The organism is Kribbella catacumbae DSM 19601, assembly GCF_000372465.1.
Classification (GTDB): Bacteria; Actinomycetota; Actinomycetes; order Propionibacteriales; family Kribbellaceae; genus Kribbella; species Kribbella catacumbae.
Genome location: NZ_AQUZ01000056.1, coordinates 1 through 55,086 on the forward strand (window position 1 = coordinate 1; position 55,086 = coordinate 55,086).

Consider the following 55,086-nt stretch of genomic DNA (forward strand, 5'->3'; position numbering starts at 1 on the left):
GGACAGATCGTGCAATGTCTGCAACACCAGCACCGACGCCGCGACCTCACCCGGCAGACTCGGCCGCCCGGTCGAGCTCGGGAACAGATCCTCGAACAACCCGGCCGGGAACACCTCACCACGATGCTCAGCCAAGAACCCGAACACGCTCCCGGCCGGCACCAGATGCCCGACCAACGCCCGAGCGTCCATCAACTCCTGATCAACCCCAGCTGAACCCTGCACCCCACAATCGTCCCAGCACGGTCACCACACGACCGGGCCAACACGCAGGTTATTCAGCAGGCTCCTAGTGCGCCGTGTCGGCGCACTAGCTTCTGACCCAGGGTGTCGACGATTGCCTTGCGTAGCTGGACGGGGCTCGGCACACCCTCGATGCGGGTGTCGCCGACCAGGATGGTCGGCACGGACTGAACCTGGTGGGCCTGTGCCTCTCGAAGAGCGTCCTGGTGCTTCGCACGGTAGGCGCGGTCGTCCAGGGCGGCGCGGAAGGCGGCGCCGTCCAGGCCGATCTCCTCGGCTAGGGCCTGCAGGATGTCGGGCTGTCCGAGGTCCTGGTTCTCCTGGAAGAAGGCGCGGAACATGCAGTGCGTGTACTCGGTGCCCAGGCCGCGCTCGGCGGCGAACTGGTAACCCTCGAAAGCGAGCTGCGTGTACGGCTGCGGGGAGACGGTCGGCAAGGTGATGTCGACCCCCAGGCGGCGGGCCATCGGGTAGACGGCCCGGGCCCAGATGGCGGGCAGGTACTCGTCCTCGGGGCGCAGTGTCGGGGCGGGAAAGGCCCGCAGCTCGAACGGCTTCCACTCGATCTCGACGTCCAGGTCCTTCGTCGCCTCCTCGATCGGGCCTTCGGCGAGCATGCAGAAGGGGCAGACGTAGTCCGTGAAGATCGTGATCTTCACCCTGCCGGTCATCGCTTTCCGCCTCTGAGGCCGGTCTTGAACTCCTCGAACGGCACTTCGTGTCCCTCGATCGGGGCGTGCGTCACCTTGATCGGCCAGGTGGTGGGATCGCTGGCGAAGATGGAGTACGAGCTGCTGTAGTCGAAGCCGTAGACGCCGGCGGTGGTGCGGTCGGCGGCGTACACGATGTGCTCGATGCTGAAGTAGAGCGCGGCCATGTAACACAGGGCGCAGGGCTCGCCGGAGGCGATCAGAGTCGCACCCGCGACGCTGAGCCGGCCGTACTTCTTCGCGGCGGCGCGCAGAGCGACGATTTCGGCGTGCGCTGTGGAGTCGTCGTCCTCGAGGACCCGGTTGAAACCTGTGCCCAGAACTTGGCCGTCGCGGACAACGAGCCCGGAGAAGGGGATACCGCCGTCGGCGACGTGGCTGCGGCTGATCCGGACGGCCTCCTCGAGATGAGGAGCCAGATGGTCGAGGAGGTCAGTTGGCATGAGTCCGTCCTTGAGGAGAGGGGAAGTTCTGCTGCGAAGCACACCCGGAGCGGCCCGCTTTGGAGTGGAGCGGAGCTGCCCCGGGTGCGGCACAAGGTCTTCAGACGCCGGCGCTCTCGGCTTCCTGCGGCTGCTCGACGGGTGTCTTGGGGCTGTCCAGCCGGTCGGCGAGCTTGAGCCAGATGACGCCGGCGATGATGAGGCAGAGCCACAAGGACTGGACGAGGGTGAGGCGCTCGTCGAAGAAGACGGGGCCGAGGACCGCAGCTCCGGCCGCCCCGATTCCTGCCCAGACCGCATAGCCGATGCTGACCTCGATGGTGCGCAGTGCGGCGCTCAGCGCCCACAGGGTCAGCAGGAAGAACACGACGGCGACCAGCGACCAGGTCAGGCGGGTGAAGCCATGGCTTCCGCCGACCGAGAGCGCGTAGCCGATTTCGAACCCGCCGGCCAGCAGGAGCATGAGCCAGGAGCGGGCCGCGGAGGGACTAATCGAGGACATCTGGGGATTCCTTTCGAGATGAACGGGGCGGTGGCGAGCGGGTTCTACGCAGCGCCGCTGAGCTGGAGGCCGACGACCCCGGCGATGATCGCCGCGATGCCGAGCCCCTTGCGCCAGCTGAGGCGCTGGCCGAACAGCCACGCGCCGAGCAGCGTGATGCCGACGCCGGAGACCGAGGTCCAGACGGCGTATCCGACGCCGACGTCGAAGGTCAGCAGAGCCCTGCTGAGGAAGTAGGTGCCGAAGGCGCCGCTGACCAGCGTCACGATCGTCCACTTGCGGTTGGTGAAGCCTTCGGCCTTGCCGGCTGCGATCGCGACGACGATCTCGAAGACGACGGCGACGCCGAGGTAGAGCCAGTGCATGCGGGTGTCCTTTCGTTGGGTGGCCGAGAAACCGCCGGAAGATTGCTTGTACATGCAAGCATTGCGGTTCACTGTACGTCAATGATGTGATCGAGGGGAACACCAGGACGTTGCATGAGCATGTAGTCTGATCAAGTATCAACCGAGGGAGGCCGACCCATGACAACTTCGCACCTTGCGCCCCCGCGCACCTCCGACCGCAGCGCGTGGGATCGCGTCCTGATGCTGCACGCGCGGGTGGAACGCGAGCTGTCCCTGGCCCTGCACGGCCGGCACGGCATCGGCCTGTCGGAGTACCGGTCGCTGGAGCATCTGGTCCATTCCGAGACCAGTGAGCTGCGGATGCAGGAGCTCGCCGACAAGGTGGGCCTGGGCCAATCGTCGATCACCCGGCTGGTGGCGCGGTTGGAGAAGGCCGGTTTCGCCTACAAGGACCTGTGCCCGTCGGACAAGCGCGGCGTCTATGCGGTGATCACGGACAAGGGGCGGGAGCGCTACCAGCTGGCCCGCGCGACCTATGCGGAAGTCCTCTCGTCCGCCCTGAACGTCTTCGCCGCCGACCCGGAACTGGGTCTCACGGTCCAGGCTCTGCGGACCCCTCAGAGCTGACTTCCGGCCGGCCTCGCCGGCCGCTCCGCACCCCCGCTGCGCCGATGGCGCTCGGGGGTCTTTTTTGTTTGCACGCTCAAATACCATGATCCTGCTCACAGCTACTTCGCCAAGTAGATGCTTGACCAAGCATGTACCTCGCGGGATACCTTCGGGACCGTCGCCACGGGATTCGAACAGTCGAACGAGTGGTGTGCGCGTCCAGAAACCGTCCCTACCGTGAGGAATCCGCCGTGCCATCGCCCCGCCTGGCCGAAGCCGTCGCCGTTCACGGCCACCTACGACCTCACGATCCCGCCCTGGTCTTCAACGACCGCACCATCACGTACGGCGAACTGAGCGACCTCACGCAGGCCTTTCGTCACAGCTTGCTCGAGTTGCGCCTGCCGCCCGGAAGCACGGTCTGCGTCCCGGCGTACAAGACGCCGGAGACGATCGCGCTGCTCCTCGCCGTGTTCCACGAGGGCCTCGTCGCACTGGCTCCCGCACCCGACCTGGGCGCAGCCGCATTGGCACGCCTGTCGCAGCAAGCGCGCGCCACTCATGTCCTCACCGGGTCTGCGATCGATGCCCTGACGGCGGACCCGGTACACACCGACGAGAAGGAGGCAGCGGGATTCGCGTCAGCGGATGCGGGAGGTTCGTGCCTTCTGCTCACCACCTCCGGCTCCACCGGCACCCCGAAGATCGTGCCCAGTGCGGCTGCCGGTTTCGAGGCTTTCGCTGCCTGGGCGACGCACGAGTTTGCCCTCACCTCCAGTGATGTCGCGCTCTCCTACGCCCCTCTCAACTTCGACCTCGCGCTCCTGGACATCTGGTCCTTCCTGCAGGTGGGGGCGCAGGTCGTCCTGGTGGATCAGGGCAGGGCCACGGACGGACCGTACGTCCAGGCGCTGGTCGCGAAGCACGACGTCACCTTCATCCAGGGCGTGCCGATGCTGTACCGCCTGCTGGTTGAAGACGGCTCACCCAACCCCGCTGTGCGTCAGGTGATCTTCACCGGGGACAGCGTGCCGGACTCGCTGCTGGCACCGGTGAGTGCGGCCTTCCCGCGGGCCCGGTTCCACAACGTGTTCGGCTGCACGGAGACCAACGACTCGTTCATCCACGAGGTCGACCCCGCTACACCGACTCCGAGGATGCCGATCGGCCGGCCGATCGCCGGCACCGACGCACTCATCCGCGACCCGGACGGCGCGATCGTGCGGTCCGCCGGGGCCGGAGAGCTCCTGGTGGCCACCCCGTTCCAGACCGATGGCTATCTCAACACCGCACTGAACGCCGAGACGTTCACGGTGATCGACGGCCGCACCTTCTACCGCACCGGCGACCTCGTCACCCGCGACGAGTCCGGCTTGTACAGCCTGCAGGGCCGCGCGGACTGGCAGGTGAAGGTCCGGGGCGTGCGCACCAATCTGCAGGAAGTGGAGCGGGTGATCGCCGCGCATCCGGACGTGGTCGAGGCGGTCGTCGTCCCGCTGCCCGACGAACAGGCCGGGGTCCGGTTGCACGCTCACGTCAGCCGGCGTCCCAGCAGCGCCTTGACCGGTCTGCGGCTGCGGACGCACGCCGGCAAGAACCTGCCGCGGCATGCCATTCCCACCTCCGTACACGTCACGGACACCCCGCTGCCCCGTACCTCCACGGGCAAGCCCGACCGAAACCTGATCAAGAGCAACCGCCTGAAGGAGATCCATCCGTGAACAGCAAAGACGTCGCCGGCGAGATCCGTGCCTATGTCGTGGCGCAGTTCCTGGCCGGCGAGGACAGCTCCGACCTGACCGGTGACTACAGCCTGATCGAGTCGGGCGTGATCGACAGCCTCGGGCTGATCCGGCTCATCTCGCACCTCACCGAGACCTACGAAGTCTCCTTCGACGACCTCGAGCTCGGCCCGGACAACTTCCGCAGCCTCGACGCGATCGTCGACCTGGTCACCACCCACTCCACCGCCAGCGCGGCCTGAGCACCTCCCAACCAGTAGCAAGGAGCAGGAAGACATGATCGTGCGCAGCATCGAGACCCTCGCCCCCGTCGAGTGGGGTAACGGCCTCAGCTACCGCGTTCTCACCCAGGCCGACGGCATGGGCTTTGCCGTCTGCGACACCCTCGTCCGGCGCGGCACGACGAGCGCCCTCCAGTACCGCGAACACCTCGAGGCCTGCTACTGCGTGGGCGGCTCGGGTGAGGTGGTGGAGAAGGACGGCACCCGCCACAAGATCGTGGAGGGCACCATCTACGCGCTCAACGAGCACGACCCGCACTACCTGGTCGCGTCCGATGACGAGGACCTGCACCTGATCTCCGTGTTCAACCCGCCGATCAACGGCGACGAGAAGCACACGCTGTCGGCGGACGGCTTCTCCCAGTACTGACGCAGTACTGATGCGGCACGGTGGGGCCGCCGCCCGCGGCTCCACCGGGTCCCAGCCCTCTGACACCCGACCCGACTGAGGACGCCTCTTGAACGACGACCTTTTCCACCTCGCCACCCCGTGGGCAGATCAGCTCAACGCAGACCTACAGGAGTCGGATGCGGCAGGTGCCTTCCCGCAGGACAAGTGGAAGGCCATTCAGGACTCCGGGATCCTGCGGACACCCTTCCACTCCGACCTCGGCGGCAGCGGCCGCAGCCTGACCGAGACCATGCGGGCGCTGGAAGGACTCGGGTACACGTCCCGTGACGCGGGCCTGTCCTTCTCCACGTCCACCCAGATCGTGTCCGTCGGCATCCCGCTGCAGCGGTTCGCGTCGCCGGAACTCAAGAACCGGCACCTGCCCGGCATCATGGCCGGCGACCTGATCACCGCGCACGCGATCACCGAGGAGTCCGGCGGGTCCGATGCGACGAACGTGTCCACCGTCGCCCGCCGCGACGGGGACCACTATGTTGTCAACGGCAACAAAATGTTCATCACCAACGCCCCGATCGCCGATCTGTTCCTGCTGTACGTCCGCACCGGCAAGCCGGGCCCGTTCGGCCTGACCACGTTGCTGGTCGAGGCCGGCACACCTGGCCTGGCTGTCGGGCCGACCATGGACAAGCTAGGGCTGCGCACCAGCCCGATCGGCACGCTCTCCTTCGAGGAGTTGCGGATTCCCGTCGCCAACCGCATCGGTGCCGAGGGAGCGGGGTTCCTCGTCCTGGACTACGTGATGAAGCGTGAGGTCCTGTTCGGCTTCTCCCTCACGCTCGGCGAGATGACCCGCCGGCTGGAGGAGACGGTCCAGTTCGCCAAGTCCCGCACGCAGTTCGGGCAGCCGATCGGCAAGTACCAGGCCGTCTCCCACAAGCTCGCCGACATGGCGATGCGGGTGGAGACCGCCCGCAAATGGCTGACCGACACGGGAGCCAAGGTCGAGGCCGGGCAGGACGCCGCCTTCGATCTCGCCGCCACCAAGACGATCGTCTCCGAGGCCAACGTGCAGACCGCGCTGGACGCCGTACAGATCCATGGTGGTCGCGGGGTGCTCACCGAGTTCGGGATGGAGCGCGAGCTGCGCAACTCCATCGCCGGGACGATCTACTCCGGCAGCTCAGAGATCCAGCGCAACCGCATCGCCACTCTCGTCGGCCTCTGATCAGGACAGGACTGCTATGACTGTTGACCTGAACGACCTGACCCGCCCCACCGAGTTCCTCGACTACGAGACCGACGAAGTCCAAGCCTTCATCGACCACGCCGTCAAGGATCGCTCGGCGGATCGGGCCACCACCGCGATCGAGCTGTACTACGCCGTCCGCGACGGCATCTTCTACGAGGTGTACGGCGCGGACCTGTCCGCCGACGGACTGAAGGCCTCGAGCACCGCGCGGGCCAAGTCCGGGTTCTGTCTGCACAAGTCCGCTCTCTATGCAGCGGTTGTCCGTGCTGTCGGCATCCCTTCCCGCCTGGTGTATGGCGATGTGCGCAACCACCTCGCTTCGCCGCGGCTCATCGAGCACATCGGCGGCGATGTGTTCTTCCACGGCCTCACCCAGGTGTATCTGAACGGTCAGTGGGTCAAGGCCACTCCGGTGTTCAACAAGATGCTCTGCAAGCTGTACGGCCTGCAGGCCCTCGAGTTCGACGGCACCGCCGACAGCCTCTACCACCCGCACAACGGCGGCGGATCGATGGAGTTCCTCGTCGACCATGGAGCCTTCGACGACGTCCCGTACGACTACGTCATCGCCACCATGCGGGCCAAGCACCCCAAGTTCCTCGACAACTCCGGCTCGGGGACCGTCGGCGGCGGCACCCTCGCGGGCGAATCCACCCTTGCCAAAGAGGAGGTATCTCGATGACCAGCACCCCCACTGACGGCTGGGACGCCGGCACCCGCCTCGGCGTCGTCGTACCGCATGCCGATGTCGGTCCGGAGGCCGAACTGCAAGCGATGGCCCCGGCGTCGGTGTCCATTCACGGCTCGCGGATCCACTTCGCCGCCATGCGTGCCGGCGGCGAAATGGACGAGAAGATCCCGCACGACCCGGTCAAGGCGTTCGTCGAGCCACCGTTCCTGGACCAGGCCGTGGAACTGGTGGCCGCGAGCCCGCTGCACGCTCTCGCCCTCGGCTTCACCTCTTCCAGTTATGTACTGAAGGCCAAGGGCGAAGCGGAGCTCTACGAACGACTGGCCCCCGTCACCCGCGGTCTGCCGATCACGGGAACGACCAAGGCGGCTCGCGCCGCATTCCACGCGCTGGGCGCCCACAAGATCGCCATCGTGAACCCGCCGTGGTTCGACGACCTCCTCTCGGGTCAGGGCGCGGACTACTTCGGCGAGTTCGGGTTCGACGTCGTCCACCACGGACCGTGCGGCCTGCCGTCGAACCAGAAGGCGATCACTCCCGGCAACCTGTCCGCCTGGATCCGCAGTACGGTCGCCGCCTACCAGCCCGACGCCGTCCTGGTGGCCGGCAACGGCATTCGTGCGGTGGGGACCATCAAGCCCCTCGAGGAGGAGCTGGGCTTCAACGTGGTCACCGCGAACCAAGTGATTCTGTGGCACGCCCTGCACCTCGGCGATGCCGCTCACGTTGCTGCCGGCATCACCGACTACGGGCAGCTTTTCGCTACCACTCCCAAGGACTGAAAGCAGCAGTCAGGCGGCGCGACGGTCCGGTTCCTGCAGTCGGTGCGTTGCCACCTGCTGATAGGCATAGGCCGCGGAGGTCAGCGTCATGTGGTGGTGCCAGCCCGGGTACGAGCGGCCCTCGAAGTCCCGCAGGCCGAACTCTCGTTCCATCCGTCCGATGGTGGCAGCCGTCGTCGCCATCCCGTCGACCAGTGCGAGGAGTTCGCCGAACGGCCGGTTCGTCATGTTCGTGAGCCACAGACCACCGGGCCGGCCCCGGCCGTCTTCGCGCCGGTCGAACAGACGGTAGGTGCGCTGGAGACCGGGCCTGGTCCGGGTGCGGGGCAGATAGGCGAGCCCGGTCGGGTGCGTGGTGTGGCCGGTGCGTTCGTCGATGAACTCTGCGGCCCGCACCGGAGCGCGTTCGGCACACTGCCGAGCCGCCAGATGGCTCCCGGGCTGTAGCAGCAGGTTGTCCGGTACGGCGATGACGAAGTCATGGCCCCGCTCGACGAGTCCGTGAATCAGCGCGCAGGTGTCCAGGTAGCCGACCAGGTCGGCCACCACCGGCATCGACACCGCTTCTGTGTTGAGCAGATCCAGTACACCCTCGGCCGGGGACGCTGCCGCCGCGGGGCCCGGAATGCGGGCGCGCCGGCGCCGCGCGGCATCGGACCATTCCTCGGGCAGCAGCATGGTCCAGGCCACCGGCAGAGCTCCGGTGTCCGATGACAGGAAGGCCCCGATCCCGATCTGGCAGTTGACGGTCCGTCCGGTCTGCCGAATGAAACGGCGGTGCACTCCACAGGACTGCCCGCCGCGCTTGGGGAGTACGACGGGGGCGATGGCCCAGGACCGGGGCCGGGTCTGTCGCTCGACCCAGCGCATGAGCTCGGTCTGGATGGGTTCCCATTTCCAGGGACTGGCATTGATGAACTGATGCAGGGCCTGGGCGGCGGTGCTGGAATCGGTAACCGCGGCGGCCATCCGCCGGACCGTCTTCTTGCCCGGGGTCGTGAGGAGTCCTTGCAGATAGACCTCGGCCCACCGTCGCTGATCGGCCCTGGGCAAGCGGCTGAACAACTCGCCGGTGAACCGGCTGAAGGATGTCGCAGTCATAGCTGGGTTCCCCTCCCCTGAGATCCACCGTCACTGGGTAGACCATCAGAGAATAAAGAACGATTGCCATGTATTTAACTGCTTTGGGTAAATGGGTAGTTACTTTCTGGATAATCAGGCAAACGTTTGCTGGAATACTGAACCAGAATTAAAGAGATTGCTTTAGCGTCCGAGGAACAGGCCGGCCGTCAGGCCGGCCGCGTAGACCAGCTCGGTGAGGCCGGTGCCCTTGAGGACAGGAATCAGTGCTGGGCCGACGGCGTCGCTGACGACCACCTTGACGGATTTGGCGGCCAGCGGCAGGGCGAGCAGCGCGAGGAGTGTCCAGGGGGTCGCCAGGGCTGACACGGCCGCCAGTATGAAGGCCAGCGCGACCAGCCCGGCGTACAGGCGGCGGGAGCGGGCAGCGCCCAGTACTACGGCCAGCGTGCGCTTGCCGGTCACCGAGTCGGTGGGGATGTCGCGGAGGTTGTTGGCGACCAGGAGCGCGCAGGCGATGCTGCCGATGGCGACAGCGCCGGCTACGGCTGTCCAGTGGAGCTTTTCGGCCTGGACGTACGTAGTACCGAGTACTGCGACCAAGCCGAAGAACAGGAAGACGCTGACTTCACCGAGTGCCCGGTAGCCGTAGGGCTTCTTGCCGCCCGTGTAGAACCACGCGCCGAGCAGCGAGGCGGCTCCTACGAGCAGTAGCCACCAGGAGGTGGTTGCACAAAGCACGATGCCCAGTACTGCGCCCACGCCGAAGCAGCTGAACGCCGCACCCTTCACCTGCAGCGGGCTGGCCACCTTGGAGCCCACCAAGCGCAGCGGGCCGACCCGGTTCTCGTCTGTACCGCGGATGCCGTCGCTGTAGTCATTGGCGTAGTTGACGCCGATCTGCAGCGCCAAGCCGACGCCCAGCGCGAGCAGCGCCTTCCACCAGACGAAGTGGTCGAGGTAGGCGGCGGCGCCGGTACCGACGAGCACAGGAGCGATCGCGGCGGGCAACGTCCGGGGGCGAGCGCCTTCGATCCACTGGGCAGGGGTGGCCATGGCAACCGATTCTGTCAGCCGACCGGCAAGGGCTTGCAGGCGGCACAGGCTGAAGACTCCGCACGCGCGCGCCGTACGCTCGGAGGGACATGTCTACCTTGCGCCTGGTCCCAGCGACCCCGGATGCCGTGCTGTCGGCATTGACCAGCTTGCTGGACGGCACCGGTACTGCGTTCGCTCCGGTGCCGGATGATCCCGCTGCGGCGGAGCGGGTGCGGCAGGCGGTCGTTCCGGGCGAGCCGCTCGAGTCGGACGACTGTGGGGTCGTGCTGGCCACCTCCGGCTCCTCTGGCGAGCCCAAGGGCGTCATGCTCTCCACGAATGCTCTGGTCGCCTCGGCTACAGCCACGCATGAGCGGTTGGGCGGGCCGGGCCAGTGGTTGCTGCCGATGCAGCCGTACTTCGTGGGTGGGCTGCAGGTGCTGACCCGCTCGGTTGTGGCCGGCTATGCGCCGGTGGTCGCCAGTGAGCACCCGAGCTTCTCGGTGGGGGCCAAGGCGATGACTGGGCCGCGGCGGTACACGGCGATGGTCCCGACGCAGTTGGCGCGCTACCTGGAGACGGAGCCGGACGCGTTGCGGAGTTTCGACGCGATTGTGCTCGGCGGGGCGGCGATGTCGGCCGAGTTGAAGGCGAAGGCGGCCGCGGCGGGGGTGACGGCGATTCCGTCGTATGGGATGACCGAGACCGGCAGTGGGTGTGTGTATGCGGGTGTGCCGTTGACGGGTACCTCGCTGCGGTTGGAGGACAACAGGATTTTGATCAAGGGACCCACATTGTTCTCCGGGTACCGGCTGCAGCCGGAGTTGACGGCAGAGGTGCTGCGGGACGGCTGGTTCCGGACGCAGGATCGTGGTCGGCTCGTGGACGGCCGGCTGCAGGTGGTCGGGCGGCTGGACGACGTGGTGATCTCCGGCGGCGTCAACGTCACCCTGACGGCGGTGCAGGCGCGGTTGCTCGAGCATCCCGCCGTGGCGGAGGCGGTGGTGCTGGGCGTGCCCGATGCGGAGTGGGGCGCGCGAGTGGTCGCCTTCATCGTCGGCGGCGCCGAGTCGCCCCGCGACGCCGGTGGGCCTGCGCTCGACGAGTTGCGCGACTTCGTCGGCGAAGTGTTGCCGCGGGCGTGGGCGCCGCGCGAGGTGGTACGGCTGGAGCGTTTGCCGATGCTTGCCTCTGGCAAGGTTGATCGGCAGCTGTTGCTGGATGGCGTGCGGTGATCACCTTTGCGATCGGCCTGAAGAACAGGTTCCGGGGGATCACGGTGCGCGAGGGGATGCTCTTCGAGGGCCCGGCGGGTTGGGCCGAGTGGAGCCCGTTCCTCGACTACGACGATGCCGCCAGCGTGTCTTGGCTTCGGGCGGCTCGTGAGGCTGCCTTCGACGGCTGGCCGGCGCCGGTGCGTTCCGTAGTACCGGTGAATTGCACTGTGCCGGCCATAGGCCCCGAGAAGGCGGCTGCGATCGTGCGGGCGTCCGGCTGCAGCACTGCGAAGGTGAAGGTGGCCGAGCCCGGGCAGACGCTCAAGGATGACTTGGAGCGACTAGAGGCCGTCCGGGACGCGATCGGCTCAGGGCAGGTGCGTATCGATGCCAACGGCGCCTGGTCGGTCGACGAAGCCCTGCAGGCGTTGAAGGAACTCGCACGCTTCGATCTGGAGTACGTCGAGCAGCCGTGTGCCTCAGTAGAGGACCTGGCCGCCGTACGGCGACGTACAGACGTGCTGGTCGCGGCAGACGAGTCCATCCGCCGGGCCGAGGATCCCTTGCTGGTAAAGAAGCTCGAGGCCGCCGACATCGCAGTACTGAAGGTGCAGCCGATCGGAGGCGTCCGGGCCTGCCTCGACATCGCCGAGCAGATCGGTCTGCCAGTGGTCGTCTCGTCAGCCCTGGAGACCTCCGTCGGCATCGCTGCTGGCGTTGCTCTGGCCGCAGCCCTGCCAGAGCTTCCCTACGCGTGCGGCCTGGCTACGGTCTCCATGTTCACCTCAGAGGTGGTCGCGGAGCCGCTGCTGCCCATAGACGGCTTCCTGCCCGTGAATCGCCTTGAACCAGATCCAGTCTTGCTAGCTGCAGCCACTGCCGACCAAGCGACCACAGCCAAGTGGGCCGCGCGGTTGGCCAGGGTCGAAGCATTGAAGGGGAGTACGGGATGAACCCGTCCACGGCATTCGCGACAGTGGTGGTCGACGAGCTGATCCGGTCCGGTGTCCGCGAGGCCGTACTGGCTCCCGGCTCGCGCAGCACCCCACTGGCGCTCGCCTTGGCTGCCGCAGACCGAGACGGCCGCCTGCGCCTTCACGTGCGGATCGACGAACGTACTGCGGGCTTCCTAGCTCTCGGTCTCATCCGCGGTACCGGCCTGCCAGTACCGGTGGTGACGACCTCCGGTACTGCGGTCGCCAACCTCTACCCGGCAGTCCTCGAGGCCTCGCACAGCGGCCTGCCGCTGATCGTGCTGAGTGCAGACCGCCCGCCGGAGCTCCGCGGCACCGGCGCCAACCAGACCACTGACCAGCTGAAGGTCTTCGGCGACGCCGTCCGCCTCTTCCACGAGCTCGGTACGCCGAGCAAGCAGGTGGGCCAGGTCGCCTACTGGCGTTCGCAAATCGCGCGTGCGGTGTCGACAGCCGTAGGAGCCCGCACGGCCGACCCGGGGCCAGTGCAGCTCAACTGCCCGCTGGTAGAGCCGCTGGTGCCGACTGAGGACGACGACTGGCCGGAGCCGCTCGACGGGCGCAGTACCGGGCCGTGGACGAGTGTGCACGCCACTGCGGCTCAACCCTCTGCCGTTGCAGCCGGACCGAAGACCGTGGTCGTTGCAGGTGACGGCGCATCGCAGGCCGCGCGGCTTGCTGCGGAGGCGGGCGGCTGGCCGTTGTTCGCCGAGCCGTCCAGCCGGGCGAGGACCGGGCCGGCGGTCATCTCGGCGTACAGGTTGTTGCTGGCAGCAACGACGATGGGTGACGAGATCGAGCGGGTGCTGGTGTTCGGGCACCCCACCTTGTCGCGGCCGATCTCCAAGCTGCTCGCACGCGAGGACGTCGAGGTGATCGTTGTCGCACCGACCGGTCTCTGGCCGGACTCGGGGCGCCGCGCCAGGTCGGTCGTCACAGGGCTCGAGGTGATCGGCACGGACAGCACGGACTGGCTGACCCGCTGGCAGGAGGCCGACCAGCTGGCTCGCCCGGCGATCGACAAGGTGCTCGCCGATGGGCTGTCCGGGCCTGCAGTGGCCGCAGTACTGGGTGAAGTCGTCGGTGCTGACGGCATGCTCGTCGTCGCCTCCTCCAACCCGGTGCGCGATCTCGACCTGGCTCCCGTCGTGCCGATTCGCACAGTGGCCAACCGTGGCCTGGCAGGGATCGACGGCACGCTCTCGACGGCAGTAGGCGCCGCCCTGGCCAACGCGGGTGCTACGTACGCGCTGGTGGGTGATCTGGCCTTCCTGCATGATGCCAACGGTCTGGTGATCGGCCCTGCCGAGCCGCGCCCGGACCTGCGCATCGTGGTGCTCAACGACAACGGCGGTGGCATCTTCGCCACCCTTGAACAGGGCAGCACCGACCACGCCGACTACTTCGAGCGCGTCTTCGGTACCCCGCACAACGTCGACCTCGCCGCACTCTGCGCAGCCACCGGTACGCCGTACCGGCTGGTCGACACGGCGGTTGAGCTGAGAGATGCGCTGGTCCGCACGGTGGAGGGCATTGACGTCGTGGAGGTCAGGGTCGACCGCTCGACCCACCGCGACCTGCAGGCCGAGCTACACACGGCAGTCAGCCAGTTGTAGCTGTTGTAGCCACAACAGCCGGCTGCAGAGTGCGGAGCCGCCCGAGCAGGCAGCCGGCCACCACGAGCACTAGTGAAGTGGTGACGAGGATGGGGATGACTGCGCCGCGCAGCGACGAGTTGAGCGGCGCGGCGATGGTCAGGATGATGCTGACGCCGATCAGGGCAGTGGTGAGCTTGCGACCCGGACGGGCGACGGCCAGGAACGGCAAGCACCAGACGAAGTACCAGTCATGAGCAGTGGGTCCTAGTAGAACCACTGCCAGCAAAGCGATCCCCACTGCCCGGGCTGCGTTGTGGATGGACGACCGCAGGCCCAGTACTGCGATCAACCCGACAGCACTGAGGATCCCCACCAGCCGCACGAGCTGCAGAGCCTGCTTGGCCGCACCGTCCTCACCCAGCCAAGCCAGTACGCCGGAAGCGCCCAGCCCGATGAGGTTGGCGATCGACAGTGGCGACCGCACGAGCCCTGGTACGTCGAGGGCACCCAGCCAGCCCGACCCCACCCCAGTCAGCTCGCCGATCGTCACCAGCGTCAGCACTGAGATAGCACCGGCGATCGCCAGACTCGCCAGCCGCAGACGCGCCCGCCCGGCCAGGGGACTCATCACTGCAGCAATGGCGACGACTACGAGTCCACCGGGCAACTTCACGGCTGCTGCAGTGCCGGCCAGCACAGCAGCCGTACCCCACTGACCGGTCAGAGCCAGAGCAAACGCAGAACAAGCGAGTCCCAGCATCAGTACGTCGTTGTGCGCCGCCCCGAGGCCGTGCGTGATCAGCACAGGGTTGGCGACGACCAGCCAGGTCGCGACCGTCGGGTCTACCCGGCAGGCGGTGGCGAGTCGCGGTATGGCCCAGGCGATCAAGACGAAGCCCAGTACTGCCAGCAGGCGATGCGCCAGCATGAGCACGTACGGGTCGAGGGTCAGCCGCGCTGCGAGGCCGCCGTACGCGAGTGGCAGTGGCCCGTACGGCGCTGGGGTCGACATCCACATCGGATCGACTGCCTCGATCACCTGGCCCGACAGGACGCCGGGGCCGACGCTGTAGGGGTCGTAGCCCTTGGCGACGAGTGCTCCCTGTGCGGCGTAGCTCCAGGCATCGCGGCTGAACAGTGGTGGGATCAGCAGCAGCGGTGCTGACCAGCACGCGACCAGTGGCGTCAACCGGTAGCGCACTCCGGCGAGGACTTGGCGACCGATCGAGAGCCAGGCCCACACCATTAGCCCGAGCCCGCCGACCATGAACGTCAACCCGGTCATCCGCCCCGGCAGCGTCGCCCGCAGGTCGCTGGCGATCGGCAGCGACGCCACCCAGGAGGACTCCGGCACTACCGACGTCACCAAAGACGCGGCGGCCACCACGCACGACCCCACCACCCCACGCACCAACGCTGACGGCACACGCATGCAATCGACGCTAAACAAGCTCGGCGACCGCCCGATGAACAACTGCTTGCGACTAGCGCGCTGTGCGGAGACGTGTTGCCAGGATGGCCAGGCCGAGGATTGCGGGGACCGCCACGGCGACCGGTAGCGCGCCGCCGGTGTCCAGAGTCTGCCTCGCGGTCACTGTCAGGAGGACGGGTGGGCTGACCACCAGCGAGCCGGTCTTGGGAACCAGTACGACGTACAGGGCGAAGTGGCCGCTGTTGACCGCCTGGACCTCCCAGCTGAGCTGGGAGTCGGTATCCGGGCCTACCGGCTGCGTGACGTCCATCGTCCAGTCCTCCAGGTCGACGTACACGCCGTCGAGACTGGTGACGTTGAGGTGCGCGACCCCGGACTGCACACCGTCGGGCCGCGTCAGCACCGACTCCAGCGAGAGAGTCTGGCCGGTTACAGCAGTCAGCTGGTCCGACGTCAGCGTGATGGCCGGCTCTGGGCTCGCAGCGGGCATTACGGCGACTACCGCCGCCGCCAGCAGGTTCAAGAGACTCATTCGGAACTCACTCCCGCGGTCAGCTTGACGATTCTCGGACTTGTCGCGATCAGGACGCCGCAGACGACAACGGCCAGCAGTGCCGGCGACAGCAGGTAGCTGAGGTCGTAGGTCCAGCTGCGCCGGTTGACCAGCACCTGTGAGACGTAGTGCAGCGACGAGCCGATCGGATTGACTCGGACGAGTGCTTCGCCGATACCGGTCTTCGGCAGTGCCGGTAGCTGAGTCGGTGCGAACAGGACGAGCAACAACAGCAGGCTGGACGCCAGGCTGGTCTTGTTGGAGCTGGTCAAGGCGCTGATCAGCAGACCGAGACCGCCGAGCCCCACTGCGACCAACGTGCCCACGATGAGGGTCAGGAGGGCTGCCTGGCCGGCTACGGCGACGCCCCGGCCGAGGACCCAGAGGTAGGGGACGGTGACGACCAGGCACGCGAGCCACAAAGTCAGCGCCGCGACCAGCTTCCCGCCGACGATGCCTCGCCGGGACACCGGCGTGAGCAGTAGTGCCTCCAGCGTGCCGCGTTCTCTCTCGCCGCTGATGGCGTCGGCGCTGACGAGCAAGGTCAGCAGTACGCCGACCGTCAACGACACCTGGACGGTCAGGTTGACCGCTTCGCGTTGCTCGAGGAAGTTCATCGCGCGGTTGGTCGCGGCCAGGTAGGTCATTGCGCTCAGCAGCACACTGAACGCGAACACCAGCAGTGGACCACGCCCGCCGACCCACAGATCCCTGCTCTCCTGCTCGGCGACGACGACCGCGCTCATGGTCGCTCCTCGTTGGTGAGGCTGAGGAAGGCATCGCTCAGCCTGGTGGAACCAATACGCCGGCCGGCGGTCGCGATGACGTCCTCGACCGTCCCGGCCGCGCGAACTCGTCCGTGGTGGAGGATCAGCAGGCTGTTGCAGAGCTGCTCGACCTCGGTCAGCGTGTGGGTGGACAGCACGACGGTCGCGCCGCGGTGCAAGGCGATCTGCCGGATGGTGGTGAGGACCTCGAGCTGGCCGGCCGGATCGAGACCCAGCGTCGGCTCGTCCAGGAAGACCACCGCCGGGTCGTTGACCAGCGCCCGGGCGATCCCGAGCCGTTGCCGCATGCCCCGGCTGTACGTCGAGATCCGCGAGCCGGCCCGGTCGCTCAAGCCGACGTCCGCGAGCAGGCGATCGGCGATCTGCGCCGCGCCCGCGCGATCGCGGCCGAACAACCTGGCTGAGTACCGCAGGTACTCAGCGCCGGTCTGCCGGTTCGGATAGCCGGAGCTCTCCGGCAGTACGCCGATCCGCCGCCGGATCCCGGCCGGGTCATCCCCATCCATCCCGGCGACTCTGAACGAGCCGCTGGTCGGCCGAAGGATCGTGGTCAGCAACCGGATCGTCGTCGTCTTGCCTGCGCCGTTGGGACCGAGCAGACCGAGGATGTCGCCCTGCTCGGCGACGAAGCTCAGGTCGTCGACGGCCACCCGGTCGCCGTACCGCTTGCTCAACCGCACTGCTTCGAGACTCGCCATGTCTCTGACGCTAGGACCGCATCGCTGAACGCTCGCTGAACGCCGGATTCAGCCGTTGTTCAGCCACAATGAGTCAGGATCGCCATGAAGGAGGTGCAGATGCGTGCGCTCGTGGTCGAAGACGAGCTACGGCTCGCCACCGGCCTGCGGAACGGACTGGAGGCCGAGGGCTTCGCCGTCGACGTCGCGCTGACGGGGACCGACGGGCTCTGGCTGGCGCGCGAGCACCCGTACGACGTCCTGGTCCTGGACTTGATGCTGCCCGGGGTCGACGGGTTCGAAATCTGCGCCACCCTGCGGACCGAGGGGGTCTGGACGCCGATCCTGATGCTGACCGCGCGGGACGCCGACAGCGACCAGGTCCGCGCGCTCGACACCGGCGCCGACGACTACCTGACCAAACCGTTCTCGTACGCCGTACTGGTCGCCCGCCTGCGCGCGTTGGTCCGGCGCGGAGCGGCCAAGCGGCCGGTCGTGGTGGCGGCCGGCGATCTCCGGCTCGATCCGGCCGCGCGGCAGGCCTGGCGTGGCGACGTGGAGCTCGAGCTGACGGCCCGGGAGCTTTCGTTGCTGGAGTTCCTGCTGCGCAGGCAGGGGACCGTGGTGTCGAAGCAGACCATCCTCGACCACGTCTGGGACTACGACTTCGAGGGTGATCCGAACATCGTCGAGGTCTATGTCCGGCGGCTGCGGAACAAGCTGGACCGGCCGTACGGGCGGTCGTCGATCGCGACCTTGCGCGGTTCGGGCTATCGGCTGGCGGCCGACGGTGGATAGCCGGCCGCTGCGATGACAGTGCGCGTGCGGGTGACGCTGGCCGCAGTACTGGTGGTCGGGCTGGCTCTGGTCGCCGGGGCTTTCGTGCTGGTGGCATTGCTCAGCTCGGCGCTGACCGACCAGGTCTGCGCCGATGCCCGGGAGCGAGCCGGGCAGCTGGCTTCGACTGTTGCTGGTTCGGATGCTCGCGTCTCGACGCCAGGTGAGCTGATCCAGTTCGTCGACTCAGCGGGCAAGGTGGTGGGCTCGGGGGAGGGACGGTTCGCCGATCCGGGAGCGCAGTGTGTGAAGGCCGAGCCGGCGGGATATCACGAGGACTTCGTCTTTGCCGCGGCTGCCGTCGAGCGGCCTTCCAGCGGTTGGCCGGTCCAGGTGATCGTCGGCCGGCCGTTGGTCGATGTACTGGACTCGACTCGCTTCGTCACCCGGGTACTGGTCGTCGGGCTGCCGTTGATGCTGCTGGTCGTCGGTGGCGTGGCCTGGGTGGTGACCGGCCGGACCCTCGCGCCGGTGACGGCGATCCGGCGGGAGGTCGACGAGATCTCCGCGGCCGAGCTGCACCGGCGAGTGCCGACCGTGCACCACCGCGACGAGATCGGCCGGCTGGCGGCGACGATGAACCGGATGCTCGACCGGCTCGAGCTGGCCCAAGACAGCCAGCGGCGCTTCGTCTCCGACGCCTCGCACGAGCTGCGCTCGCCGATCGCGTCGATCCGCCAGCACGTCGAAGTCGCCCTGGCGCATCCGGACCGGTCATCGCTGGAGGAACTGGCCGGCACCGTGCAGGCGGAGAACCTGCGGATCCAGCGCCTGGTCGACGACTTGCTGCTGCTCGCCCGCGCCGACGAACGCGACCTTCGGTTACCGAGGGTGCCGATAGACCTGGACGACCTCGTCTTCGCGGAGGCGAAACGATTGCGCATGGCAACAGAGTTCGAGATCGACACCGCGGCAGTGTCGGCCGGCCGAGTGCTCGGCGACGAGACGTCCCTGCAGCGGATGCTCCACAACCTGACCGAGAACGCCGCCCGCTACGCCTCCCGGCGGATCAGCCTGACGTTGCACGAGGTGAACGGCGAGGTGGTGCTGACCGTCTCCGACGACGGTCCGGGGATCCCCGTCGCCGACCGTGAGCGAGTCTTCGAACGCTTCGTCCGCCTTGCCACCGCCCGCGGTCGAGCGGACGGTGGCAGCGGCCTCGGGCTGGCGATCGTGGCCGAGATCGTCCAGGCCCACAACGGCCGGGTCGCAGTACTCGAAGGCAACGGCACGACCTTCGAAGTACGTCTGCCCGGCGACTAGGCCAGGGAGGCTAGGCCGACTCCTTCCGGAAGGTGCGGGCGCCTACGGCTAGACCTACCGCAGTGAGCAAGATGACCCAGAAGAGGCCCCACAGCGACGAACTGCTGGTGATGTCGCCGCGGAAGAGGGCACGGACGCCCGTCACCACGTGCTTCAGCGGGCTGATGTCGGACAGCCGCTGTAGCCAGGTCGGCCCGATCTGCATCGGGAGCAGGATTCCGGACAGCAGCAGGAGCGGCATCGCGATGCCGTTCAGCAGCGGTGCCAGAGCGTCCTCGCTCTTGGTGATGAGCGCGACGGAGTACGAGAGTGAGGCGAAGGTCGCGCCGAGCAGAGCGACGATCACCAGCGACAGCAGTACGCCGCCCCAGGGTGCGCGCAGGCCCAGCGGCAGAGCGGCGAGCAGCAACAGCACCGTCTGCGCGACGAGCACCACGACGTCCCGCAGTACGCGGCCGGCCATCAGCGCGATCCGCGAGGCGGGGGTGACCCGGTCGGCCTCGATCACGCCGGCCCGGTACTCCGCGATCAGGCCGAAGCCGACGAACATCGCACCGAACATGCCGAGCTGGACGATCAGGCCGGGGATGAACACCTGGTAGGCGTTCGTGGTCGCACCCTGGCTGATCTGGGCGGTGATCGGCTTCAGCAGCGGGCCGAACAGGAACAGGTACATCAGCGGCTGGCTGAGCATCAGGATGGACCACATCGGGTTGCGCAGCGACAGCCGCATCGAGCGGTTGAAGACGATCCAGGTCTCTTTGAACACCTTCATGCCACGGCCTCCTTCTCGTCCGTCGCGGGGACGTCCTCGTCGCGCAGCGAGCGCCCGGTCATGGTCAGGAAGACGTCGTCCAGCGTCGGTCGGTGCACCTCGACGCCGTTCAGCTCGATGCCCTGGGCATCGATCGAGCGGAGTAGCGACGGCAGCACCGAGCCGCCCTTGGGGATCCGGAAGGCGACCACGTCACCGTCGGTCTCGACGGCCACCGCGCCCGGCAGTTCCTGCACGATCTTGGTTACCGAAGGAGCCTGCGTCTCGTCGGCCAGGCTCAGCCGGACCGCGTCACCGGAGACCTGCTGCTTGAGCTCGTCCGGCTTGCCCGCGCCGACGATCTTGCCGTGGTCGATGACCAGGATCCGGTCGCAGAGCGCGTCCGCCTCGTCCAGGTAGTGGGTGGTGAGGAAGATCGTCGCGCCGCGCTCGCGCAGGCCGCGGATGTGCTCCCACAGGTTCGCCCGGGCCTGCGGGTCGAGGCCGGTGGTCGGCTCGTCCAGGAAGATCAGCTTGGGGTCGTGGATCAGCCCCATCACGATGTCGAGCCGGCGCCGCTGGCCGCCCGACAGAGTCTTGCACTGGCGCCGCCACAGGCCGGGCAGGTCCAGTTCCTCGAACAGCGCCTGGCCGTCCGCGATCGCCTTCTTCTTGTCCACGCCGTACAGCCGGGCGTGGTCGACGACCTCGTCGCCGGCGATCGCCTCGGGCAGCGTGGAACCGCTCTGCGGCACGTAGCCGATCCGCCGGCGGACGCCGACGGGGTCCTTCGCCAGGTCGCAGCCGGCGACGGTCGCGGTGCCGCTGGTCGGCTTGATCAGGGTTGCCAGCATCCGCATGGTGGTGGTCTTGCCGGCCCCGTTCGGGCCGAGGAAGCCGACGATCTCCCCGTCGGCGACATTCAGGTCTACCCCCTGCACGGCCTGTACCGGCCCGCGCTTGGTCTTGAAGGTGCGGACGAGTCCGCGAGCTTCGATCATCATGCCGACCAGTCTCGATCAATCAACCTTGAATAGTCAATGTTGACTAAATCCGGGAAATCCGGTCAGGGCCTCGGCGGCTCCGGGATGACGCCCCAGTGCGTCGCCGTCCCCGGTGGCGGCTGAAAGGTCGACGGCTCGCCCGCGAACGAGTAGTCCCCGTCGGCCACCCGCTGCCGGAACGCCTTGGTCCACTCCAGCTCGCCCCGGTCGCGCGCGCTGGAGATCCGGAGCATTTCCACCACGTGGTCCGGCGTCGCGGGGTCCTCCTGGATCTGACGTTCCTTGAACGGCTCGACCTTGGCGAACTGCTCCAGCTGGACGATCCGGGACTCCAGCGCGGCCAGTACTTCGTCGCGGCGCAGGGACCACATGAAGCTGAGCGCGGCCTGCATCAGCCCCGGCTGGAAGCCTTCGACACTCCACAGCGCGGACCGCAGCAGCGAGAAGTACTCCGCCTCGCCGTCGGCCGTCAGCTTGTACGACGTCCGGCCGGGCTTGTTGCCGGCGCCTTCCTCCAGCTCCATCAGGTAGCCGTGCTTGGCCAGTGTGCGCAGGCCCGTGTAGATCGAGCCGGGGTTGATGTTCGCCCACTCCTCCACCTTCCAGGTCATCAGCTCGCGCCGCAGCTGGTAGCCGTAGGCGGGCTGGAAGATCCGGACGACCCCGAGCAGGAGCAATCGCGTGGTGGACATGCCCGCAGTGTAAATTCACCGGCGTCGATCGGCGTGCTGCCCGTAGGCTGACTGGCCATGAACGTGCGGCTGACCAGTGATCCGGCGGAGTTCCAGGCGACCACCTTCCCGTTCCTGGAGGCGGACCCGGTCCTGCACACGCTGATCATGACCAATGTGGCCGACCGGGTCGCCGGTCGCTACCCGGCCGAGGCCGGGCCGGCGTACTTCGTCTCCGTGCACGACGACGCCGGTGAGGTGGTCGGCGCCGCGATGCGGACTCCGGGCCGGCCCGTCTATGTCGGTGCGCTCCGCGCGGACCTGGCGGCCGAGGTCGCCGAGGCGTACGCCGAAGTGCTGCCAGAGCTGAGCGGGGTCGCCGGTGACCGTGCCGCGGTCCGCGCGTTCGGGCAGCGCTGGACGGAGCTGCGCGGCCTTGCGGGGGCGGGTTCGACGGGGAGGGTGGCTGGGACGGAGTCCAGGGGGACCCGCCTGCACAGGCTGGACACGCTCACTCCACTCGTGGCAGCCGGCAACTGCCGGCCGATGCGGGCGGGCGACGTGCAGCTGGCCGCCGAGTGGATGTCCGACGGCTTCCCGGCGGAGGCCGCCTTCCTGGACGCGACCTGGGCAGAGCGTCAGCTGGCGCAGGGCACGATGTGGTTCTGGGAGGTCACCGGGGAACCGGTGAGCATGGCGTCCTTCCGGCTACCGCTCTTCGGGGTGAGCCGGGTCGGCCCGGTCTACACCCCGCCCGAACGCCGCCGGAACGGCTACGCAGGTGCGCTCACCGGAGAGATCTCCGCAAAGGTGCTTGCCCAGGGCAATCAGGCTTGCCTCTACACCGACCTGGCCAACCCGACCTCGAACAAGATCTACGCCCAGCTCGGCTACGTCCCGGTCGCCGACTTCATCGACCTGACCTTCACCGCATGAGAATCCACGCGACCAGCCCCCGGGCTTGCCATGGCCGTGCGGTGCGGAATTAGTTGCTGATGGCAACGATCGGATCTCCACGCATACCGAACTTAGGTAGGCAAGCGGTTACCTCGGCGTGTCGCGGTACTCCGCGGGGGTTCTGCGTGCGTGGCGGTCCGGGGCGCAGCTGTCACCAGTAATGGTGACAAATGTCAGTTGACCTCGACGGAGTCGCCGGGGGTGACGAGCACGAACGGCCGGTCGCCCTGGCCGTCGAGGAAGCGCTTCATCTGGCCCTGGCCGACCGCGCTCAGCGGCGCCTCGTGGATGCCGATGGTCTGCTCTGCTTGTACTGCGCGCGCGTACTCGACCGCCGGAGGCAAGGAGAACCACGGCCCGCCGATCGGCACCAGGTTGGTGTGCACCTTGCGGTCCGGCTGGGTGAACGAGTCACCCGGGTGGTAGACGGCGTCCTCGATCAGGTAGCCGACGTTCACGCACGGAACGCCCAGCTCCGGCAGGATGATCGCGTGATCCTTGCCATAGGCACGGACCGCGAAACCGGCCGCCTCGAAAGTGTCGCCCTCGGCCACCACGCTGACCCTCTCGCCCAGCTCGCCGAGCTGCGCGGCGGCACCGGCGTTCGTCCAGATCGGGGCGTCCAGGCGCTTGATCCGATCGACGTCGAGGTGGTCCGGGTGCTCGTGGGTGACCAGGATCGCGTCCACCCCGGCGAAGGCCTCGTCCTCGGCGAAGTTGCCCGGATCGACGAGCAGCACCTTGCCGTCCTTCTCCAGCCGGACACAGGCATGCGTGTACTTCGTGAGCTTCACGGTCAGTCTCCCAGTGCGTCGCGCATCGGAACCAGCTTGGCGTTCGTCTCGGCCAGTTCGGCCTCCGGGTCGGACCCGGCGACGATGCCGGCGCCGGCGAACAGGCGCATCCTGGTCGGGTCGTCGGGGTCGGCCTGGCCGCAGCGCAGTGCGATGCACCACTCGCCGTCGCCGGCCGCGTCCATCCAGCCGACGGGCCCGCTGAAGCGTCCGCGGGACATGCCCTCGATGTCGCCGATCACGTCCCGCGCGGTGTCGGTCGGCGTACCGCAGACTGCGGCGGACGGGTGCAGTGCGGCGGCGAGGCCGAGTGCGGAGGCGCCGTTGGCCGCGACACCGGCGACGTCGGAGGCGAGGTGCATCACGTTCGGCAGGTGCAGCACGAACGGGGTCTCGGGCACGTTCATCGACTTGCAGTGCGGCTTCAGGGCGTCGGCCACCGAGCGGACGGCGAACTCGTGTTCCTCGAGGTCCTTGCTCGATCGCGCCAGCGAGGCGGCCAGCGCCAGATCATGCGCGTCGTCGCCGGTACGCCGGATGGTGCCCGCCAGCACCCGCGAGGTGATCAGGCCCTTCTCGCGCCGGACCAGCAGCTCCGGGGTGGCGCCGATCAGGCCGTCGACCGAGAACGTCCAGCAGTTCGGGTACGCCTGCGCCAGCCGGCGCAGCGGCCAGCGCAAGTCGATCGGGTTGGGGGAGATCGCGACCAGGTCGCGCGCGAGCACCACCTTGTCCAGCTCGCCGCTGGTGATCCGCTTGACCGCGTCGGCGACGATGCCGGACCACTCGGTACCGGACCTGGCACCGTCGGCGAAGGCGACCGCACCGACCGGCTCCGGCTCGTACGTCGTCAGCTCCGGGGGAGCAGCCAGTGAGCTGGCGCCCGAGATCGTGGTCACCCACGTGATGCCGCCGCGACGCCCGACGATCACCTCGGGCACCACCAGCTCACTCGGGTCGGAGTCGGTGAAACCGAACGACCCGAAGCAGACCAGTCCCGATCCTGGTACGCCGACCTCGTCGCGCACGACGGCGCCGGCCGTGAGCTCTCTCCACCAGTTCTGGGCCTCGGCGAACCGGTTGCTACCGGCAACATCCAGCCGGGCGGCGACGCCCCAGCCGACGTGCCCGTCACCCCGGCGTACCCAGGCCAGTCCGCCGGTTTCCGGCAGGTGGTCCATCAGAGCGGCGGCGACGCCCTCGACCCGCTGGCTGCGAACCACCAGCTGCGGCGCCGGCAGTTGGCCGGGTCGGACCGGGTCAGACAAGCTCACGGCAACACTCCTCGCTCGCTTCCCGGCCCCGGGTCTCGATGGCCGGCCGGCTCATTGGAGATTCGCTCACGAGATGCAAGCGTAGGCCGCCCCGATGTCCAGCGAATTTCGGCGCCTGTCGCAGCCGTGATCAACTAGACAAGTGACCAGGGCCGATCTCACCAAACAGCCGGAAGCAGTCGCCGCCATGTTCGACAACGTGGCTGAGGGCTACGACCGGACCAACGCGGTCGCCACGATGGGGCTGGAGAAGGCCTACTGGCGGCCGCAGACGCTGGTGGAGATCGCGCCGCGGAAGGGGATGAAAATCCTCGATCTGGCGGCCGGGACCGGTGCGTCCAGCGTGAAGTTGCGCGAGGCCGGGGCCGAGGTGGTGTCCTGCGACTTCTCGGTCGGCATGCTCCGGGTCGGCAAGCGCCGGTACCCCGAGCTGGACCTGATCGCCGGTGACGCGCTGCGGCTGCCGTTCGCGGACGAGACCTTCGACGTGGTCACCATCTCGTGGGCGCTGCGGAACGTGAACGACGTCACGGTCGCGCTCGCCGAGATGCTCCGGGTGACGAAGCCGGGCGGCCGGCTGGTGGTGCTGGAGAACTCGCACCCGACCTGGAAGCCGTTCCGGGTCGCCTACCTGGAGTACATGATGCGCGCCGTCCCGGTAGTCGCGAAGGCCGTCTCGACCAACCCCGACGCCTACGTCTACCTGGCCGAATCGGTCCGGGCCTGGCCCGGCCAGGCCCCCCTCGCGGACACTATCGAGGCCTCCGGCTGGACCCGCGTCCAATGGCGCAACCTGACCGGCGGCCTGGTCGCGATCCACCGCGCCGTCAAGCCAACCACCTGAACCACCTGAACATTCGCCCCCTTTTCACCCTCCGTGCGGCATCTCGGGTCAGTGGGGGCCGGCGGAGAGGGTGAAAAGGGGGCGAATGATCAGGTGTGGGGTGGGGGTTGTATTTACGCAACGCGGGGTGTGCATAAATCGGTTGCGGGCAAGGGGTTCCGGGCCGGTTTCGTGTCCAAGTCAGGCAGTCCTAGACTGTCGGATGACCAGGCCTCGTGAATCCCTTCACGAGTGACGCAGCCAACTTCCAGGCCGGGATGAGATGAGCCAGAGCGAGCCGTTCAGGCAGCAGGCCGAGACCGCTGATGTGATCGTTGTCGGTGCCGGACCCGCAGGCTCGGCCGCGGCGTACCATCTGGCCAACGCCGGTCTCGACGTCCTGCTGCTGGAGAAGACCGCGTTCCCGCGCGAGAAGGTGTGTGGCGACGGCCTCACCCCGCGCGGTACCAAGCAGCTGATCAACATGGGCATCGACATCTCGCCCGAGGCCGGCTGGATCAAGAACTACGGCCTGCGGATCCAGGGCGCCGGGCACCAGTTGCAGCTCGACTGGCCGGACCTGGCCAGCCACCCGAACTACGGGCTGACCCGCAACCGGATGGACTTCGACGACATGCTGGCCCGCCAGGCCGTCAAGGCCGGCGCCCAGCTGCGCGAGCGGACCAACGTGACCGCGCCGATCCTGGACGACAAGGGCTTCATCGTCGGCGTCACCGCCAAGCCGGTCGACGACAACGGCCGGCGGTCCGGTGACGACCTCGAGTTCCGCGCGCCGCTGGTGATGGCCGCCGACGGCAACTCGTCGCGGCTGAGCGTCTCGATGGGCCTGCACAAGCGCGACGACCGCCCGATGGGCGTTGCCGTCCGCACCTACTTCACCAGCCCGCGCCACGACGACGACTACCTCGAGTCGTGGCTGGAGCTGTGGGCCGACGACCCGCAGACCCCGGGTCAGCGCAACCTGCTGCCGGGGTACGGCTGGATCTTCGGGATGGGCGACGGCACGGTCAACGTCGGCCTCGGCATCCTGAACACCTCCGACGCCTTCGGCAAGGTCGACTACGCCGACCTGCTCAAGCAGTGGCTGAAGCACACGCCGGAGGAGTGGCAGTTCCGCGACGAGTTCCAGACCATCCCGATCCGCGGCGCGGCGCTGCCGATGGGCTTCAACCGGCAGCCGCACTACACCCGCGGGCTGATGCTGCTGGGCGACGCGGGCGGGATGGTGAACCCGTTCAACGGCGAGGGCATCCCGTACGCGATGGAGTCCGGCGCGTTCGCCGCCGAGGTCGCCTCGCAGGCTCTGCGCCGGCAGCCGAACCAGCGCGAGCGGGCGCTGTCGGCGTACCCGAAGGCGCTGAAGCAGGAGTACGGCGGCTACTACACGCTCGGCCGGGTGTTCGTGAAGCTGATCGGAAACCCGGAGGTGATGCGGCTGTGCACGAAGTACGGTCTGCCGCGCACCACCTTGATGAAGTTCACCCTGAAACTGCTGGCCAACCTCACCGACCCGCGCGACGGCGACGTGATGGACAAGATCATCAACGGTCTCACCAAGGTCGCCCCGGCCGCCTGATCGGCGGGGGCGCGTGAGGTGAGACACAGCGGTACTGGTAACACAGTGCTGCACCGTAAGGCAGTACGAACACGACCGACCACCACGCAGTACGGACGCAAGTAAGGAGGGAGCAGCGCCAAGATGCACCCCTACGTACCGATCCTCATCCTCGGTGTGCTCGCGACGATCTTCGTGGCGGGCACCTTGGTGACCAGCGCAGTCGTCGGCCCCCGGCGCTACAACCGGGCCAAGCTCGACTCGTACGAGTGCGGCATCGAGCCGACGCCGCAGCCGGTCGGCGGCGGGCGTTTCCCGGTGAAGTACTACATCACCGCGATGCTCTTCATCGTGTTCGACATCGAGATCATCTTCCTCTACCCCTGGGCCGTCGCCTTCGACCAGATGGCGTTGTTCGGGCTGATCGAGATGGTCATCTTCATCGTTACCGTCTTCGTCGCGTACGCCTACGTGTGGCGCCGCGGCGGACTGGAATGGGACTGACCTATGGGTGTTGAGGAACAGCTGCCGGCCGGCGTCTTGCTGACGACCATCGAGGGCCTGTCCGGCTACATGCGCAAGGCCTCGTTGTGGCCGGCAACCTTCGGGCTGGCCTGCTGCGCGATCGAGATGATGACCACCGGCGCGCCGCGGTACGACGCGGCGCGGTTCGGCATGGAGGTCTTCCGGGCCTCGCCGCGACAGGCCGACCTGATGATCGTGGCCGGCCGGGTGAGCCAGAAGATGGCCCCGGTACTGCGCCAGATCTACGACCAGATGCCGAACCCGAAGTGGGTGCTGGCGATGGGTGTCTGCGCGTCGTCCGGCGGCATGTTCAACAACTACGCCATCGTGCAGGGCGTGGACCACGTCGTACCGGTCGACATGTACCTGCCCGGCTGCCCGCCGCGGCCGGAGATGCTGCTGGACGCGTTCCTGAAGCTGCACGAGGACATCCAGAGCGGCAAGCTCGGCGCGAACAAGAAGGCGTTGCAGGCCGAACAGGAAGCCGCCGCCCTGACCGCGTCCCCCACCCTTGAGCTGAAGGGCCTGCTTCGGTGAGTGACCACCAACCCGAAAATCTTCCGGCGACCACGCCCGGTGGTGACGCCCGGACGCCGGCCGCGGAGGTCGTCGACCAGCGCGAGGGCATGTTCGGCGTCCGCGGTACTGGTGACACCTCGGGCTTCGGCGGTCTGCGCCGCCAGGTCGCGCTGCCGGGCGGATCGGCCAAGCCGTACGGCGGCTGGTTCGACGGCGCCACCGAGAAGCTGGACAGCCTGGTCGGCGACGGCGCGATCGAGAAGGTCGTGGTCGCGCACGGCGAGCTGACCCTGCACGTCGCGCGCGAGCGGCTGGTCGAGGTCGCCCAGCACATCCGCGACGACGCGGACCTGCGGTTCGAGTTCTGCTCCGGGGTCTCGGGCGTGCACTACCCGAACGAGACCGGCCGCGAACTGCACGCCGTCTACCACCTGCTCTCGATCACCCACAACCGGCGGATCCGGCTGGAGGTGTCCTGCCCGGACACCGACCCGCACATCCCGTCGATCGTGTCGGTGTACCCGGCCAACGACTGGCACGAGCGCGAGACCTGGGACTTCTTCGGCATCGTCTTCGACGGTCACCCGGCGCTGACCCGGATCCAGATGCCCGACGACTGGCCGGGCCACCCGCAACGCAAGGACTACCCGCTCGGCGGCATCGACGTCGAGTACAAGGGCGCCGTCATCCCGCCGCCCGACACGCGGAGGTCTTACAACTGATGACTGAGACACAGGATCCGTACGCTGCGTTTGCTGATGCTCGCGACACCACCGAGGGCAAGGTCTTCACCGTCACCGGTCAGGACTGGGACTCGGTCGTGTCCGGCCTGGGTGACGAGCCCGAAGAGCGCATCGTCGTCAACATGGGCCCGCAGCACCCGTCTACCCACGGCGTGCTCCGGCTCATCCTCGAGATCGAGGGCGAGAACGTGACCGAGGCCCGCTGCGGCATCGGCTACCTGCACACCGGCATCGAGAAGAACATGGAGTTCCGCAACTGGACGCAGGGCGTCACGTTCTGCACCCGGATGGACTACCTGGCGCCGTTCTACAACGAGACGGCGTACTGCCTCGCGATCGAGCGGCTGCTCGGCATCGAGGACCAGATCCCGGAGAAGGCGAACGTGATGCGGGTGCTCCTGATGGAGCTGAACCGGATCAGCAGCCACCTGGTCTGCATCGCCACCGGCGGGATGGAGATCGGCGCGCTGACCGTGATGACGATCGGCTTCCGTGAGCGGGAGATGACGCTCGACCTGTTCGAGCTGATCACCGGCCTGCGGATGAACCACGCGTTCATCCGGCCGGGCGGCGTCGCCCAGGACCTGCCGGCCGGTGCGCTGGACAAGATCCGGGAGTACATCACCTGGATGAACAAGCACCTGCCCGAGTACGCCGAACTGTGCAACGCGAACCCGATCTTCAAGGCCCGGCTGCAGGACGTCGGCTACCTGGACCTGACCGGGTGCATGGCGCTGGGCATCTCCGGCCCGCCGCTGCGTGCGGCCGGCTACGGCCTGGACCTGCGCAAGAGCCAGCCGTACTGCGGTTACGAGACCTACGACTTCGACGTACCGACCTGGGACACCGCCGACTCGTACGGCCGGTTCCGGGTGCGGCTGCAGGAGATGTGGGAATCGCTGAAGATCGTCGAGCAGTGCGCCGACCGCCTGGCCAAGATGGAGGGCGAGCCGGTGATGGTGGCCGACAAGAAGATCGGCTGGCCGAGCCAGCTGGCCGTCGGCAACGACGGGATGGGCAACTCCCTCGACCACATCAAGCACATCATGGGCGAGTCGATGGAAGCACTGATCCATCACTTCAAGCTGGTTACCGAGGGCTTCCGGGTACCGGCCGGCCAGGCGTACGTGGCGATCGAGTCGCCGCGCGGCGAGCTGGGCGTCCACCTGGTCTCCGACGGCGGCACCAAGCCGTACCGGGCGCATTTCCGCGACCCGTCGTTCGCAAATCTGCAGGCGATGCCGATCCTGTGCGAGGGCTCACAGGTCGCCGACGTGATCGTCGCCGTCGCCAGCCTTGACCCGGTGATGGGTGGAGTGGACCGATAGATGGCTGACACAACCGTTCCCTACAGCACAGGCGACTCGAAGATCGGTGAGACGACGATCGGCGAGATGCGCGAGCTGGCTGCCCGGTATCCGGAAGGCCGGTCGGCCCTGCTGCCGATGCTGCACCTGGTGCAGTCGGTGGAGGGCCGGATCACTCCGGAGGGCATCGAGGCCTGCGCCGCGGTGCTCGGCCTGACCGGCGCCGAGGTGTCGGCGGTGGCGACCTTCTACACGATGTACAAGCGCCGCCCGGTCGGCGACTACCACGTCGGGGTCTGCACCAACACGCTCTGCGCGATCATGGGCGGTGACCTGATCTTCGAGCGGCTCAAGGAGCACCTCGACGTCGGCAACGACGAGACCACCGAGGACGGCAAGATCACCCTCGAGCACCTCGAGTGCAACGCCGCCTGCGACTACGCGCCGGTGATGATGGTGAACTGGGAGTTCTTCGACGACATGACGCCGGAGTCCGCGACCCAGCTCGTCGACGATCTCCAGGCGGGCAACGAGGTCAAGTCCCCGCGCGGCGCCACGATCTGCACCTGGAAAGAAGCCGAGCGCGTGCTGGCCGGCTTCCCCGACGGCCGTGCCGACGAGGGCCCGACCGGTGGCAAGGCGACGCTGGCCGGCCTGCGCCTGGCCCGCGAACGCAACTGGACCGCCCCGGCTGGCGCGCAGGCCCGGACCACCGACGACAGCCGTAAGGAGGACTGACCATGCTGACTCCGGTGCTGTCCGACAACTGGGACCAGATCCGCTCCTGGCAGCTGGCCTCGTACCAGCGCTCCGGCGGGTACGACGCGCTGCGTACCGCGCTGCGGATGCTGCCGGCCGACGTGGTGACCGCGGTCAAGGACTCCGGTCTGCGCGGCCGTGGTGGCGCGGGCTTCCCGACTGGCATGAAGTGGTCCTTCATCCCGCAGGACAACCCGAAGCCGAAGTACCTGGTGGTGAACGCCGACGAGTCCGAGCCGGGGACCTGCAAGGACATCCCGCTGATGCTCGCCTCGCCGCACACGCTGGTCGAGGGCGTCATCATCTCGGCGTACGCGATCCGTGCGAACACCGCGTTCATCTACGTCCGCGGTGAGGTTCTGCACGTCATCCGCCGGTTGCAGCAGGCGGTTGTCGAGGCCCGGGAGGCCGGCTTCCTCGGCACCAACATCCTCGGCACCGGCTACGACCTGGACGTGATCGTGCACGCCGGCGCCGGCGCCTACATCTGTGGCGAGGAGACGGCGCTGCTCGACTCGCTGGAAGGTCGTCGTGGTCAACCCCGGCTGCGTCCTCCGTTCCCCGCGGTGGCCGGCCTGTACGGCTGCCCCACTGTCATCAACAACGTCGAGTCGATCGCATCCGTTCCCTCGATCATCAACAACGGCGCCGACTGGTTCGGCTCGATGGGCACCGAGAAGTCCAAGGGCCCGACGCTGTACTCGCTGTCCGGCCACGTCACCCGGCCCGGTCAGTACGAGGCGCCGATGGGGATCACGCTGCGGCAGCTGCTCGAGCTGGCCGGCGGGATCCGCGACGGTCACGAGCTGAAGTTCTGGACCCCGGGCGGGTCCTCGACGCCGCTGCTGACCGCCGAGCACCTCGACGTACCGCTGGACTACGAGGGTGTCGCCGGAGCCGGCTCGCTGCTCGGGACCAAGGCGCTGCAGATCTTCGACGAGACCACCTGCCCGGTCCGCGCGACGCTGCGCTGGACCGAGTTCTACAAGCACGAGTCCTGCGGCAAGTGCACCCCGTGCCGTGAGGGCACCTGGTGGCTGGTGCAGATCCTGGAGCGGCTGGAGGCCGGTCAGGGCGACGAGTCCGACCTCGAGAAGCTGCTGGACCTGAGCGACAACATCACCGGCCGGTCGTTCTGCGCGCTGGCCGACGGCGCCACCGCGCCGATCACCAGCTCGATCCAGCACTTCAAGGACGACTACCTCGCGCACTTCACGAACGGCGGCTGCCCGTTCGACCCGATGTTGTCCACCGTCTTCGCGACCGCTGGAGCAACCGCATGACGATCCAAGCGAATCCCCCTGCAGGTTCCGAGGTGGAGCGCACCGACCTGGTGACGGTCACCATCGACGACGTCGAGGTGAAGGTCCCGAAGAACACCCTGGCGATCCGGGCCGCCGAGCAGATCGGCGTCCAGATCCCGCGGTTCTGCGACCACCCGCTGCTCGACCCGGTCGCGGCCTGCCGGCAGTGCCTGGTCGAGGTCGTCGACGCCGGCAACGGCCGCGGGATGCCGAAGCCGCAGACCTCCTGTTCGCTGACCGTCGCCGACGGCATGGTGATCCGGACCCAGATCTCCTCACCGGTGGCCGACAAGGCCCAGCAGGGGCAGATGGAGTTCCTGCTGATCAACCACCCGCTGGACTGCCCGGTCTGCGACAAGGGTGGCGAGTGCCCGCTGCAGAACCAGGCGATGACGAACGGCCGGGGCGAGAGCCGCTTCGAGGGTGTGAAGCGGACCTACCCCAAGCCGATCAACATCTCCGCCCAGGTGCTGCTGGACCGCGAGCGCTGTGTGCTCTGTGCCCGCTGCACCCGGTTCTCCCAGCAGATCGCCGGTGACCCGTTCATCGAGCTGCTCGAACGCGGCGCGCTGCAGCAGGTCGGCATCTACGAGAAGGAGCCGTACGAGAGCTACTTCTCCGGCAACGCGATCCAGATCTGCCCGGTCGGCGCGCTGACCAGCGCGGCGTACCGGTTCCGGTCCCGGCCGTTCGACCTCGTCTCGGTGCCGTCGGTGGCCGAGCACGACGCGTCCGGTTCGGCGATCCGGGTCGACTACCGGCGCGGCAAGGTGATGCGCCGGCTGGCCGGCGACGACGCGGAGGTGAACGAGGAGTGGATCTCCGACCGGGACCGGTTCGCGTTCAACTACGCGAACACCGGTGACCGGCTGACCCACCCGCTGATCCGCGAGGACGGCGAGCTGCGGGCGGCTTCGTGGCCGGAGGCACTGACCTTCGCGGCCCAGAAGCTCACCGCTGCCAAGGGCAACGCCGCGGTACTGACCGGTGGCCGGCTGACCCTCGAGGACGCCTACGCGTACTCGAAGTTCGCCCGGGTCGCGCTCGGTACCAACGACATCGACTTCCGGGCCCGGCCGCACTCGCCGGAGGAGGCCGACTTCCTGGCCGCCGCGGTGGCCGGTACCGGACTCGGTACGACGTTCGCCGACCTGGAGAAGGCCGGCTCGGTCCTGCTGGTGGGCTTCGAGCCCGAGGAGGAGTCGCCGGCGGTCTTCCTGCGGCTGCGCAAGGGCGTCCGCAAGATCGGCACCAAGGTGTTCACCGTCGCGCCGTACGCGTCGCGTGGGGTGGAGAAGCTGTCGGGTGTCGTCGTCCAGTGCAGCCCGGGCACCGAGGCCGCAGTACTGGGTGATCTGCGCACTACGGGTGAGGGCGGGGCAGCGGCGCAGGCCGCGCTCGGCTCCGACTCGATCATCATCGTCGGCGAGCGGCTTGCCACCGTGCAGGGCGGGTACTCCGCCGCGTTGCGGCTCGCGCTCGACACGGGCGCCCAGCTGGTCTGGATCCCGCGCCGTGCGGGTGACCGGGGTGCGCTCGAGGCCGGCTGCCTACCGGGTCTGCTGCCGGGCGGACGCCTGGTCACGGACGCGGCGGCACGAGTCGACCTGCAGGCCGCGTGGGGCGTCGAGCACCTGCCCGGCACGATCGGCAAGGACACCGACGAGATCATCGCCGCGGCCGGATCGCTGCAGGCACTGGTCGTCGCGGGCGTCGAGATCGACGACCTGCCGAACCCAGCGGCGGCCCTGGCCGCGCTGGCGGCCGCGCCGTTCGTGGTCAGCTTCGAGGTCCGCAACTCGCAGGTGACCGAGCACGCCGACGTCATCTTCCCGGTGGTTCCGCCGGCCGAGAAGGACGGCACCTTCGTGAACTGGGAGGGTCGCGAGCGGCCGTTCCCTGTTGTCCTCAAGATGCCGGCCGCGATGCCGGATGTCCGCGCGCTCGCCGCGCTGGCCCAGGAGATGGATTCCTCGCTCGGCTTCAGCACCCCGGCCGGAGCGAAGAAGGAGTTCGACGAGCTCGGCCGCTGGGACGGCGACCGGGCCGGCGAACCGACGTACCAGGCCGGTCCGGCCCTCGGCGCGTTCGACTCGACCCGGCTGGCGACCTGGCGGATGCTGATCGACGACAGCCGCGGCAACGACGGCGAGCCGCACCTGGTCGCGACCGCCCGCCGCCCGGTGGCGCGGATCTCGCAGACCACGGCGCACCGGGTCGGCGTACACGACGGTGACGAGCTGGTGGTCAGCACCGACGCCGGCTCGATCCGGTTGCCGGTGGCAATCACCGTGATGACCGACAACGTCGTCTGGCTGCCGGCCAACTCGGCCGACTCGCATGTCAGACGCTCACTGCACGCAGATCACGGTTCGATCGTGACGATCGCCGGAGGGAACTCATGAACGAGCGGAGCGAGTTCATCATCAGGCACAGCAGCTCCTGCTCATGCGCGCCCGGAGCGAAGCGAGGACGCGCATGAGCACCATCTCGCTTGCCTTGCCGATGGCCTTTCCGATGGCACCGCCGCCGGACGCCGGCGTCGGTAACGACCCCTGGTGGGTGATCGGCCTCAAGGTGCTGCTGGTCTTCGTCTTCCTGATCGTGCTGACGCTGTTCAACATCTGGCTGGAACGCCGCGTGGTGGCCCGGATGCAGCACCGGATCGGCCCGAACGTGCACGGCCCGTTCGGTCTGCTCCAGTCGCTGGCCGACGGCATGAAGCTGATGTTCAAGGAAGACCTGATGCCGAAGGGCGTGGACAAGCTCGTCTACGTCGCGGCCCCGGTGATCGTCTCGATCCCGGCCTTCCTGACCTTCGCGGTGATCCCGTTCGGGCCGACGGTGAAGATTCCCTTCACCGACACCTACACCCGGCTGCAGATCACCGACCTGCCGGTCTCGGTGCTGTACGTGATGGCGGTCGCCTCGATCGGCATCTACGGCATCGTGCTCGGGGGCTGGTCCTCCAACTCGACGTACTCGCTGCTCGGTGGTCTGCGCTCGAGCGCCCAGATGATCTCGTACGAGGTCGCGATGGGCCTGGCGCTGGTCACGGTCTTCCTGTTCGCCGGCTCGATGTCCACCTCGGAGATCGTCGCGGCGCAGGGTTCGCACCAGACGCTGAGTCTGTTCGGTGCCGACATCCCGATCCCCGGCTGGTACGCCGTCCTGTTGTTCCCGTCGTTCGTGATCTACGTGATCTCGATGATCGGCGAGACGAACCGGGCGCCGTTCGACCTGCCGGAGGCCGAGGGCGAACTGGTGGCCGGCTTCCTGACCGAGTACTCGTCGATGAAGTACGCGATGTTCTTCCTGGCCGAGTACATCAACATGGCGACCGTGTCCGCGCTGGCCACCACGTTGTTCCTGGGCGGCTGGCGGGCGCCCTGGCCGATCTCGATCTGGGACGGCGCGAACTCCGGCTTCTGGCCGGTGCTGTGGTTCGTCGGCAAGATGATGCTGTTCATCTTCTTCTACATCTGGCTGCGCGGAACGCTGCCGCGACTGCGCTACGACCAGTTCATGAAGCTGGGCTGGAAGATCCTGATCCCGGTCTCGCTGGGCTGGATCCTGCTGGTTGCCACGGTCCGCGCGATCGGCCGCGAGGTCGACGTACAGCGCAACTACCTGCTGATCGCGGCCGGCGTCGTCGCGCTGATCGCGGTGCTGTCGATGTTCATGCCGCAGAAGAAGACCGACTCCGACGAGCCGGTGGCCGAAGAGGACTTCGACGCCTTCGCCGGGGGCTTCCCGGTGCCACCACCACTCGTCGATTCCACCACCACGAGCCCAAGCGAGACTGTTCGCAGCAAGGAAGGAAGCCGTGGCTAGCGTCAAAGAGTCCCTCTGGGATCCGGTCGCCGGGTTCGGGGTCACCTTCCGGACGATGTTCCGCAAGGTGTTCACCGAGCAGTACCCGTTCGACAAGAAGCCGACCGCACCGCGGTTCCACGGCAGGCACCAGCTGAACCGCTGGCCCGACGGCCTGGAGAAGTGCATCGGCTGCGAGCTGTGCGCCTGGGCCTGCCCGGCGGACGCGATCTACGTCGAGGGCGCTGACAACGCCGAGGGCGGGCGGATGTCGCCCGGCGAGCGGTACGGCCGCGTCTACCAGATCAACTACCTGCGCTGCATCCTGTGCGGACTCTGCATCGAGGCGTGCCCGACCCGGGCACTGACGATGACGAACGAGTACGAACTGGCCGACCGCACCCGCGAGTCCCTCATCTACGAGAAGAAGGACCTGCTGGCGCCGCTGCTGCCGGGGATGGAGGAGCCGCCGCACGACATGCAACTCGGCTCCACCGACAGGGACTACTACCGCGGCCTGATCGGTGCCGCGACACCAGCCGAGGGTGGTGGCGACAAGTGATCGGTCTCGTCACCGGCACCCAGGTCGCGTTCTGGATGCTGGCGCCGATCATGGTGCTGGCCGCGATCGCGATGATCCTGGTCCGCAAGGCCGTGCACTCGGCCCTGCTGCTCGCCACCGTGATGATCTGCCTCGCGGTGCAGTACGCCGCGCAGGACGCTCCGTTCCTGTTCGCAGTACAGATCATCGTCTACACCGGCGCCATCTTGATGCTGTTCCTGTTCGTGCTGATGCTGGTCGGCGTCGACGCTTCCGACTCGCTGGTCGAGACGATCCGTGGTCAGCGGCTGCTGGCCGGCGTCGCCTTCCTCGGCATCGGCATCCTGCTCGTCTTCGCCGTCGGCAACGCCGTGTACGGCGACCCGGTGGGCCTCGGCCAGGCGCAGCCGGACGGAAACGTGAAGGGGCTCGCGCAACTGCTGTTCGGCAAGTACGTGTTCGCCTTCGAGGTCACCTCGGCGCTGCTGATCACCGCGGCGATGGGCGCGATGATGCTGGCGCACCGCGAGCGGCTGACCAAGAAGCGCACTCAGCGCGACCACGCCGAGGAGCGGATCCGCAAGTACGCCGAGTCCGGCGTCCACCCCGGCCCGCTGCCGACGCCCGGTGTGCTGGCCCGGCACAACGCCGTCGACACGCCGGCGCTGCTGCCGGACGGGTCGACCGCACCGACCTCGGTTTCGCGCGTGCTGCAGGCACGTGGCACGGTGTTCCCCGAGACCGAGGAGCGCGACGAGATCGAGACGGTCCGCAAGATCGCCGACGGTGACGCCGGCGACGAGGTCCCGCCGGAGCCCACCGGCACGGACCTGACCGGATTCGGTGAAGGAGAGAAGGCGTGAACGAGCGAAGCGAGCGAACCATTCAGCACAGCACGCTTTCGTCATGCGCGCCCGGAGCGAAGCGAGGACGTGCATGACGACCGAGCCTTACATCGTCCTTTCGGCGATGTTGTTCAGCATCGGTGCGCTCGGCGTACTGGTCCGGCGCAACGCGATCGTCGTCTTCATGTGTGTGGAGCTGATGCTGAACGCGACCAACCTCGCGTTCGTCAGCTTCGCCCGTCAGCACGGCAACCTCGACGGCCAGATCGCCGCCTTCTTCGTGATGGTGGTGGCCGCGGCCGAGGTCGTGATCGGCCTGGCGATCATCATGGCCATCTTCCGCACCCGTCGCTCGGCCTCGGTCGACGACGCCAACCTGCTCAAGTACTGAGGTCATAACCGATGAGTCATGAGCTGATGTGGCTGCTGGTCGCGATCCCGGCGGTGTCCGCGGCGATCCTGCTGCTTGGTGGCAAGGCCACCAACGGCTGGGGTCACCTGCTCGGTACCGCCGCGCCGCTGGCCTCGTTCGTCTGCGGGGTCCTGCTCTTCTTCCAGATGCAGGGTCTCGACGGTGAAGAGCGGTCCGAGACGATCAAGCTGTTCGAGTGGTTCTCGGTCGGCAGCATCCAGGTGGATGTGACCCTGCTGATCGACCAGCTGTCCATCCTGTTCGTGCTGCTGATCACCGGTGTGGGTTCGCTGATCCACATCTACTCGATCGGCTACATGGCGCACGACGCGCGCCGGCGCCGCTTCTTCGGGTACCTGAACCTGTTCATCGCCTCGATGCTGCTGCTGGTGCTCGCCGCCGACTATCTGGTGGTCTTCGTCGGCTGGGAAGGCGTCGGTCTGGCGTCGTACCTGCTGATCGGGTTCTGGCAGCACAAGCACTCGGCCGCGACCGCCGCGAAGAAGGCGTTCGTGGTGAACCGGGTCGGTGACATCGGCCTGTCGCTCGCGGTGATGAGCATGTGGGCGTTGTTCGGCTCGTCCGCCTTCACCACGGTGAACGCCGGCGTCGAGGGCGTCTCCAGCACCTGGGGCACGCTGCTCGGCCTGATGCTGCTGCTGGCCGCCTGTGGAAAGTCCGCGCAGGTGCCGCTGCAGTCCTGGCTGCTGGACGCGATGGAAGGCCCGACCCCGGTGTCGGCGCTGATCCACGCGGCGACGATGGTCACCGCGGGCGTCTACCTGGTGGTTCGCTCGCACGCGATCTACGAGGTCACCGACGCCGCCTCGACCGCGGTGGTGATCGTCGGCACGGTGACCGCGCTGGTCGGTGCGATCATCGGTTGCGCCAAGGACGACATCAAGAAGGCACTGGCCGGTTCGACGATGAGCCAGATCGGCTACATGATGCTCGCCGCCGGCCTCGGCCCGGCGGGCTATGTGTTCGCGATCTTCCACCTGCTCACCCACGGCTTCTTCAAGGCCAACATGTTCCTCGGGGCCGGCTCGGTGATGCACGGCATGAACGACGACGTGAACATGCGGCACTACGGCGGCCTGGCGAAGTACATGAAGGTCACCTTCGCGACCTTCGCCTTCGGCTACCTGGCGATCCTCGGCATCCCGCCGTTCGCCGGCTTCTTCAGCAAGGACAAGATCATCGAGGCCGCGTTCGCGGACAACCTGGTGATCGGTCTGTGTGCCCTGCTCGGCGCCGGCATCACCGCGTTCTACATGACCCGGCTGATGCTGATGACGTTCTTCGGCGAGAAGCGCTGGGAGAAGGACGTGCACCCGCACGAGTCGCCCGCGGTGATGACCGGTCCGCTGGTCGTCCTGGCGGCGCTCTCGCTCGGCGGCGGCGCGCTCTACTTCGCCGGTCACTGGATCGTCGAGTGGCTGGAGCCGGTGGTCGGGCACGAGGAGCACCACCCGCCGGTCAGCGCGCTGGTGATGACGCTGATCACCCTCGCGGTGGTTGCCGTCGGCATCGTCATCGCGGTGGTCCTGTACCGCCGCGACATCCCGCGCGAGGCGCCGGTCCAGGTCTCGCCGGTCACCACCTTCGCCCGCCGTGACGTCTACGGCGACGCGCTGAACGAGGCGGTCCTGATGCGCCCGGGTCAGTACCTCACCCGGACGCTGGTCTGGCTCGACAACCGCGGAGTGGACGGTCTGGTCAACGGCCTGGCCGCGCTCTTCGGTGGGTTGTCCGGCCGGCTGCGCCGGTTCCAGACGGGCTTCGTCCGTTCCTACGCACTCAGCATGGTCTTCGGCGCCGCATTCGTGGTCGTCGCCCTCCTCGCGGTGAGGTTGTCGTGAAAATCGGTTGGTTGACCCTGACACTGCTCCTGCCGCTGGTAGGTGCCCTGGTGACGATGGCGGTGCCGAAAGCCAAGGCGCTGCTGTCGAAGCAGGTCGCGCTGGGCTTCTCCCTGCTCACGCTGGCACTGACCGCGGTGATCGCCGTCGGCTACCACCAGAACGGTGCGGCCGACTATGAGGAGAACCACACCTGGATCGAGGCCTTCGGCGCGCACTACGCGCTCGGCCTGGACGGCGTCGGGATCGTTTTGGTGGTGCTCACCGCGCTGCTCACGCCGATCGTGCTGCTCGCCTCCTGGAACGACGCCAAGTCCGGTCGCTGGAGCGAGAAGTCGTTCTTCGCCTGGATCCTGGCCCTGGAAGCCCTGTCGATCGGCGTCTTCGCCGCCACCGACGTCTTCCTGTTCTACGTGCTGTTCGAGGCCACGCTGATCCCGATGTATTTCCTGATCGGCGGCTTCGGTGGCGCGCAGCGTTCGTACGCCGCGGTGAAGTTCCTGCTCTACTCGCTGCTCGGCGGACTGCTGATGCTGGCCTCCGTGGTCGGCCTGTACGTCATCTCGGCCAAGAACGGCGACCCGTCGTACCTGCTGGCGGACCTGGTCAAGCTCGACCTGAGCCAGAACACCGAGCGCTGGCTGTTCCTCGGCTTCTTCTTCGCCTTCGCGGTGAAGGCGCCGATGGTGCCGTTCCACACCTGGCTGCCGGACGCCGCCGCCGAGGCGACCCCCGGTACGTCGGTCCTGCTGGTCGGCATCCTGGACAAGATCGGCACCTTCGGGATGATCCGGTTCTGCCTGGGCCTGTTCCCGAACGCGTCCGAGTGGGCCACCCCGGTGGTCCTGGTGCTGGCGCTGATCAGCGTCCTGTACGGCGCGCTGCTGGCGATCGGCCAGACCGACATCAAGCGGCTGATCGCGTACACCTCGATCTCGCACTTCGGCTTCATCGTGATGGGCATCTTCGCGCTCACCTCGCAGGGCCTGACCGGGTCGACGCTGTACATGTTCAACCACGGGCTCTCCACCGCAGCGCTGTTCCTGGTGGCCGGCTATCTGATCTCGCGGCGCGGTTCGGCCCGGATCGCCGACTACGGCGGGGTCGAGAAGGTGGCACCGGTGCTGGCCGGCACCTTCTTGTTCGCCGGCCTGTCCAGCCTGTCGCTGCCCGGGTTGTCGCCGTTCATCTCCGAGTTCATGGTGCTCGCCGGAACGTTCAGCAGGCACAAGGTGATCGCGGTGATCGCCGTCGTCGGTATCGTGCTGGCCGCGCTCTACATCCTGATCATGTACCAACGCCTGATGACCGGACCGGTACGGGACGGGATCGAGAAGCTGAAGGACCTGAACTTCCGCGAGGTGTTCGCGATCGCACCGCTGCTCGTGCTGATCGTCGGCCTCGGGGTCTACCCGAAGCCGGTGGTCGACATCATCAAGCCGGCCGTTGAGTCGACGATGCAGCGCGTGGGCGTCACCGACCCGGCCCCGCAGGTTCCCGTGACGGAGGGACACAAGTGAGTGCAGTGCTGATGACGCAGGTGCTGCCACTGGCAGACTTCGTCGCCCCGAAGATCGAGTACAACGAGCTCGCACCGCTGCTCGTTGTCTTCGGCGCGGCCTGTGTCGGCGTCCTCGCCGAGGCCTTCCTGCCGCGGCAGCTGCGGCACGTGGCCCAGGTGGCGCTCGCGCTGGTCGGCCTGGTGGTCGCCGCCGTGCTGACCGTCCTGCTGATGGTGGACGACAAGAAGCTGATCGCGGCGCAGGGTGCCATCTCGGTGGACGGCCCGGCGCTGTTCACCTGGATCACGCTGCTCACGCTGACCGTGATCAGCGTGCTGCTGTTCGCCGAGCGCTCGGTCGACGGTGGCCTGTCCGCCTTCGCGGGCCAGGCGGCCGCAGTACCGGGTAGTGAGGCTGAGCGGGAGGGCACGGCTGCCAAGGTCGAGCACACCGAGGTCTTTCCGCTGACGCTGTTCGCGGTCGGCGGCATGATGCTGTTCGCCTCGGCCAACGACCTGCTGATCATGTTCGTCGCACTCGAGGTCTTCTCGCTGCCGCTGTACCTGCTCTGCGGGCTGGCTCGCCGCCGCCGGCTGATCTCGCAGGAAGCCGCGATGAAGTACTTCCTGCTCGGCGCCTTCGCCTCGGCCTTCCTGCTCTACGGCATCGCCCTGCTCTACGGGTACGCCGGGACGATGTCGCTCGGCGGCATCTCCGACGCGCTGGCCACCAAGACCAGTGGCGACGCGATGCTGCTGGCCGGTACCGGCCTGATCGCGGTCGGCCTGCTGTTCAAGGTCGGTGCGGTTCCGTTCCACTCGTGGACGCCGGACGTGTACCAGGGTGCGCCGACGCCGGTCACCGGGTTCATGGCCGCCTGTACGAAGATCGCCGCGTTCATCGGCCTGATGCGGGTGTTCTACGTCGCGCTGGGCGGCAGCCGCTGGGACTGGGCGCCGATGATGTGGATCGTCGCCATCCTCACCATGGTGGTCGGCTCGATCGTGGCGCTGACCCAGACCGACGTGAAGCGGATGCTCGCCTACTCGTCGATCGCGCACGCAGGGTTCCTGCTGACCGCGTTCGTCGGGCTCTCGCAGGCCGGCAGCGGAGTCACCAACGGCATCACCTCGACGCAGGCCGTGCTGTTCTATCTGGTCTGCTACGCGTTCCCCACCATCGGCGCCTTCGCTCTGGTGACGCTGGTCCGCGACGCGGGCGGCGAGGCGACGCACTTGTCGCGCTGGGCCGGACTGGGCAAGAAGTCGCCGCTGCTGGCGGGCATCTTCGCCTTCTTCCTGCTCGGCTTCGCGGGTATCCCGCTGACTGCTGGGTTCACCGGCAAGTGGGCCGTGTTCACGGCGGCCTGGACCGGTGGCGCGTGGCCGCTGGTAGTGGTCGCGGTGCTGTGCAGCCTGGTCGCCGCGTTCTTCTACGTCCGCGTGATCGTGCTGATGTTCTTCTCCGACCTGCCGGCTGACGCGCCGGACGTGGCGCTGCCCGGGTGGCAGACCACGACCGCCGTCGCCCTGGGTCTGGCCGCCACGGTGGTACTCGGTGTGGTTCCCGGGCCGGTGCTGGCGCTGGCTTCCAGGGCGGGTGAGTTCATCCGGTGAGTCCGTCCCCGCTGCCGGCCGAGAGCCTGGGATTCGCGTTCGCCGACGAGGCGCTCGAGTCCCGGGTTCGTGCTGGGCTGGAAAGGGTCGAGCAGGTGCTTCGCGACTCCGCGCAGTCCGAGGCCCCGTTCGTCACCGAAGCCGCCCAGCACGTGATGGTTGCCGGCGGCAAGCGGTTCCGGCCGTTGCTGGTCCTGCTCGCCGCCGAGCTCGGCCCGAACGCGGGGGCGCCCGAGGTGGTCGACGCGGCCGTGGTGGTCGAGCTGACCCACCTGGCCACGCTGTACCACGACGACGTGATGGACGAGGCCGCGCTGCGTCGCGGCGCCGACAGCGCGAACGCGCGCTGGGACAACTCGGTCGCCATCCTGACCGGCGACTGGCTGTTCGCCCGCGCCTCCGACCTGGTCGCCTCGCTCGGCCCGGAGGCGGTCCGGATCCAGGCTCGCACCTTCGGCCGGCTGGTCGAGGGGCAGATCCGCGAGACGCTGGGTGTCTCCGCTGGCCAGGACCCGCTCGCGCACTACCTGTCGGTGGTCGCGGACAAGACCGGCTCGCTGATCGCCACCTCGGCGCTGTTCGGTGCGCGGTTCGCGGGCGCGTCAGCCGAAGTACAGGAGACTGTTCGTGCCTTCGGTGAGGAGATCGGCCAGGCGTTCCAGCTGGCCGACGACATCCTCGACGTGATGTCCGAGGAGTCCGGCAAGACTCCTGGTACTGATCTGCGCGAAGGTGTGCCGACGCTTCCGGTGCTGATCTTCCGTGCCCAGGCCGACCCGACGCGGGAGGCCGACGCGCGTTTGCTCGAGCTGCTCGACTCCGACCTGAGCGACGACGCCCGCCTGGCCGAGACGCTCGGACTGCTCCGCGCGCACCCGTCGCTTCAGCAAGCCGAGGACGACGTACGCCGGCGCGCGGACGACGCCCGCAAGCTGCTCGAAGACCTCCCCGAAGGCTCAGGGCGCTCGGCTCTCGAGTCCCTTTGCGATCTGGTCGTCACTCGCTCCGTTTAGTTCTTCTCGGGCTGAAGGTGATCCTGGTCAGCTGATTCGCTTCGTGGCGGGTCAGGATCACTGCCGAGACAGCGCCGGGGACGACGCGACCGGGGTTGGTGGTCGCCAGGTCTCGCAGTACTGGCCATCGGCGGCTGTGGGTTTCCATGCTTCCTGGGCGCACGACCCGGGCGCGCGCCCGCTGGCCAAGACGAGCCACGTCGGCCGGTACGTCGAGCATGATCAAGTGGATCGGCCGGCCCGCGGCCTTTGCTGCCCGCCCGATCAGTTGCCTGGCCAACGGTTTGGTCGCACAGTCGTGGATCACCAACGGACCGGCGGTGCGGATCGCACGCAGTACGAGTGCGTAGTAGGCCAGGTGCAGCGCTGGGCGCCAGACGGCGTACGGGATGGGACGCAGTACTGGCTTCCAGCGATTCCTCAGACGTTCGGAGTCGAGCACCTGTACGGCGCCGGGCTCGGAGAACAGCCGCCGGAGCAGGGTGCTCTTGCCGGCGCCGGGCATCCCGGCTAGTACGACGATCGAGTCGGCCGGGTAGTGCAGTTTGGTGGTGCCCAGGCCATCGCGGACACTCGGTGAGATCAGCAACGCGGTCACAGGGAGCCTCCTTCGGCGTTCCCTCGATCATCCCCGGCGCCACTGAGAGACCCTTGAGAATCCGCTGAAGATGGCCAGTGCCCTAGCGACCGGTCCAGGTCGGGCTGTTGACGTAGTGGTTGTCGTAAAGATCACTCGTGGTGGCGAGCACGGACGGGTCGGTGTCGCCGCGGTAGACGCCTTCCAGCAGGCGGTAGTAGTCGAACCGCGGCTTGGCGTGGGTGAGGACGAAGAGCACCTCGGCGTCCGTAGTACCGGCTGCTTCGAAGGCGTGTGCGGTGTTCGGCGGTACGACGAGGAAGTCGCCCTGGTCGAGGGTGATCAGGTCGTCGCCGGTGAGGACGCGGAGGCTGCCGTTGAGGACGAAGAACAGTTCGGAGGCCTCGCGGTGCAGGTGCGGGGGAGCGCCTTCCTTGCCTGGCTTGAAGATCGAGCGGTGGCTGGTGAGGTGGCCGTCGGTCGCCGGGGTGTCGGCGAGCAGGGTGACGCCACTGGCCGCGAGAACTTCGGCGTCGGTCGAGCGAACGAGGATGGTCATGATGGTGGTCTCCTTTGGTTGTGGATAGCAAATATCCAGAATTAGGCTCTGGGTTTGCTCTTGTTTTGCTGGGATTTCAGGACTTGAGGTTGGCGAACCAGCGCCGGGTGTTGCCGGCGGTGTCGGGGTAGGTCTGCTCGACCTGGGCGACGATGTCCGCGATCGTCTGACCCGACAGCTCGCGCCGGTAGGTGAGCTCGGCCTTGTGCATGGCCTGCGAGACCAGGCAGATCTTCCGGTAATCGGCCTTCGAGTCGGCGCCCGGGCCTGCCTTCAGGATCTCCGTACACCTGAAGGCGTCGTCGGCCCCGTCGATCGCGACCACCACATCGAGCAAGCTGATCTTCTCCGGCCGACGGGCAAGCTGAAACCCACCCTTCGGCCCCGAGGTCGACGAGAGAATCCCGGCGCGCGTGAGTGCCTGGAGTTGCTTGTTCAGATACGCAGTAGGCAACTCGTAGAAGGCCGCAAGGCGCTTGGCGGTCACTGCCTCACCCGGGATGAAGCACAGATTCACGCAACTGTGCAGCGCCCACTCCACCCCCTCGTTCATCTTCATAACCTAGATACTAAATATCCAGAATCCCCTTGTCAACCGGTCCTGGCTGCTGTGGGAGTCAGTGGTCACCTCAGACGGTGGGTGTCTGGCGGTGGCACGGGGGCAAGTCTGGCGGTGTATCCGGAAGCGGTCCGTCCGGGATGGGGCCTAGCCTTTGGGGATGGAGCAGGAGTTCAGCGGGGAGGTCATCGAGTGGCGCGGGCCGGCGCCGTACTTCTTCGTCGCCGTACCGGAGCAGGAAAGTGACGCACTGCGGGCAGCTGCGGCGGTCACCAGCTACGGCTGGGGCATGTTGCCAATCACCGCTCGGATCGGCAACACCGAGTGGAAGACGTCGCTGTGGCCGAAGGATGGCGGCTACCTGCTCCCGCTGAAGGACGCCGTCCGCAAGCCCGAAGGCCTGGACGTCGGCGACGTCGTGGACATCCTGCTCATGTCAGACGCGCGGCCCAGCCCGCAGAAGCCGCCGCCGCCCGACAGCCGCGCGCAATCAGCCCCTCGTCCGGCCAAGCAGGTGCCCCGTCCGAAGGGCCCGCGGGCCCCGGTCACCGACGAGCAACTCAAAATCGTCCCGGCGAACCAGGCAACCTGGGAGGACCTGCGAGCGGTCTTCGGCACGACCGGCGACACCGCGCGGTGCTCGTGCCAGCGGTTCCGGATGCTGCCCAAGGAGTCCTGGGCGTCCGAAGGCCCCGAAGAACTCGCCGCCCGGCTTCGTGAGCAGACCGCCTGCGGAAACAAGCAGGCACAGACGACGAGCGGCCTGCTCGCATACCTCGACGGCGAACCCGTCGGCTGGTGCGCCGTCGCGCCGCGAGCGGATCACCCGAGGCTGCTACGCGACTACCGCGTCCCTTGGCTGGGCCGCAATGAAGACAAGGCTAACGCCACCGTCTGGGCCGTGACCTGCTTCGTCACCCGCGCCGGCTACCGGCGCCGAGGAGTCAGCCGCGCACTCGCCAGCGCCGCCGTCACCTTCGCCCGCGAGCGTGGGGCGTCCGCTGTGGAGGGCTACCCAGATTTCGTCGACGGCGGTTCTGTCGGCACTCTCGCCACCTTCGCCGATGCCGGCTTCGCCGAGGTGAGCCACCCAGGCAAACGCCGCGCCGTCATGCGTATCGACTTTTAATTCCCCTGACCGGCGCACGCGTGGTGCGCTATTGTCCGCAACCATGTTCGGTGTGCGAGGCAGGACGGCCCAGCTGGCGTGGTACCGGACCGATGAGGCGGCGGCCGAGGTCGCCTTCCTGCACGGCTTCTCCGACTCTGCGCAGTGCTGGGAGCCGCTGATCGGCGCGATGCCCGGGATTCGGGCGCTCGCGATCGATGCGCGCGGGCACGGCGAGTCCGGGCTTCCGGAGGAACCAATCGGCTATGCATCACAATGCGACGATGCCGCTCTCGTGCTGTCGAGCCAGCCCGGTGACGGCGGGGTGGTCGTCGTCGGCCACTCGATGGGCGCGATGTCGGCCGCCTACCTGGCCGCGTCGAGACCGGACCTGGTCCGTGCGGTTGTGCTGGAGGACCCGCCGACTGGAGAGCCGTCTGCCGCCCCACAGGACGAATCGGAGCCCGTACCCGTACCGACTTGGCTCTCGGACCTCCGAGCACTAGATCTGCCGGCCCGGATCGAGCGGGGCCGATCCGACGAGTCTGACTGGCCCGATGACGAGTTCGAGCCCTGGGCCGTGTCGAAGGCGCAACTCAACCCGCATCTGTTCGAGCTGCCGTATCAGGAGCCGGCCCCGCTGACCGACCTCCTGGCCGCGATCACGTGCCCGGTACTGCTGATCCACGGGGACACCGATCGCGGCTCCCTGATCTCCACCGAGTACGCGAAGCGTTGCGCCGAAGCGGCAGCCGGCGAGTTCCAGGCGATACACATCGCCGGCGCCGGCCACTCGGTCCGCCGCGACAACCGCCCGCAGTACCTCGCGGAACTCACCACTTTCCTCAACCGACACCGCTGAGCACCGGCGCACCGGGCATGGCGCTGCATCTGCTACGACCTACTACTGCTACGCCAGTTCCGCCACATCCGCCCACCCGAGGAACAACTACCAGCCGCGGCGTGACGGCTCGGCCGCGCACCGACGTACCGGCTCCCGTCGGCATCGATAGCCGGTTGTATTACCGATAGCGCCTTGCAGAGCCTGTTGGGAAACGGGTCTGGGGTTCGCGTTGTGTCCCGACCGACAGGAAGTAGTGCCGGTTCTGCGGCCGGCCGCGGCCTCGGTGAGCGTGGCGCGCGGCCGAACGGTCGACTACTTCCTGTCGGTCGGAACACAATTGGCCGCTGCCGAGCCAATTCGCAACAGGCTTTACAGCAGGCCATCGGCCCGATAAGCCGCTAACGGCACACCGGCCACAGGCCTCGCGAACTACGCCTGGCCGAACGCCGGGCTGGGTTGCCGGCTAGCCACCCGACTGGGCTTGCTCGGGCGCCTGCATGCGGCCCCGCCAGTCGGATGGCGTCACGTGTGCGTCACCTCGCCTTTTGTGGCATCGGACGAGCGACGCAGGAGCGAGGTAGCTAGGGGTGGGGAGCGGCGACGTAGGAGCCGCGTGGAGCGTTCGCCGTACCAGCCTCCTGGCGACTCACCGACGGAGAGTGTGCATCGCCCCTCCTCTGGTGGTTCGCCCCTTGGTCTAACGATGGGCGAACCCCTCGTCGAGGGGTTGTCCGGTCAGATTGTGGGTTGTCACCCTGGATTCCGGGGTGACAACCCACAAGTTGGGGGGACCGCCCAGATGCACAAGCACCGGCCGGCTACTCGGCTGAGGGTGCACCGGCCGGCCACTCAACTGGGCTCGCCTGTGCTTCGGCTCATTCCATCAAATGGCAGCGGGACGAGCGACGCAGGAGCGAGGTAGCGGGGGTGGGGAGCGGCGACGTAGGAGCCGCGTGGGCGTACGGCGTACGAGAGCAACTCCCCACCCAATCAGAGTCAGCTGCCGACGCGGCCGCCGTCCTTGCGCCAGACGCAGGAGATCGCCGGGCGGGGGAACGCGTGGGTGTGCGGCCAGGTGGAGGCCGGCTTCTCGAAGGTGGCCGTGTCGGTCTCACCGGGGTGCTGGACGGCGACGAAGACAGTGCTGTCGTCGTCGGAGACCAGCGGCCCGCAGGCTTCGGCGGCGAACGGGACGGAGAGGAACTGCTTGACCTGACCGCGGTTCGGGCCCGCCACCGGGACGGTGAAGATGCCGTCGTTGGAGCCGAGCACGTTGCCGTCGGTGGAGATCCACAGGTTGCCGGAGCCGTCGAAGGCGACGTTGTCCGGGCAGGAGATCGGGCTGACTTTGGTCTTGTCGTACCCGCCGAAGTAGGTCTCCTGCGAGGTCGGGTCGCCGCAGACCAGGAACAGGGTCCAGAAGAAGCCGGTCTTGGCCGCGTCGTCGCCCTCTTCGGTGAGCTCGAGGATGTAGCCGTTGCGGTTGCCGGACTTCTCGACCAGCGGGCCGTTCAGGGTGTCGCGGACGAACGACTTGGCCAGCGGGTTCGCCTCGTCGACGGCGAACTTGCCGCCGCGGTCGGAGTTGTTCGTCAGCGCGGCGTAGATCCGGCCGTTCACCGGGTTGCGCTCGATGTCCTCCGGCCGGTCCATCCGGGTCGCGGCCACCTTGTCGGCGGCGGACCGGACGTTGATCAGCACCTCGGCGACGCTCATCCCGTCGATGAACGACTTCTTGTCCGTGGTCAGCGGGATCCACTGGCCGGTGCCGTCGAACAGGCCGTCCGCCGTCCCGTCGCCGGTGAACTTGGCGACGTACAGCGTGCCCTCGTCCAGCAGGCCGAAGTTGTTCTTCCGGTTGCCGGAGTCGTATTTGCCTGCCGACACGAACTTGTAGATGTACTCGCCGCGCTCGTCGTCGCCCAGGTACGCCGCGATCCGGCCGTCGGCGGTGATCGTGATGGTCGCGCCCTCGTGTTTCATCCGGCCGAGCATCGTGCGCTTCTTCGGCGTCGCCTTCGGGTCGTACGGGTCGACCTCGACGATCCAGCCGGCCCGGAACACCTCGGTCGGCGTCTTGCTCAGGTCCCAGCGCGGGTCGACAGTGCTCCACTGCCGGGCCGACTTGGTCACCGTCGTCGGTACGCCGTACCGCTTGTAGCTGTCGACGTACTCCGCCGGAACGGTGCCGGTGACGTCGAAGTACCCGTTGAAGTTCTCCTCGCCGGACAGGATCGTGCCCCACGGCGTGACGCCGCCGGCGCAGTTCCCGAAGGTGCCGTAGGCAACCTTTCCGACGCGGGGGTCTCCGGCGGCCGGGCCGGTCACCTCGAACTTGGTGGTGGCCGTGATGCGGCGGTTGTAGCGGCTGCCCTCGCGGTCGCGGCGCCACTTGCCGACGTGCCCGTCGCGCTTGATCTGGACCACCGACATGCCGTGCGCGGCCAGCCCGATGTTGGCCTGCGTCTTGGCGTCGTACTTGCCGGTCGGGAACATCAGGTACTCGTCGGTGTACTCGTGGTTGCAGACCAGCAGCGCCGTCCGGTCGTCCTTCAACGGCACGACCATCATGTAGTCGTTGTTGTAGCCGAACTGCTTGGCCTGTGCCGCCGCGGTCTGCTTCTGAGCGTCGAACTTCGGCGCGCCGGCCTCGACCGGGTCACCCCAGGCGATGATGACGGCCTGGTCGTAGCCCTTCGGGATGACGATGTCGTCCTGCCGGTTCGGCGGTACGACGCTGTGCGTCAGCGCGCGGCCGTGGCCACCGAAGCCGGGGAAGGAGCCGTTGCCCTCGGCACCATTTCCGGTCACGAGGTCGGCGGCGGCCGGGACGCTCGAGGCGAGTACGCCGACACCGGCGGCCGCGACACCCGCGGCGCCGACCTTCAGGACCCGGCGGCGCGTGAACGCCGACTGCAGGACGGTCTGGATGTGCTCGTTGCCGGACGTGTTCGGCTCGGCGTGGTCGCACTGGTTGGCGCACTTCAGCTCGCAGGTGCGAAAGGTGCGGGATCCGTGACGGGTGCCGATCTGGCTGATCAGCGGCAGAAACTTGGGGCTCACTCGCAGTACTCCGGCTTCTTGCGTGAGACTCGGACGCCGTGAGGCTAAGGAGCCGAAACGGGGTCCGGGTGAAGGTCAGATGAACGCCGGACGGCTTAGGTTGCCCTCAGTAACCAAAAGCACCTGAACGATCACACGCCGGCGGCGACCGGTTCCAGCCGCAGGGCCCGCCGGCGCTTGGCCATGCTGTCCCAGGTGAAGATCGTCAGCGCGAGCCAGACCAGCCCGAAACCCACCCAGCGCATCGTCGTCATCTGCTCGTGGAAGACCAGGACGCCCAGGATGAACTGCATGATCGGCGTGATGTAGTTCAGCAGGCCGAGGGTCGTCAGCGAGATCCGCGTCGCGGCCGCGCCGAAGAGCAGCAGCGGTACTGCGGTCAACGGCCCGGTCAGCAGCACCAGGATCAGGTACCCCGGCCCCTCGTGCGTCACGGTCGAGTTGCCCTGGAAGCCGAGCATCAGGATCGCGACGAGCGCGAGCGGGGCAATGGTCGCCGACTCGATCGCCATCCCCTCGATCGCGCCCGCGCCGGCCTTCTTCTTGACGAACCCGTAGAAGCCGAACGAGAAGGTCAGGAGGATCGCCACCCACGGCGGCCGGCCGTTCTCGATGGTCAGCCCGGCGACGGCCAGGAAGGCGATCGCGACCGCGATCCACTGGACGACCCGGAGCCGCTCCTTGAGGATGACCACGCCGAGCAGCACGGTGAACAGCGGCGTGATGAAGTAGCCGAGCGAGGTCTCGACGATGCGGTCGTGGTTGACACCCCAGATGTAGACACCCCAGTTGACCGAGATCAGGACTGAGGCGGCGACCAGCGGCCACCTTCGCCGGGGGTCGGCCAGCAGCGCGCGGACCTGGCCGGCGCGGCGTCGTACCAGGACCAGCGCCACGATCGTGAGGAGCGACCAGACGATCCGGTGGGCGAGCAGTTCGACCGCGCCGGAGGAGTCGAGCAGCTTCCAGTAGAGCGGAAAGATCCCCCAGATCAGGTATGCGGTCAGGCCGAAGCCGAACCCTCGCCGCTGCTCTGACATGCCTGCGAGTCTAGAGGCTCGGTCACTTGTGTCCACGCGGTTTGCTCATGACGTGAGACGGGCTTTGCGGATGAGGTTGGATAGAGGCAGACAGAGGAGGTACGGCGTGGGCGTGAGGACCGGTCTGGTCTCGGTGACGTTTCGGCAATTGGCCGTCGAAGAGGTCGTCGAGGTGGCCCAACAGGCGGGGCTGGCAGCGATCGAGTGGGGTGGCGACATCCACGTTCCGCTCGGCGATCTGCCGGCCGCGCGCAAGGCCCGCGAGCTGTGCGAGGCCAACGGGCTGGCCGTCGCGGCGTACGGGTCCTACTTGCGTGCCGGCAGCGTCGACCGCGAGGAAATCCGTACTGCGGTGAACACCGCGGCCGAACTGGGCGCACCCCGGATCCGGGTGTGGGCCGGAACAGTCGGTACTGCGGAAGCCGGCGTGGGCGACCGGATGGCGGTCACGCGCGGACTGGCCGAGCTGGCCGACGTGGCGTCCGGGGCGGGCATCGAGATCGCGATGGAGTTCCACCGCGGCACCCTCACCGACGAGGTCGACTCGACGATCACCCTGCTGCTGGACGTCGGCGCACCCAACCTCACGACGTACTGGCAACCACCGGTCGACCTGAACGACGCCGAATGCCTGGAGCAACTCGAGTCCCTGATGCCGTGGCTGAGCACCGTCCACGTCTTCTCCTGGTGGCCCTCGAACAACCGCCTCCCCCTGGCCGGCCGCGAGTCTCTCTGGCGCCCAGTACTTGACCGCCTCGCCGCAGAACCCCGAGAAATCAACGCCCTCCTGGAGTTCGTCGCCGACGACTCACTGGCTCAGTTCACCACCGACGCCGCGAAGCTCCACAGCTGGGTCTAACTCACTCCCGCACGTAGAGGGCGAGATCGCCTCGACAAGATGCGTCCTGCCGCGAGAGTGCGGAGATTTACTGTCACGGGAGTGACTGAACTGAACGCCGGGCGGGTCGGTTCCAAGGTCGTCCGATCGGCAATCCCATCGTGGCTTGATGGTCTGAGCAGCAAGTCACGACCGCCAGCGCAGATACGGCGCCGGACGGTCGTGATCTAGTGCGTCACCTGCCTCGGCTTTTGAACCGGGGCAGCTGAGAAGAGGGGATGCTGTTCTCGTAGAAGGTCGCCATCGCCTCCTTGGTGTTGTAGTTCCACGTGCGGATGCCCCACGGCATAGCCAGTGCCCAGTCAGGTTGCGCGGCGAACTCCGGCTGCGACGGGAAGACGAAGGTCTCACCAATGATCATCGGTTTCCCGTCCCGGTCGGCGATCCGCTTGGCTTGGTCGTAGTGCCGCTGCACGTAACCCTCAGGGTCGTAGAAGTCGACTGAGAGTACGTCGTAGTAGCCCTTGCCGGGGTTGAAGCTGTCCCACGTGTCGGCGTCGTACTCCGACAGACCGCCGGCCACCCCCTCGTACCGGTCGAATTTCGGGTCGCCGGCAGTCCACCCGTAATCGACCGGGAGATCCTGGACGTTCCACACCCAGACGATGTTGGACAGGCCTTTCTCCTTTTCCAGGTAGTCGTGGAACATCCGGTAGAGACCCGCGCTGCCTTTCAGTCCCGGGCGGCCACCCCACCAGAACACATGCTGGTTCATTTCATGGAACGGACGGAGCATGACAGTGACACCGGCGTCCTCGAGCTGTTGAAGGTAGCGCGCGTACTCGTCCATCCGCGACTTCCAGTTGAGGTTGAGCGGTGTGCCGTCGGTCATGAGCTGCTTCCACTGATCCTCGTAGAGGAAGGAGTAGATGCGGTTCGGCCCAGTCATGGTCTCGCCCGCCGAGTCACCACCCCAGTCACCCTCGATCTCCTCGGCCACGGAGTACTGAGGCGGTGAGACATGGAACATGATCTGCACCAGGTTGCCGTTCGCCCACTGCCGATTCACCTCGTTGATCATGTTCTGCCGGAAGGGCACCGTACGTTGGCCGGTGAGGAAGTCCGCCCCGTAGAAAGCAGGATAGACACCGAACTCGTTCGCCACTCGCTGGTGGAGCACGTCGGCCATGGCCGGGTTCGAGTAGGACTGGTCGTGGTGCATGGCCGAAAGGGTGCCCTTGCCAGAGATGCTGTTGAGGTAGTCCACCACGTCGACTGCCCTCGGCAGGTGCTGGACATTTACGCGGAGCCTGGTATCGGTGGGCACGGTGTAGCTACGCCCGTCCTGGAATATCTTCAGGCCACTAAGACGGACCTCGGTGGAGCCGTTCTTGCGGAAGTCGCCTTTGGGAGAGAGCCGGCTTGCGTCCGCGAGGACATCGTCTTTCGATGAGGTCCAGGCCGCCTGCACGATGCGCCCCCGGGGCAGTTCGACCGCCGAGTTCAACAGGGTGATCAGATTGCTCGCGCCGTCGGCGTGCAGCTTCTTGCGGGGAAAACTCACGCTCGGGACATACGGCTTGTCGGCCAGCACCAATTCGAGCTCATCGAGCACGATTGTCCCTCCGCTGCCTCGGTCCACCTGATTGACGTAGAGAGCTACAGAGGTGGTGCCCGCCGGGTCGAGCGTCCCTGTCCCGGTGCCTGTCTTGCGTTTGAACTCTGCAACCGGGATGGTAATGTGCTGCGGCGCCGTCGAGGTTTCGTCGAAGCCGGCGACTTCGTTCAAATGGGCTTCATGCGACGCGCCGTCATTCAACTGCAGCAGGACGTCTTGGCCGGGCGTCCCATTCTGTATCCAGAGGTTGATCGCCTGCAAGCCGGGCCAGTACCCCTCGACGACCCGAGAGCGGCCCGAGTACCCGTTGGCGAACGAGTAGCTGACTGACATCGCCTTGCCGAGATCGTCGCCGAAGGGAGAGTCGACGAGGCTGGCCGTATTGGGGCCCCCGTTGGGGTTGGGTGCGTAGGTGCTTGCGAGCGTGACGTCGTCGGCGTAGCCGGAGAAGTCGTCGAGGGTCATTCGGTAGGGCTGGTCCTTTGCCTGAGCAGGTATGCCGAGGCCAGTGGACAGCAGCATCGTCGCGATAAGAGCCGTCGCGATACCGGCTAGTCTTCCATGCAATCTAGATACCTCCGTTGAGAGACAGAGCATCCCCGTCGAGCATGTCCCGAGTTGTGTGGAACTTGGGTGACGATCCACGGTGAACTCTAGGCGACGGCACCGACAGTTTCTGTGTGGTCGGTGGTGTCGGGGTGGGTGTGTCGGTGGAGGGCGGCGACGAGCTGTGGCATGTGTTTGTAGCCCTTGATGCGGCGGAAGGATCGTTCGGCGTTGAGCATGCCGGCCGCGGTCCAGCGCAGCACCATGTGCCCGTCGCGCCAGCGGGACACGTTGCGGTTGGTGGTTCGGGCG

The 55,086-nt window shown here is 67.5% G+C and carries 54 protein-coding genes and 2 pseudogenes; 33 read left to right on the forward strand and 23 right to left on the reverse strand.

Annotation, left to right across the window (positions count from 1 at the left end; translation table 11 throughout):
• From A3ES_RS49765 to A3ES_RS0137075, 5 genes and pseudogenes are all read right to left on the reverse strand, one after another.
• Positions 1–225 (reverse strand): annotated as a pseudogene (locus A3ES_RS49765) (IS5/IS1182 family transposase); the annotation flags it as partial.
• 53 nt (positions 226–278) lie between these two features.
• The gene (locus tag A3ES_RS0137060; RefSeq protein ID WP_020391897.1) at positions 279–914 is read right to left on the reverse strand and encodes a DsbA family oxidoreductase; all 636 of its coding nucleotides are present in this window, start codon (positions 912–914) and stop codon (positions 279–281) included.
• A complete protein-coding gene (locus A3ES_RS0137065) occupies positions 911–1,396 on the reverse strand; it encodes a nucleoside deaminase (RefSeq protein ID WP_020391898.1) in 486 nt (161 codons plus the stop codon). The genes A3ES_RS0137060 and A3ES_RS0137065 overlap by 4 nt, the downstream gene beginning before the upstream one ends.
• A 100-nt stretch (positions 1,397–1,496) precedes the next feature.
• The gene (locus A3ES_RS0137070; RefSeq protein ID WP_020391899.1) at positions 1,497–1,898 is read right to left on the reverse strand and encodes a DMT family transporter; all 402 of its coding nucleotides are present in this window, start codon (positions 1,896–1,898) and stop codon (positions 1,497–1,499) included.
• A gap of 44 nt (positions 1,899–1,942) precedes the next feature.
• Positions 1,943–2,263, reverse strand: coding sequence for a DMT family transporter (locus A3ES_RS0137075; RefSeq protein WP_020391900.1), 321 nt, complete (start codon positions 2,261–2,263; stop codon positions 1,943–1,945).
• 159 nt (positions 2,264–2,422) lie between these two features.
• Between A3ES_RS0137075 and A3ES_RS0137080 the strand changes: the two genes are divergently transcribed.
• The 7 genes from A3ES_RS0137080 to A3ES_RS0137110 all read left to right on the forward strand — a co-directional run bounded on the left by A3ES_RS0137080 (position 2,423) and on the right by A3ES_RS0137110 (position 7,951).
• Positions 2,423–2,872, forward strand: coding sequence for a MarR family winged helix-turn-helix transcriptional regulator (locus A3ES_RS0137080; RefSeq protein ID WP_020391901.1), 450 nt, complete (start codon positions 2,423–2,425; stop codon positions 2,870–2,872).
• Between the two features lie 233 nt (positions 2,873–3,105).
• Positions 3,106–4,575: an AMP-binding protein gene (locus A3ES_RS0137085; RefSeq protein WP_020391902.1), complete on the forward strand. Its 1,470-nt coding sequence runs from the start codon at positions 3,106–3,108 to the stop codon at positions 4,573–4,575.
• Positions 4,572–4,838: an acyl carrier protein gene (locus tag A3ES_RS0137090; protein WP_020391903.1), complete on the forward strand. Its 267-nt coding sequence runs from the start codon at positions 4,572–4,574 to the stop codon at positions 4,836–4,838. Before A3ES_RS0137085 ends, A3ES_RS0137090 begins: the two co-directional genes overlap by 4 nt.
• 34 nt (positions 4,839–4,872) lie before the next feature.
• Positions 4,873–5,247: an ectoine synthase gene (locus A3ES_RS0137095; RefSeq protein ID WP_020391904.1), complete on the forward strand. Its 375-nt coding sequence runs from the start codon at positions 4,873–4,875 to the stop codon at positions 5,245–5,247.
• 88 nt (positions 5,248–5,335) lie between these two features.
• The gene (locus tag A3ES_RS0137100; protein ID WP_020391905.1) at positions 5,336–6,454 is read left to right on the forward strand and encodes an acyl-CoA dehydrogenase family protein; all 1,119 of its coding nucleotides are present in this window, start codon (positions 5,336–5,338) and stop codon (positions 6,452–6,454) included.
• Between the two features lie 16 nt (positions 6,455–6,470).
• Positions 6,471–7,160 carry a transglutaminase-like domain-containing protein gene (locus A3ES_RS0137105; RefSeq protein WP_020391906.1) on the forward strand — a complete coding sequence of 230 codons (690 nt, stop codon included), beginning with the start codon at positions 6,471–6,473 and terminating at the stop codon, positions 7,158–7,160.
• Complete coding sequence (locus A3ES_RS0137110) at positions 7,157–7,951, forward strand: maleate cis-trans isomerase family protein (RefSeq protein ID WP_020391907.1); 795 nt, start codon at positions 7,157–7,159, stop codon at positions 7,949–7,951. The genes A3ES_RS0137105 and A3ES_RS0137110 overlap by 4 nt, the downstream gene beginning before the upstream one ends.
• A 9-nt stretch (positions 7,952–7,960) precedes the next feature.
• Here the strand turns inward: A3ES_RS0137110 and A3ES_RS0137115 are convergent, their stop codons facing one another.
• Both A3ES_RS0137115 and A3ES_RS0137120 read right to left on the reverse strand, forming a co-directional pair.
• Complete coding sequence (locus tag A3ES_RS0137115) at positions 7,961–9,052, reverse strand: IS701 family transposase (protein WP_020391908.1); 1,092 nt, start codon at positions 9,050–9,052, stop codon at positions 7,961–7,963.
• A 162-nt stretch (positions 9,053–9,214) separates the two neighbouring features.
• Positions 9,215–10,087: a 1,4-dihydroxy-2-naphthoate polyprenyltransferase gene (locus tag A3ES_RS0137120; protein WP_020391909.1), complete on the reverse strand. Its 873-nt coding sequence runs from the start codon at positions 10,085–10,087 to the stop codon at positions 9,215–9,217.
• An 89-nt stretch (positions 10,088–10,176) separates the two neighbouring features.
• On the opposite strand from A3ES_RS0137120, the gene menE reads away from it, so the two are divergent.
• The 3 genes from menE to menD are packed head-to-tail and all read left to right on the forward strand — an operon-like array spanning position 10,177 to position 13,876.
• A complete protein-coding gene (menE, locus tag A3ES_RS0137125; protein ID WP_020391910.1) occupies positions 10,177–11,304 on the forward strand; it encodes an o-succinylbenzoate--CoA ligase in 1,128 nt (375 codons plus the stop codon).
• Positions 11,301–12,239, forward strand: a complete 939-nt coding sequence (locus A3ES_RS0137130; RefSeq protein WP_020391911.1) for an o-succinylbenzoate synthase — start codon at positions 11,301–11,303, stop codon at positions 12,237–12,239. Before menE ends, A3ES_RS0137130 begins: the two co-directional genes overlap by 4 nt.
• Entirely contained in the window at positions 12,236–13,876 is a 1,641-nt protein-coding gene (gene menD, locus A3ES_RS0137135) for a 2-succinyl-5-enolpyruvyl-6-hydroxy-3-cyclohexene-1-carboxylic-acid synthase (RefSeq protein ID WP_020391912.1), read from the forward strand. The genes A3ES_RS0137130 and menD overlap by 4 nt, the downstream gene beginning before the upstream one ends.
• Here the strand turns inward: menD and mptB are convergent.
• Genes mptB through A3ES_RS0137155 form a run of 4 tightly spaced genes read right to left on the reverse strand, consistent with a single transcriptional unit; the run spans position 13,863 to position 17,329 of the window.
• On the reverse strand, positions 13,863–15,290 hold the full coding sequence (gene mptB / locus A3ES_RS0137140) for a polyprenol phosphomannose-dependent alpha 1,6 mannosyltransferase MptB (protein ID WP_063746040.1): 1,428 nt from the start codon (positions 15,288–15,290) through the stop codon (positions 13,863–13,865). The two genes, menD and mptB, sit on opposite strands and share 14 nt — an antisense overlap.
• 52 nt (positions 15,291–15,342) lie before the next feature.
• Entirely contained in the window at positions 15,343–15,822 is a 480-nt protein-coding gene (locus A3ES_RS0137145; protein ID WP_020391914.1) for a hypothetical protein, read from the reverse strand.
• Positions 15,819–16,589: an ABC transporter permease gene (locus A3ES_RS0137150; protein WP_020391915.1), complete on the reverse strand. Its 771-nt coding sequence runs from the start codon at positions 16,587–16,589 to the stop codon at positions 15,819–15,821. Before A3ES_RS0137150 ends, A3ES_RS0137145 begins: the two co-directional genes overlap by 4 nt.
• Positions 16,586–17,329 (reverse strand): ABC transporter ATP-binding protein, encoded by a 744-nt coding sequence (locus A3ES_RS0137155; protein WP_020391916.1) that lies wholly within the window; start codon positions 17,327–17,329, stop codon positions 16,586–16,588. Before A3ES_RS0137155 ends, A3ES_RS0137150 begins: the two co-directional genes overlap by 4 nt.
• Before the next feature lie 99 nt (positions 17,330–17,428).
• Here A3ES_RS0137155 and A3ES_RS0137160 point away from each other — a divergent pair, with 99 nt between their 5' ends.
• Together A3ES_RS0137160 and A3ES_RS0137165 are read left to right on the forward strand one after the other, a co-directional pair.
• The gene (locus A3ES_RS0137160) at positions 17,429–18,106 is read left to right on the forward strand and encodes a response regulator transcription factor (protein WP_026163559.1); all 678 of its coding nucleotides are present in this window, start codon (positions 17,429–17,431) and stop codon (positions 18,104–18,106) included.
• 12 nt (positions 18,107–18,118) lie between these two features.
• Positions 18,119–19,408 carry a sensor histidine kinase gene (locus tag A3ES_RS0137165; RefSeq protein ID WP_020391918.1) on the forward strand — a complete coding sequence of 430 codons (1,290 nt, stop codon included), beginning with the start codon at positions 18,119–18,121 and terminating at the stop codon, positions 19,406–19,408.
• A 10-nt stretch (positions 19,409–19,418) separates the two neighbouring features.
• On the opposite strand, the gene A3ES_RS0137170 is transcribed toward A3ES_RS0137165, so the two are convergent.
• The 3 genes from A3ES_RS0137170 to A3ES_RS0137180 form a co-directional block, all read right to left on the reverse strand.
• Positions 19,419–20,183 (reverse strand): ABC transporter permease, encoded by a 765-nt coding sequence (locus tag A3ES_RS0137170; protein WP_020391919.1) that lies wholly within the window; start codon positions 20,181–20,183, stop codon positions 19,419–19,421.
• Complete coding sequence (locus tag A3ES_RS0137175) at positions 20,180–21,166, reverse strand: ABC transporter ATP-binding protein (RefSeq protein ID WP_020391920.1); 987 nt, start codon at positions 21,164–21,166, stop codon at positions 20,180–20,182. The genes A3ES_RS0137170 and A3ES_RS0137175 overlap by 4 nt, the downstream gene beginning before the upstream one ends.
• Positions 21,167–21,228: 62 nt before the next feature.
• Positions 21,229–21,858 (reverse strand): PadR family transcriptional regulator, encoded by a 630-nt coding sequence (locus A3ES_RS0137180; protein WP_020391921.1) that lies wholly within the window; start codon positions 21,856–21,858, stop codon positions 21,229–21,231.
• A 57-nt stretch (positions 21,859–21,915) separates the two neighbouring features.
• Here A3ES_RS0137180 and A3ES_RS0137185 point away from each other — a divergent pair, with 57 nt between their 5' ends.
• Complete coding sequence (locus A3ES_RS0137185) at positions 21,916–22,773, forward strand: GNAT family N-acetyltransferase (RefSeq protein WP_020391922.1); 858 nt, start codon at positions 21,916–21,918, stop codon at positions 22,771–22,773.
• Between the two features lie 194 nt (positions 22,774–22,967).
• Here A3ES_RS0137185 and A3ES_RS0137190 read toward each other — a convergent pair whose 3' ends face one another.
• Positions 22,968–23,588 carry an MBL fold metallo-hydrolase gene (locus tag A3ES_RS0137190; RefSeq protein WP_020391923.1) on the reverse strand — a complete coding sequence of 207 codons (621 nt, stop codon included), beginning with the start codon at positions 23,586–23,588 and terminating at the stop codon, positions 22,968–22,970.
• Between the two features lie 2 nt (positions 23,589–23,590).
• Positions 23,591–24,862: an isochorismate synthase gene (locus tag A3ES_RS0137195; protein ID WP_020391924.1), complete on the reverse strand. Its 1,272-nt coding sequence runs from the start codon at positions 24,860–24,862 to the stop codon at positions 23,591–23,593.
• 142 nt (positions 24,863–25,004) lie between these two features.
• Between A3ES_RS0137195 and A3ES_RS0137200 the strand changes: the two genes are divergently transcribed.
• The 17 genes from A3ES_RS0137200 (at position 25,005) to A3ES_RS0137280 (ending at position 44,022) form a co-directional block, all read left to right on the forward strand.
• Complete coding sequence (locus A3ES_RS0137200; protein ID WP_020391925.1) at positions 25,005–25,706, forward strand: demethylmenaquinone methyltransferase; 702 nt, start codon at positions 25,005–25,007, stop codon at positions 25,704–25,706.
• A 262-nt stretch (positions 25,707–25,968) separates the two neighbouring features.
• On the forward strand, positions 25,969–27,282 hold the full coding sequence (locus A3ES_RS0137205; RefSeq protein WP_020391926.1) for a geranylgeranyl reductase family protein: 1,314 nt from the start codon (positions 25,969–25,971) through the stop codon (positions 27,280–27,282).
• 123 nt (positions 27,283–27,405) lie between these two features.
• Entirely contained in the window at positions 27,406–27,765 is a 360-nt protein-coding gene (locus A3ES_RS0137210; RefSeq protein ID WP_020391927.1) for an NADH-quinone oxidoreductase subunit A, read from the forward strand.
• Between the two features lie 3 nt (positions 27,766–27,768).
• Complete coding sequence (locus A3ES_RS0137215; RefSeq protein ID WP_020391928.1) at positions 27,769–28,323, forward strand: NuoB/complex I 20 kDa subunit family protein; 555 nt, start codon at positions 27,769–27,771, stop codon at positions 28,321–28,323.
• Positions 28,320–29,027, forward strand: coding sequence for an NADH-quinone oxidoreductase subunit C (locus A3ES_RS0137220; RefSeq protein ID WP_020391929.1), 708 nt, complete (start codon positions 28,320–28,322; stop codon positions 29,025–29,027). The genes A3ES_RS0137215 and A3ES_RS0137220 overlap by 4 nt, the downstream gene beginning before the upstream one ends.
• The gene (locus A3ES_RS0137225) at positions 29,027–30,376 is read left to right on the forward strand and encodes an NADH-quinone oxidoreductase subunit D (protein ID WP_020391930.1); all 1,350 of its coding nucleotides are present in this window, start codon (positions 29,027–29,029) and stop codon (positions 30,374–30,376) included. Before A3ES_RS0137220 ends, A3ES_RS0137225 begins: the two co-directional genes overlap by 1 nt.
• Entirely contained in the window at positions 30,377–31,093 is a 717-nt protein-coding gene (gene nuoE, locus A3ES_RS0137230) for an NADH-quinone oxidoreductase subunit NuoE (protein ID WP_020391931.1), read from the forward strand. It begins immediately after the preceding gene.
• A 2-nt stretch (positions 31,094–31,095) separates the two neighbouring features.
• On the forward strand, positions 31,096–32,397 hold the full coding sequence (nuoF, locus tag A3ES_RS0137235; protein WP_020391932.1) for an NADH-quinone oxidoreductase subunit NuoF: 1,302 nt from the start codon (positions 31,096–31,098) through the stop codon (positions 32,395–32,397).
• On the forward strand, positions 32,394–34,823 hold the full coding sequence (locus tag A3ES_RS0137240) for an NADH-quinone oxidoreductase subunit G (protein WP_020391933.1): 2,430 nt from the start codon (positions 32,394–32,396) through the stop codon (positions 34,821–34,823). Before nuoF ends, A3ES_RS0137240 begins: the two co-directional genes overlap by 4 nt.
• A 73-nt stretch (positions 34,824–34,896) precedes the next feature.
• A complete protein-coding gene (gene nuoH, locus A3ES_RS0137245; RefSeq protein ID WP_020391934.1) occupies positions 34,897–36,252 on the forward strand; it encodes an NADH-quinone oxidoreductase subunit NuoH in 1,356 nt (451 codons plus the stop codon).
• Positions 36,245–36,793 carry an NADH-quinone oxidoreductase subunit NuoI gene (gene nuoI, locus A3ES_RS0137250; RefSeq protein WP_020391935.1) on the forward strand — a complete coding sequence of 183 codons (549 nt, stop codon included), beginning with the start codon at positions 36,245–36,247 and terminating at the stop codon, positions 36,791–36,793. The genes nuoH and nuoI overlap by 8 nt, the downstream gene beginning before the upstream one ends.
• The gene (locus A3ES_RS0137255) at positions 36,790–37,635 is read left to right on the forward strand and encodes an NADH-quinone oxidoreductase subunit J (protein ID WP_020391936.1); all 846 of its coding nucleotides are present in this window, start codon (positions 36,790–36,792) and stop codon (positions 37,633–37,635) included. The genes nuoI and A3ES_RS0137255 overlap by 4 nt, the downstream gene beginning before the upstream one ends.
• A 73-nt stretch (positions 37,636–37,708) precedes the next feature.
• Complete coding sequence (gene nuoK / locus A3ES_RS0137260; protein WP_020391937.1) at positions 37,709–38,008, forward strand: NADH-quinone oxidoreductase subunit NuoK; 300 nt, start codon at positions 37,709–37,711, stop codon at positions 38,006–38,008.
• Positions 38,009–38,019: 11 nt separating this feature from the next.
• The gene (nuoL, locus tag A3ES_RS0137265) at positions 38,020–39,891 is read left to right on the forward strand and encodes an NADH-quinone oxidoreductase subunit L (RefSeq protein WP_026163562.1); all 1,872 of its coding nucleotides are present in this window, start codon (positions 38,020–38,022) and stop codon (positions 39,889–39,891) included.
• Entirely contained in the window at positions 39,888–41,411 is a 1,524-nt protein-coding gene (locus A3ES_RS0137270; RefSeq protein ID WP_020391939.1) for an NADH-quinone oxidoreductase subunit M, read from the forward strand. Before nuoL ends, A3ES_RS0137270 begins: the two co-directional genes overlap by 4 nt.
• An 11-nt stretch (positions 41,412–41,422) precedes the next feature.
• Complete coding sequence (nuoN, locus tag A3ES_RS0137275) at positions 41,423–43,009, forward strand: NADH-quinone oxidoreductase subunit NuoN (RefSeq protein ID WP_026163563.1); 1,587 nt, start codon at positions 41,423–41,425, stop codon at positions 43,007–43,009.
• Positions 43,006–44,022: a polyprenyl synthetase family protein gene (locus tag A3ES_RS0137280; RefSeq protein WP_020391941.1), complete on the forward strand. Its 1,017-nt coding sequence runs from the start codon at positions 43,006–43,008 to the stop codon at positions 44,020–44,022. Before nuoN ends, A3ES_RS0137280 begins: the two co-directional genes overlap by 4 nt.
• Here the strand turns inward: A3ES_RS0137280 and A3ES_RS0137285 are convergent.
• The 3 genes from A3ES_RS0137285 to A3ES_RS0137295 form a co-directional block, all read right to left on the reverse strand.
• Entirely contained in the window at positions 44,006–44,620 is a 615-nt protein-coding gene (locus A3ES_RS0137285; RefSeq protein WP_020391942.1) for an AAA family ATPase, read from the reverse strand. The two genes, A3ES_RS0137280 and A3ES_RS0137285, sit on opposite strands and share 17 nt — an antisense overlap.
• Positions 44,621–44,702: 82 nt before the next feature.
• A complete protein-coding gene (locus A3ES_RS0137290) occupies positions 44,703–45,158 on the reverse strand; it encodes a cupin domain-containing protein (RefSeq protein ID WP_020391943.1) in 456 nt (151 codons plus the stop codon).
• Between the two features lie 76 nt (positions 45,159–45,234).
• Positions 45,235–45,717: an RrF2 family transcriptional regulator gene (locus tag A3ES_RS0137295; protein ID WP_020391944.1), complete on the reverse strand. Its 483-nt coding sequence runs from the start codon at positions 45,715–45,717 to the stop codon at positions 45,235–45,237.
• 160 nt (positions 45,718–45,877) lie between these two features.
• On the opposite strand from A3ES_RS0137295, the gene A3ES_RS0137305 reads away from it, so the two are divergent.
• A complete protein-coding gene (locus A3ES_RS0137305; protein ID WP_020391945.1) occupies positions 45,878–46,846 on the forward strand; it encodes a GNAT family N-acetyltransferase in 969 nt (322 codons plus the stop codon).
• A gap of 52 nt (positions 46,847–46,898) precedes the next feature.
• Entirely contained in the window at positions 46,899–47,687 is a 789-nt protein-coding gene (locus tag A3ES_RS0137310; protein WP_157630954.1) for an alpha/beta fold hydrolase, read from the forward strand.
• 978 nt (positions 47,688–48,665) lie between these two features.
• Here A3ES_RS0137310 and A3ES_RS0137315 read toward each other — a convergent pair.
• Positions 48,666–50,732: a PhoX family protein gene (locus A3ES_RS0137315; RefSeq protein WP_020391947.1), complete on the reverse strand. Its 2,067-nt coding sequence runs from the start codon at positions 50,730–50,732 to the stop codon at positions 48,666–48,668.
• A 131-nt stretch (positions 50,733–50,863) separates the two neighbouring features.
• On the reverse strand, positions 50,864–51,772 hold the full coding sequence (rarD, locus tag A3ES_RS0137320; protein ID WP_020391948.1) for an EamA family transporter RarD: 909 nt from the start codon (positions 51,770–51,772) through the stop codon (positions 50,864–50,866).
• Positions 51,773–51,878: 106 nt separating this feature from the next.
• Here rarD and A3ES_RS0137325 point away from each other — a divergent pair, with 106 nt between their 5' ends.
• Complete coding sequence (locus A3ES_RS0137325) at positions 51,879–52,631, forward strand: sugar phosphate isomerase/epimerase family protein (RefSeq protein ID WP_020391949.1); 753 nt, start codon at positions 51,879–51,881, stop codon at positions 52,629–52,631.
• 214 nt (positions 52,632–52,845) lie between these two features.
• Here A3ES_RS0137325 and A3ES_RS51895 read toward each other — a convergent pair whose 3' ends face one another.
• On the reverse strand, positions 52,846–54,750 hold the full coding sequence (locus A3ES_RS51895; RefSeq protein WP_169501838.1) for a glycosyl hydrolase: 1,905 nt from the start codon (positions 54,748–54,750) through the stop codon (positions 52,846–52,848).
• 131 nt (positions 54,751–54,881) lie between these two features.
• Positions 54,882–55,086, reverse strand: a pseudogene (locus A3ES_RS0137335) (IS256 family transposase); the annotation flags it as partial.

Bases quoted from the DNA above. Each gene is read 5' to 3' on its own strand.
- nuoN (WP_026163563.1), top strand. From the start codon at position 41,423: ATGACGCAGGTGCTGCCACTGGCAGACTTCGTCGCCCCGAAGATCGAG.
- A3ES_RS0137145 (WP_020391914.1), bottom strand. From the start codon at position 15,822: ATGAGTCTCTTGAACCTGCTGGCGGCGGCGGTAGTCGCCGTAATGCCC.
- A3ES_RS0137095 (WP_020391904.1), top strand. From the start codon at position 4,873: ATGATCGTGCGCAGCATCGAGACCCTCGCCCCCGTCGAGTGGGGTAAC.
- A3ES_RS0137105 (WP_020391906.1), top strand. From the start codon at position 6,471: ATGACTGTTGACCTGAACGACCTGACCCGCCCCACCGAGTTCCTCGAC.
- A3ES_RS0137060 (WP_020391897.1), bottom strand. From the start codon at position 914: ATGACCGGCAGGGTGAAGATCACGATCTTCACGGACTACGTCTGCCCC.
- menD (WP_020391912.1), top strand. From the start codon at position 12,236: ATGAACCCGTCCACGGCATTCGCGACAGTGGTGGTCGACGAGCTGATC.
- nuoF (WP_020391932.1), top strand. From the start codon at position 31,096: ATGCTGACTCCGGTGCTGTCCGACAACTGGGACCAGATCCGCTCCTGG.
- A3ES_RS0137215 (WP_020391928.1), top strand. From the start codon at position 27,769: ATGGGTGTTGAGGAACAGCTGCCGGCCGGCGTCTTGCTGACGACCATC.
- A3ES_RS0137240 (WP_020391933.1), top strand. From the start codon at position 32,394: ATGACGATCCAAGCGAATCCCCCTGCAGGTTCCGAGGTGGAGCGCACC.
- A3ES_RS0137290 (WP_020391943.1), bottom strand. From the start codon at position 45,158: ATGACCATCCTCGTTCGCTCGACCGACGCCGAAGTTCTCGCGGCCAGT.
- nuoL (WP_026163562.1), top strand. From the start codon at position 38,020: ATGAGTCATGAGCTGATGTGGCTGCTGGTCGCGATCCCGGCGGTGTCC.
- A3ES_RS0137160 (WP_026163559.1), top strand. From the start codon at position 17,429: ATGCGTGCGCTCGTGGTCGAAGACGAGCTACGGCTCGCCACCGGCCTG.
- A3ES_RS0137305 (WP_020391945.1), top strand. From the start codon at position 45,878: ATGGAGCAGGAGTTCAGCGGGGAGGTCATCGAGTGGCGCGGGCCGGCG.
- A3ES_RS0137225 (WP_020391930.1), top strand. From the start codon at position 29,027: ATGACTGAGACACAGGATCCGTACGCTGCGTTTGCTGATGCTCGCGAC.
- menE (WP_020391910.1), top strand. From the start codon at position 10,177: ATGTCTACCTTGCGCCTGGTCCCAGCGACCCCGGATGCCGTGCTGTCG.
- A3ES_RS0137065 (WP_020391898.1), bottom strand. From the start codon at position 1,396: ATGCCAACTGACCTCCTCGACCATCTGGCTCCTCATCTCGAGGAGGCC.
- A3ES_RS0137175 (WP_020391920.1), bottom strand. From the start codon at position 21,166: ATGATGATCGAAGCTCGCGGACTCGTCCGCACCTTCAAGACCAAGCGC.
- A3ES_RS0137180 (WP_020391921.1), bottom strand. From the start codon at position 21,858: ATGTCCACCACGCGATTGCTCCTGCTCGGGGTCGTCCGGATCTTCCAG.
- rarD (WP_020391948.1), bottom strand. From the start codon at position 51,772: ATGTCAGAGCAGCGGCGAGGGTTCGGCTTCGGCCTGACCGCATACCTG.
- A3ES_RS0137155 (WP_020391916.1), bottom strand. From the start codon at position 17,329: ATGGCGAGTCTCGAAGCAGTGCGGTTGAGCAAGCGGTACGGCGACCGG.
- A3ES_RS0137120 (WP_020391909.1), bottom strand. From the start codon at position 10,087: ATGGCCACCCCTGCCCAGTGGATCGAAGGCGCTCGCCCCCGGACGTTG.
- nuoE (WP_020391931.1), top strand. From the start codon at position 30,377: ATGGCTGACACAACCGTTCCCTACAGCACAGGCGACTCGAAGATCGGT.
- A3ES_RS0137110 (WP_020391907.1), top strand. From the start codon at position 7,157: ATGACCAGCACCCCCACTGACGGCTGGGACGCCGGCACCCGCCTCGGC.
- nuoK (WP_020391937.1), top strand. From the start codon at position 37,709: ATGACGACCGAGCCTTACATCGTCCTTTCGGCGATGTTGTTCAGCATC.
- mptB (WP_063746040.1), bottom strand. From the start codon at position 15,290: ATGCGTGTGCCGTCAGCGTTGGTGCGTGGGGTGGTGGGGTCGTGCGTG.
- A3ES_RS0137080 (WP_020391901.1), top strand. From the start codon at position 2,423: ATGACAACTTCGCACCTTGCGCCCCCGCGCACCTCCGACCGCAGCGCG.
- A3ES_RS0137210 (WP_020391927.1), top strand. From the start codon at position 27,406: ATGCACCCCTACGTACCGATCCTCATCCTCGGTGTGCTCGCGACGATC.
- A3ES_RS0137115 (WP_020391908.1), bottom strand. From the start codon at position 9,052: ATGACTGCGACATCCTTCAGCCGGTTCACCGGCGAGTTGTTCAGCCGC.
- A3ES_RS0137150 (WP_020391915.1), bottom strand. From the start codon at position 16,589: ATGAGCGCGGTCGTCGTCGCCGAGCAGGAGAGCAGGGATCTGTGGGTC.
- A3ES_RS0137205 (WP_020391926.1), top strand. From the start codon at position 25,969: ATGAGCCAGAGCGAGCCGTTCAGGCAGCAGGCCGAGACCGCTGATGTG.
- A3ES_RS51895 (WP_169501838.1), bottom strand. From the start codon at position 54,750: ATGCTGCTGTCCACTGGCCTCGGCATACCTGCTCAGGCAAAGGACCAG.
- nuoH (WP_020391934.1), top strand. From the start codon at position 34,897: ATGAGCACCATCTCGCTTGCCTTGCCGATGGCCTTTCCGATGGCACCG.
- A3ES_RS0137185 (WP_020391922.1), top strand. From the start codon at position 21,916: ATGAACGTGCGGCTGACCAGTGATCCGGCGGAGTTCCAGGCGACCACC.
- A3ES_RS0137070 (WP_020391899.1), bottom strand. From the start codon at position 1,898: ATGTCCTCGATTAGTCCCTCCGCGGCCCGCTCCTGGCTCATGCTCCTG.
- A3ES_RS0137170 (WP_020391919.1), bottom strand. From the start codon at position 20,183: ATGAAGGTGTTCAAAGAGACCTGGATCGTCTTCAACCGCTCGATGCGG.
- A3ES_RS0137075 (WP_020391900.1), bottom strand. From the start codon at position 2,263: ATGCACTGGCTCTACCTCGGCGTCGCCGTCGTCTTCGAGATCGTCGTC.
- A3ES_RS0137165 (WP_020391918.1), top strand. From the start codon at position 18,119: ATGACAGTGCGCGTGCGGGTGACGCTGGCCGCAGTACTGGTGGTCGGG.
- A3ES_RS0137295 (WP_020391944.1), bottom strand. From the start codon at position 45,717: ATGAAGATGAACGAGGGGGTGGAGTGGGCGCTGCACAGTTGCGTGAAT.